At 45.5% G+C, this 57,671-nt stretch carries 45 protein-coding genes and 2 pseudogenes (1 of these 47 running past the window's edge); 27 read left to right on the plus strand and 20 right to left on the minus strand.

Annotation, left to right across the window (positions count from 1 at the left end; translation table 11 throughout):
* Nucleotides 1–592: DDE-type integrase/transposase/recombinase (locus HLG76_RS12520; protein ID WP_175993768.1), on the plus strand; the 592-nt coding region annotated here is incomplete at its 5' end.
* Between the two features lie 130 nt (nucleotides 593–722).
* Here the strand turns inward: HLG76_RS12520 and HLG76_RS12525 are convergent.
* Nucleotides 723–947 (minus strand): annotated as a pseudogene (locus HLG76_RS12525) (transposase family protein); the annotation flags it as partial.
* Between the two features lie 35 nt (nucleotides 948–982).
* Between HLG76_RS12525 and HLG76_RS12530 the strand changes: the two are divergent.
* On the plus strand, nucleotides 983–1,315 hold the full coding sequence (locus tag HLG76_RS12530; RefSeq protein ID WP_175993769.1) for a hypothetical protein: 333 nt from the start codon (nucleotides 983–985) through the stop codon (nucleotides 1,313–1,315).
* 548 nt (nucleotides 1,316–1,863) lie between these two features.
* The gene (locus HLG76_RS12535) at nucleotides 1,864–2,874 is read left to right on the plus strand and encodes a LacI family DNA-binding transcriptional regulator (RefSeq protein WP_175993770.1); all 1,011 of its coding nucleotides are present in this window, start codon (nucleotides 1,864–1,866) and stop codon (nucleotides 2,872–2,874) included.
* Here HLG76_RS12535 and HLG76_RS12540 read toward each other — a convergent pair whose 3' ends face one another.
* On the minus strand, nucleotides 2,875–3,627 hold the full coding sequence (locus HLG76_RS12540; RefSeq protein ID WP_175993771.1) for an ABC transporter substrate-binding protein: 753 nt from the start codon (nucleotides 3,625–3,627) through the stop codon (nucleotides 2,875–2,877).
* A gap of 395 nt (nucleotides 3,628–4,022) precedes the next feature.
* On the opposite strand from HLG76_RS12540, the gene HLG76_RS12545 reads away from it, so the two are divergent.
* The 6 genes and pseudogenes from HLG76_RS12545 to HLG76_RS12570 all read left to right on the plus strand — a co-directional run bounded on the left by HLG76_RS12545 (nucleotide 4,023) and on the right by HLG76_RS12570 (nucleotide 13,173).
* A complete protein-coding gene (locus HLG76_RS12545) occupies nucleotides 4,023–5,657 on the plus strand; it encodes an ABC transporter substrate-binding protein (RefSeq protein WP_175993788.1) in 1,635 nt (544 codons plus the stop codon).
* A gap of 57 nt (nucleotides 5,658–5,714) precedes the next feature.
* Nucleotides 5,715–6,689, plus strand: coding sequence for an ABC transporter permease (locus HLG76_RS12550; protein WP_152835519.1), 975 nt, complete (start codon nucleotides 5,715–5,717; stop codon nucleotides 6,687–6,689).
* A gap of 8 nt (nucleotides 6,690–6,697) precedes the next feature.
* The gene (locus HLG76_RS12555) at nucleotides 6,698–7,687 is read left to right on the plus strand and encodes an ABC transporter permease (RefSeq protein ID WP_175993772.1); all 990 of its coding nucleotides are present in this window, start codon (nucleotides 6,698–6,700) and stop codon (nucleotides 7,685–7,687) included.
* Entirely contained in the window at nucleotides 7,684–8,637 is a 954-nt protein-coding gene (locus HLG76_RS12560) for an ABC transporter ATP-binding protein (RefSeq protein ID WP_175993773.1), read from the plus strand. Before HLG76_RS12555 ends, HLG76_RS12560 begins: the two co-directional genes overlap by 4 nt.
* A 12-nt stretch (nucleotides 8,638–8,649) precedes the next feature.
* Nucleotides 8,650–9,636 carry an ABC transporter ATP-binding protein gene (locus HLG76_RS12565; RefSeq protein ID WP_175993774.1) on the plus strand — a complete coding sequence of 329 codons (987 nt, stop codon included), beginning with the start codon at nucleotides 8,650–8,652 and terminating at the stop codon, nucleotides 9,634–9,636.
* A gap of 85 nt (nucleotides 9,637–9,721) precedes the next feature.
* Nucleotides 9,722–13,173: pseudogene (locus HLG76_RS12570) on the plus strand (hypothetical protein).
* A gap of 179 nt (nucleotides 13,174–13,352) precedes the next feature.
* On the opposite strand, the gene HLG76_RS12575 reads toward HLG76_RS12570, so the two are convergent.
* On the minus strand, nucleotides 13,353–16,133 hold the full coding sequence (locus HLG76_RS12575; RefSeq protein WP_175993775.1) for a glycoside hydrolase family 3 C-terminal domain-containing protein: 2,781 nt from the start codon (nucleotides 16,131–16,133) through the stop codon (nucleotides 13,353–13,355).
* Nucleotides 16,134–16,371: 238 nt separating this feature from the next.
* Here HLG76_RS12575 and HLG76_RS12580 point away from each other — a divergent pair, with 238 nt between their 5' ends.
* On the plus strand, nucleotides 16,372–17,262 hold the full coding sequence (locus tag HLG76_RS12580) for an AraC family transcriptional regulator (protein ID WP_175993776.1): 891 nt from the start codon (nucleotides 16,372–16,374) through the stop codon (nucleotides 17,260–17,262).
* A 155-nt stretch (nucleotides 17,263–17,417) separates the two neighbouring features.
* On the opposite strand, the gene HLG76_RS12585 is transcribed toward HLG76_RS12580, so the two are convergent.
* From HLG76_RS12585 to HLG76_RS12600, 4 genes are all read right to left on the minus strand, one after another.
* A complete protein-coding gene (locus HLG76_RS12585) occupies nucleotides 17,418–18,227 on the minus strand; it encodes a Wadjet anti-phage system protein JetD domain-containing protein (RefSeq protein ID WP_254877689.1) in 810 nt (269 codons plus the stop codon).
* 68 nt (nucleotides 18,228–18,295) lie between these two features.
* Nucleotides 18,296–21,088: a hypothetical protein gene (locus tag HLG76_RS12590; protein WP_175993778.1), complete on the minus strand. Its 2,793-nt coding sequence runs from the start codon at nucleotides 21,086–21,088 to the stop codon at nucleotides 18,296–18,298.
* The gene (locus tag HLG76_RS12595) at nucleotides 21,082–21,657 is read right to left on the minus strand and encodes a hypothetical protein (protein ID WP_175993779.1); all 576 of its coding nucleotides are present in this window, start codon (nucleotides 21,655–21,657) and stop codon (nucleotides 21,082–21,084) included. The genes HLG76_RS12590 and HLG76_RS12595 overlap by 7 nt, the downstream gene beginning before the upstream one ends.
* Nucleotides 21,647–22,924 carry a hypothetical protein gene (locus HLG76_RS12600; RefSeq protein ID WP_077670189.1) on the minus strand — a complete coding sequence of 426 codons (1,278 nt, stop codon included), beginning with the start codon at nucleotides 22,922–22,924 and terminating at the stop codon, nucleotides 21,647–21,649. Before HLG76_RS12600 ends, HLG76_RS12595 begins: the two co-directional genes overlap by 11 nt.
* Before the next feature lie 317 nt (nucleotides 22,925–23,241).
* Between HLG76_RS12600 and ylqF the strand changes: the two genes are divergently transcribed.
* Nucleotides 23,242–24,186, plus strand: a complete 945-nt coding sequence (gene ylqF, locus HLG76_RS12605) for a ribosome biogenesis GTPase YlqF (RefSeq protein ID WP_025744796.1) — start codon at nucleotides 23,242–23,244, stop codon at nucleotides 24,184–24,186.
* Between the two features lie 67 nt (nucleotides 24,187–24,253).
* On the opposite strand, the gene HLG76_RS12610 is transcribed toward ylqF, so the two are convergent.
* The 4 genes from HLG76_RS12610 to nrdD form a co-directional block, all read right to left on the minus strand.
* Nucleotides 24,254–26,137, minus strand: a complete 1,884-nt coding sequence (locus tag HLG76_RS12610; RefSeq protein ID WP_217706580.1) for a methyl-accepting chemotaxis protein — start codon at nucleotides 26,135–26,137, stop codon at nucleotides 24,254–24,256.
* A 277-nt stretch (nucleotides 26,138–26,414) separates the two neighbouring features.
* Nucleotides 26,415–27,599 (minus strand): amino acid aminotransferase, encoded by a 1,185-nt coding sequence (locus HLG76_RS12615; protein WP_077460774.1) that lies wholly within the window; start codon nucleotides 27,597–27,599, stop codon nucleotides 26,415–26,417.
* 74 nt (nucleotides 27,600–27,673) lie between these two features.
* Nucleotides 27,674–28,171 (minus strand): anaerobic ribonucleoside-triphosphate reductase-activating protein, encoded by a 498-nt coding sequence (gene nrdG, locus HLG76_RS12620; protein ID WP_175993780.1) that lies wholly within the window; start codon nucleotides 28,169–28,171, stop codon nucleotides 27,674–27,676.
* Nucleotides 28,172–28,181: 10 nt separating this feature from the next.
* Entirely contained in the window at nucleotides 28,182–30,323 is a 2,142-nt protein-coding gene (gene nrdD / locus HLG76_RS12625) for an anaerobic ribonucleoside-triphosphate reductase (protein WP_077661308.1), read from the minus strand.
* A gap of 284 nt (nucleotides 30,324–30,607) precedes the next feature.
* On the opposite strand from nrdD, the gene HLG76_RS12630 reads away from it, so the two are divergent.
* From HLG76_RS12630 to HLG76_RS12645, 4 genes are all read left to right on the plus strand, one after another.
* A complete protein-coding gene (locus HLG76_RS12630; RefSeq protein WP_175993781.1) occupies nucleotides 30,608–31,531 on the plus strand; it encodes an endonuclease/exonuclease/phosphatase family protein in 924 nt (307 codons plus the stop codon).
* 120 nt (nucleotides 31,532–31,651) lie between these two features.
* Nucleotides 31,652–31,795 (plus strand): hypothetical protein, encoded by a 144-nt coding sequence (locus tag HLG76_RS12635; RefSeq protein ID WP_158009982.1) that lies wholly within the window; start codon nucleotides 31,652–31,654, stop codon nucleotides 31,793–31,795.
* A gap of 95 nt (nucleotides 31,796–31,890) precedes the next feature.
* Entirely contained in the window at nucleotides 31,891–32,208 is a 318-nt protein-coding gene (locus HLG76_RS12640) for a hypothetical protein (protein WP_077460778.1), read from the plus strand.
* A gap of 132 nt (nucleotides 32,209–32,340) precedes the next feature.
* Nucleotides 32,341–33,135 (plus strand): DUF2797 domain-containing protein, encoded by a 795-nt coding sequence (locus tag HLG76_RS12645; RefSeq protein ID WP_175993789.1) that lies wholly within the window; start codon nucleotides 32,341–32,343, stop codon nucleotides 33,133–33,135.
* 63 nt (nucleotides 33,136–33,198) lie between these two features.
* On the opposite strand, the gene HLG76_RS12650 is transcribed toward HLG76_RS12645, so the two are convergent.
* A complete protein-coding gene (locus HLG76_RS12650; RefSeq protein ID WP_025744795.1) occupies nucleotides 33,199–33,630 on the minus strand; it encodes a hotdog fold thioesterase in 432 nt (143 codons plus the stop codon).
* Nucleotides 33,631–33,823: 193 nt separating this feature from the next.
* Between HLG76_RS12650 and HLG76_RS12655 the strand changes: the two genes are divergently transcribed.
* Entirely contained in the window at nucleotides 33,824–34,624 is an 801-nt protein-coding gene (locus HLG76_RS12655; RefSeq protein WP_077460779.1) for a M48 family metallopeptidase, read from the plus strand.
* 158 nt (nucleotides 34,625–34,782) lie between these two features.
* Nucleotides 34,783–36,306 carry a sensor domain-containing diguanylate cyclase gene (locus HLG76_RS12660; protein ID WP_175993782.1) on the plus strand — a complete coding sequence of 508 codons (1,524 nt, stop codon included), beginning with the start codon at nucleotides 34,783–34,785 and terminating at the stop codon, nucleotides 36,304–36,306.
* A gap of 98 nt (nucleotides 36,307–36,404) precedes the next feature.
* Here the strand turns inward: HLG76_RS12660 and HLG76_RS12665 are convergent, their stop codons facing one another.
* From HLG76_RS12665 to HLG76_RS15045, 4 genes are all read right to left on the minus strand, one after another.
* Nucleotides 36,405–36,854 carry a PAS domain-containing protein gene (locus HLG76_RS12665; protein WP_021023812.1) on the minus strand — a complete coding sequence of 150 codons (450 nt, stop codon included), beginning with the start codon at nucleotides 36,852–36,854 and terminating at the stop codon, nucleotides 36,405–36,407.
* 4 nt (nucleotides 36,855–36,858) lie between these two features.
* Entirely contained in the window at nucleotides 36,859–37,860 is a 1,002-nt protein-coding gene (locus HLG76_RS12670; RefSeq protein ID WP_077576957.1) for a response regulator, read from the minus strand.
* Nucleotides 37,861–37,979: 119 nt separating this feature from the next.
* Complete coding sequence (locus HLG76_RS12675) at nucleotides 37,980–39,329, minus strand: hypothetical protein (protein WP_254877690.1); 1,350 nt, start codon at nucleotides 39,327–39,329, stop codon at nucleotides 37,980–37,982.
* Nucleotides 39,329–39,565, minus strand: a complete 237-nt coding sequence (locus HLG76_RS15045) for a hypothetical protein (RefSeq protein ID WP_254877691.1) — start codon at nucleotides 39,563–39,565, stop codon at nucleotides 39,329–39,331. Before HLG76_RS15045 ends, HLG76_RS12675 begins: the two co-directional genes overlap by 1 nt.
* Nucleotides 39,566–39,853: 288 nt before the next feature.
* On the opposite strand from HLG76_RS15045, the gene HLG76_RS12680 reads away from it, so the two are divergent.
* On the plus strand, nucleotides 39,854–41,002 hold the full coding sequence (locus tag HLG76_RS12680; protein ID WP_077460782.1) for a fatty acid desaturase: 1,149 nt from the start codon (nucleotides 39,854–39,856) through the stop codon (nucleotides 41,000–41,002).
* Nucleotides 41,003–41,082: 80 nt separating this feature from the next.
* Here the strand turns inward: HLG76_RS12680 and HLG76_RS12685 are convergent, their stop codons facing one another.
* Both HLG76_RS12685 and HLG76_RS12690 read right to left on the minus strand, forming a co-directional pair.
* A complete protein-coding gene (locus HLG76_RS12685) occupies nucleotides 41,083–42,060 on the minus strand; it encodes a GTP-binding protein (RefSeq protein WP_077670023.1) in 978 nt (325 codons plus the stop codon).
* Between the two features lie 227 nt (nucleotides 42,061–42,287).
* A complete protein-coding gene (locus HLG76_RS12690) occupies nucleotides 42,288–43,502 on the minus strand; it encodes an RNA-guided endonuclease TnpB family protein (RefSeq protein WP_175993783.1) in 1,215 nt (404 codons plus the stop codon).
* Here HLG76_RS12690 and tnpA point away from each other — a divergent pair.
* The 3 genes from tnpA (at nucleotide 43,477) to HLG76_RS12705 (ending at nucleotide 46,810) form a co-directional block, all read left to right on the plus strand.
* A complete protein-coding gene (gene tnpA / locus HLG76_RS15215) occupies nucleotides 43,477–43,938 on the plus strand; it encodes an IS200/IS605 family transposase (protein WP_217706581.1) in 462 nt (153 codons plus the stop codon). The two genes, HLG76_RS12690 and tnpA, sit on opposite strands and share 26 nt — an antisense overlap.
* A gap of 134 nt (nucleotides 43,939–44,072) precedes the next feature.
* Complete coding sequence (locus HLG76_RS12700) at nucleotides 44,073–45,461, plus strand: TldD/PmbA family protein (protein ID WP_077460784.1); 1,389 nt, start codon at nucleotides 44,073–44,075, stop codon at nucleotides 45,459–45,461.
* On the plus strand, nucleotides 45,458–46,810 hold the full coding sequence (locus HLG76_RS12705; RefSeq protein ID WP_077460785.1) for a TldD/PmbA family protein: 1,353 nt from the start codon (nucleotides 45,458–45,460) through the stop codon (nucleotides 46,808–46,810). Before HLG76_RS12700 ends, HLG76_RS12705 begins: the two co-directional genes overlap by 4 nt.
* Before the next feature lie 97 nt (nucleotides 46,811–46,907).
* Here HLG76_RS12705 and HLG76_RS12710 read toward each other — a convergent pair whose 3' ends face one another.
* Nucleotides 46,908–47,864: an alpha/beta hydrolase gene (locus HLG76_RS12710; protein ID WP_175993784.1), complete on the minus strand. Its 957-nt coding sequence runs from the start codon at nucleotides 47,862–47,864 to the stop codon at nucleotides 46,908–46,910.
* Between the two features lie 370 nt (nucleotides 47,865–48,234).
* Here HLG76_RS12710 and HLG76_RS12715 point away from each other — a divergent pair, with 370 nt between their 5' ends.
* The 6 genes from HLG76_RS12715 (at nucleotide 48,235) to HLG76_RS12740 (ending at nucleotide 57,086) form a co-directional block, all read left to right on the plus strand.
* Nucleotides 48,235–49,626: an L-cystine transporter gene (locus tag HLG76_RS12715; RefSeq protein WP_021023917.1), complete on the plus strand. Its 1,392-nt coding sequence runs from the start codon at nucleotides 48,235–48,237 to the stop codon at nucleotides 49,624–49,626.
* A gap of 174 nt (nucleotides 49,627–49,800) precedes the next feature.
* Complete coding sequence (locus tag HLG76_RS12720) at nucleotides 49,801–50,364, plus strand: PhnA domain-containing protein (RefSeq protein WP_077460788.1); 564 nt, start codon at nucleotides 49,801–49,803, stop codon at nucleotides 50,362–50,364.
* A gap of 71 nt (nucleotides 50,365–50,435) precedes the next feature.
* Nucleotides 50,436–52,106, plus strand: coding sequence for a LytS/YhcK type 5TM receptor domain-containing protein (locus tag HLG76_RS12725; protein WP_077661319.1), 1,671 nt, complete (start codon nucleotides 50,436–50,438; stop codon nucleotides 52,104–52,106).
* Nucleotides 52,070–52,783 (plus strand): LytTR family DNA-binding domain-containing protein, encoded by a 714-nt coding sequence (locus HLG76_RS12730; RefSeq protein ID WP_175993785.1) that lies wholly within the window; start codon nucleotides 52,070–52,072, stop codon nucleotides 52,781–52,783. Before HLG76_RS12725 ends, HLG76_RS12730 begins: the two co-directional genes overlap by 37 nt.
* A 131-nt stretch (nucleotides 52,784–52,914) precedes the next feature.
* Nucleotides 52,915–54,141 carry an OFA family MFS transporter gene (locus HLG76_RS12735; protein ID WP_077576949.1) on the plus strand — a complete coding sequence of 409 codons (1,227 nt, stop codon included), beginning with the start codon at nucleotides 52,915–52,917 and terminating at the stop codon, nucleotides 54,139–54,141.
* Between the two features lie 266 nt (nucleotides 54,142–54,407).
* Entirely contained in the window at nucleotides 54,408–57,086 is a 2,679-nt protein-coding gene (locus HLG76_RS12740) for an EAL domain-containing protein (protein WP_175993786.1), read from the plus strand.
* A gap of 157 nt (nucleotides 57,087–57,243) precedes the next feature.
* Here the strand turns inward: HLG76_RS12740 and HLG76_RS12745 are convergent, their stop codons facing one another.
* Nucleotides 57,244–57,671: the 3' portion of a hypothetical protein gene (locus HLG76_RS12745; protein ID WP_175993787.1), read on the minus strand. It continues 61 nt past the right edge of the window; the window shows 428 of its 489 coding nt (coding positions 62–489); its start codon lies off the right edge, out of view — the gene reads right to left on this strand; its stop codon occupies nucleotides 57,244–57,246.

Here is a 57,671-nt window from a genome sequence, read left to right on the forward strand (position 1 = left end):
GTATCTGTATATGATCATCGATATTTACAGTCGGAAAATCGTCGGTTGGGAGGTTCATGACCGTGAATGCGGTACGCTTGCGTCTCAACTCATTGAACGCGCGACACTCAGTGAAGGTTGCTTGGTAAAACCGCGTTATCTACACGCTGACAATGGCGCGCCGATGAAGTCACTGACCTTACGCGCAAAGCTGGATGAAATGGATATCCGTACCTCCTTCAACCGCCCTGGTGTCAGTAACGATAATGCCTACTCAGAATCATTGTTCCGCACAGCCAAATATCGCCCTAACTACCCGGCACATGGCTTTGAAGGACTGGGTGCTGCGCGTGAATGGATGTTGAACTTCGTCAACTGGTACAACAATGAACATCGTCAAAGCGCAATCAAGTTCGTCACGCCAGCGCAAAGGCACCGCAACCAAGATACTCAGGTGTTAGCAAAACGGCATGCCATTTATCAGCAGGCAAAAGCCAAGCATCCTGAGCGTTGGGTTAAAGAAACGCGTGACTGGACGCCTGTTAGTGCTGTCACGCTAAATCCAGGAAAACCAGAAGACAATCAACAAGGCGGTCAAAAAAGAGCCGCTTAATTAGGAAACCTAGTCAACTACCTTGAAATCTACCGGTGTCGCAAGCACTGTATTGAGCAATAATTACGGGTGGCCAGTTGCACGCCGTTAACATTGAATCGTCCGAGTAGCTTGGCATCACCCCGGGGTGAGCGATGGTATCGTCGGTAGGAATACCGTCTTTAAACATACAGTTACGCTTAAACCACTCATGGTGTCCTAGGATGTATTCTCGAATCTCGTACCATCCCTTCGACCCCGCAATCACCGCGTACAATGAAGCAAAAAGCAGGTCGAATAGCGGGTAGGTTATCTTGGCACTCTGGGGGTTATCATCAACGGCGCTGAAGTCGTCTTTAAATGTATCGATATCCACGGTATCTATCCCGAACTATTTTAGAATCGGCCTATATGATCACAGCCAGAGGCGATCGTCAAACTGATCCTTTTTTGGTTAAAAAACGTTCGCGCTCTCGCCCTGGGCATCACCCCAAGCAAGTTAAAGTGCTGCGCCACGAGTGCAAAAAACGCTGCCGCCACTGTGAAAACCACAGCGAAAGCAGCAAAGTTATCATCACAGCCATGTACCACAAGCCGCTGCCCAGCAGCGTCGTCACCGCAGAGACTCTGGCCACCGTTGTGGTGAGCAAGTATGCCTGCGGCCTGCCGTTATACCGCGTCGAAAAAAGCTGGCCGGTTCGGCTTCGAGCTCAAGCGCATCACCCTCGCAAGCTGAATAATTAAAACGATCGAGCTGCTGTCGCCGTTGTACCTAGCCATAAAGAGAAACTTCCTCGGGAAGCCGGTTGCCCACGATGAAGAGACAAAGATTCATGCGCTGAAAGAGCCAGCCAAGACAGCCCGGAGCAAAGCACTGGTGGTGCTGAACGACTAACCGTGCCGGGGCACGCCCATGGCCGACGGCTAGTCAGTTTGGCGGGTACGAAATAACATGACCCACCTCGGATGTTGGGCGCATGCCCGGTGCATGTTCAAAGATGCCCCCGGTCTGAGTCCGATATAGGAAGGACAGGCCCTGAGTTATATTCAGACGTTGTATGCCGCGGAGAAAAAGCAAAATCCTTGTCGTCACCAGAAAGGCATGCAATGAGACAGAAAGAAAGTATCCTGACACCGGGGACCCTGCCCGACCCTGAATTAGGCTAAGATAATTGTCGCTGGACCGGACACAAGAATTTTCGCTCTATAGATAGCGCTTTCTTTCATTTCTGATTACAATGTTGCATTATATCTACCAATTGAAATCAGGCCCTAAACATAAGGGAGTAACGTTGATCACTATCAAAGAAGTTGCGGAATTAGCTAATGTTTCTCAATCGACAGTCTCAAGATCTATCAATGGTCACAGTTCAGTTAAAGAGTCTAACCGTCAGAAAGTATTCGATGCTATTGAAAAACTTGGCTACCGACCAAATTCATTCGCACAGGCTCTTGCATCAAGCCGTTCTAACAGTATTGGCATGTTAGTCGGTTCACTTGACAGCCCTTTCTACGGCCCACTCATGCATCACACTGAACGTGTTATCCGTAATCATAACAATCATTTGATTGTCACTAGTGGACAAGAATCATACGACAAAGAAAAAGACTCAGTAGAGTTTCTAATGAACAAAGGCGTCGACGGGCTAATTCTCCACTCGGATATACTTTCGGATGATGAGCTAATAAGTGTCGTTGACCGTAAACCCGCGACGATAATATTGAATCGCCATATACCTGACATAGAAGAAAATTGTATTTACTTAGATAATGAGTATGGGGGTTACTTGGCAACCCACTACATTCTTAGTCAAGGACATCAGCATGTTGGCTGCATTACTGGACAGCTCAGTAAAGGAGACAGCAGGGACAGGCTCCAAGGGTACAGAGCCGCACTCAACAAATTTCACATTCCTTATAACCCTCATTACGTCATAGAAGGAAGGTTTGACTATCAAAGCAAGGATATGCACATTCAACGCCTATTAGATAGAGCTCCTGAAATTACGGCCATTTTCTGTCAAAACGATAATATTGCTCTATCCGTATATGATGTAGCTACAGAACGCGGTTTAGCTATTGGCAAAGATCTCTCTGTTGTTGGCTTTGATAATGATTATAGAAGTACGCATGTTAGACCTCGATTAACGAGTGTGAATTTCCCGGTAGCAGAAATGGGAGAACAAGCGGCTAACTGCGTTCTAGCAATGGTTCAAGATATACCTATGCACAAGCAACGACCCTTACTTCCAACTTTGATCGAACGCGATTCAGTTGCACTTCGAACTGAAACTCCTATTTAATTAATTAATGTAGTATGAGGATAAAAATGGATTGTCCAAATATATCACCTTTCTATCAGTTATTTTAGCGCTGTCCAAGATGTTTTTGTAATACTGGTCAAATAATGACTGCAGTTCGCCAGATTCTTCTGTTCTCATAAGCGCTTTTTCCAACATTGTTGCTAGATCGGGTCGCTTTAAATTCACATAAAAAACAATAGGAAGTGGATAATAAATAGCCCAAGACATCTCAATCTTTAGTTCACTTGACAAAGAGGAGTTTTCGATAACCTTTTCAGCTTCAATAGCACCCAGTGGAACATAATCTACTTTAGCATCACGTAACATCTTGAGCATCTGGTCTAGCGTTCCCTTTTCAACCACCTCATGTCCATTTTTACGGAATAGCTCAGCATCAGCCCAATGAGCTGGTATTCCCGCGATCTTTTGTCTTAGATCATTAACTGTAGTCACATCAAATTTAGATTTTCTATCGTTGTTTATCACTAATAACCGCCAACCCATGACTCCTCTTGCAAGTGGAAGCGGAACTTCAATAAAATCTCGACCTACAAATTTCTGATTACCGGCTACAGTAGCAAGCAGGCTTGCACCATTATCCAGCACCTCACCTTCTTGAACAGGATCACTATAGCTCGTCGTATTGTTCACTAGAGTTTCGGTGATGCGCATTTTCTCTAACAATAACTTAAGAACCTCTAATTCATAATGTTGCCGCACTAAGGACTTGTTACCATTCCAAAACTCTATCATTGACTAATCTCACACCTCTAAATGTCGCTACCTTACCTACCCAAACCTGAAAAGAAAGCGATTTCTTAAAGATGAACGCGAATAATGTGATCGACCCCAAAATCACAGAAAAAACCCATTGATACAGATCAACAAACTAAGAATATTTCTCTTTTTTAACAACCTCATCGTCACTAATTGATAATTTTTCGCACTTGGTTATCAATCTCATCAGAAAAAAAAGTCTACTAAACAACATTTTATGATTTTCCTCCCAAAACTTTTAATCGCCGTTAGATTGTGATCTGTTAGAGATTTTCAATATTGATTTTTGAACATAGGTTTTAGATGGGATACAAAGAAAGCGCTTTCTTACGTGGTTTAGATCAGACGTTGAACAACTAACCGAGGAAAAAATAATGAGAATGACCTTACTTGCTACACTCGCTTTCAGTCTCGCTATAACACCGGCAACACACGCTAGTGACATCGAGCATGGAGGTACATTGACAGTTCCGATTATCAACACAGGCTTTGTCGATAACTATAACCCCTATACAACTAAAGACTTGCTACACGGTGTCATGTTCGAACCATTGATGGTTTTCAACAATATGACAGGCGAAACCAACTTTCGACTCGCTAAGTCTTATTCCTACTCCGATGATCTTAAAACCATTACGTTACAGCTTCGTGACGATCTGAAATGGTCTGATGGAACCGATTTGACGGCCGAGGATGTTGTGTTTAGCTTCATGCTCACTAAAGAAGCTCCCGCATTTGATCAAAAAGGTATTTGGTCTGGCGGTAACCTGCAAAGTATCGTCGCAATAGATTCGACCACAGTAAGCTTTGAGTTAAAAGAACCCGATTCAACCTTCGTATGGAACCTCGAGCGCTATCATATTGTTCCAAAGCATATTTGGGGCGAAGTCGAAGATTTTACTACTTTCACCAATCCTGATCCGGTCGGTAGCGGTCCAATGACAGAGGTCAGCTATTTAAAATCTCAACAAATGGAATTATGCCGTAATCCACACTACTATATTGAGAATAAGCCTTACTTAGATTGTATCAACTTCCGCTCATACAATGATAACTCGCAGATACAGCCTGCACTTATTAAGGGAGAAATTGACTGGGGTTCAAACTTTATCGCAAGTGTTGAATCGACCTTTGTTAAAGCAAATGAAGAGAATCATCATTACTGGTATCCAGCTAACGATGCTATCCACTTGTATGTAAACACTAAAAAGCCACCGTTCGATGACGTAAAAGTACGTCAAGCTCTCTCAATGGCGCTAGACCGAGAAGCCATTGTCGATATAGCTGCATATGGATATCCAACAGCAAACTATAATACCGGAGGCATTGCTGAACTATACAAGAATCATATCGACAAAGATGTTAATAAAGATTATGGGTTTTTAACCGAGTATAATCCAGATAAAGCTAAGAGCCTCCTGGATAAGTCAGGTATTATTGATCGCGATGGTGACGGTTACCGTGATAATAAAGATGGTTCGGAAATCAGTTTTGATATAGAAGTTGTCAATGGATGGACGGATTGGATTCAAGTAGTCCAAATGGTAACAGAATATTATGACGAAATTGGTATACAGGCAAATATAAAGACTGTTGACTGGGCTGTATATGATAAAAACCTAAAAGACGGAAATTATAGTATGGCAATTAATTGGTCAATGGTCGCTGCTAATCCGATCATGGCCTTTCAAGAATATTACGCAACGTCTAGAATTGGAAAAACATGGCATGCTGGCCACGGTGTTCACTCTAAAAAAATTGACAAACTGATAGAAAGTTTTGGTCAAACTGGCGATAAAAAAGAGCAAAAGGAAATCATTTCCAAGCTTCAGGAGTTCACGGCTAAAAAACTCCCTTTCATCCCTCTCTTTTCCAATCCAACATGGTTCCAGTATAGCACTGAACGTATTGTTGGTTGGCCAAATGAGGAAAATCCGTACGTTCAACCTGTATGGTATGATGGAGGGAAACGAGTAATCATTATTAACAATTTACATTTGAAATAATTGTTTATTTAAAAAGGGAGATGCAAGCTTGCTTGCGTCTCTATTTAAGGATTAGTTATGTGGTTTTTAGTTCGCAGATTCAGCTTTTATTTTACTGCTTTTATCATAGCGATATCATTCAATTTCATGTTGCCGAGATTAATGCCAGGTGACCCAGTAGATGCACTTTTTGCCGCAGCCCAGGGGCAAATGGATCCGTCACAAATGGACGCGGTTAGAGAAATGTATGGATTCGTAGATGGCAATATATTTATTCAATATCTTTCATATATGAAGAGCATTTTCACTCTTGATTTAGGTCCATCTATACTTATGTTTCCTGTCAGTGTTTCAGAAGTTATAGCAATGGCGTTACCATGGACAATATTTCTTGCAGTCGGCTCTTTGATCGTGTCACTTATCATTGGAGTAAGTATTGGGACATACGCTTCTTATCGAAGAGAAGGTATTTTTGGTCAATTTATTCCACCCATTTTAGCTTTCATTAGCAGCTTCCCTTATGTTGTTACAGCTCTATTACTTTTCTACATTTTCGGTCTCAAACTAGAGGTTCTTCCACTTGCTTATACTCATGATCCAGCAATCGATGTTGGATTTACCTGGGAATTCGTGAAAAGTGTGGCAAAGCATGCAGTATTACCAGTTGGTTCGATGGTCATTGTCGGGATTTCTCCATGGGTATTTAACATGAGAAATGCAATGATAAATGTACTGGGTGAAGATTATATAACGATGTCTGAGGCAAAGGGACTAAGTACCTATCGCATTATGTATCGGTATGCAGGTAGAAACGCTATTTTGCCAGTAGCTACTGCTATTGCCATGGCAATAGGCTTCTCATTTGCCGGCTCGATACTGACTGAAGTTATTTTTAACTATCAGGGTCTAGGAAATATTTTGCTAAAGAGCATTGTCGCAAGGGACTATCCACTAATTCAAGCGATTTTACTTATATTAGTCACAGCTGTTTTAACTGCAAATTTTATAGCTGACCTTCTATATGTTTGGCTTGACCCTCGAATCTCCAATTAAGGTATATTATGGACAAGTATATTTACAATGAACATTCAGACGGCTCAAGTGGCAATTTGTATACTCCTAGCTCTTTACGGAAGAGAGTCAAAGATACTCTGAATAAAACATACTCATTCTTTTTTGGTAATCCCCCAGCAATTATTGGTGGGTTCCTCATTGTCGTCATGTTGGTTGCAGCGTTATTCGCTCCTATTCTTGCGACTCATGACCCGGATCGTCGGGTTGCAAGACCTCACGTGGCTCCAAATGCAGAGCACATTTTAGGAACGACCCGAAGTGGTCGAGATGTTTACAGCCAAGTTCTTTTCGGTGCACGAAAATCGTTGACAGTTGCAATCACAGCAGGTGGTATTGCAATGACGATTGCTGTCATTATCGGTATATCTGCTGGATACTTTGGTGGGAAAATTGACGAGAGACTAAACTTTCTAACAAATGTTTTCCTGGTATTTCCGCAGTTACCATTACTAATTGTCTTAGCCGCGTTCTTAGGGCAAGTAGGCTCATTAGTGATCACATTGCTACTAGGAATTACATCCTGGCCCTGGGGAGCTAGAGTGATTCGTTCACAAACTCTAGCAATAAGAAATAAGGAGTTTATCACTTCTGCTGAAGTCATGGGCGAATCCAAGCTGCGCATCTTGCTCGTAGAAATACTGCCTAACTTGGTATCTATTGTATTCGGTGGATTTTTAGGAGCGGTCATCTATGCCATGGGCGCAGAAGCTGGATTAGGGATACTAGGTTTAGGAGATGCGACTGAAGTTAGTTGGGGGTCAATGCTTTATTGGGCGCAAACGTCTTCTTCTTTATATACAGGTGCATGGTGGGAAATGTTAGTTCCTGCAATTGCTCTAGCTATAACAGGTGGTGCTCTCTCATTGATAAATATGTCCATTGATCAAGTCAGTAACCCTAAACTCAAAACAGGTCGTCACATAAAAGTATGGCATCGACTAAAAAGAGAAGCAGATATTAAGAGGGGGATAAAATGAGCAACTTGTTAGAGATTAATAATTTATGTGTAGACTACGTTTCGCCTAACGGTCTCGCTCGAGCTGTAAATTGTGCGAACCTTTCTATCTCTAAAGGTGAAACAATTGGCCTAGCTGGAGAATCAGGATGTGGTAAAAGTACACTTGCATTCGCTATTTCACGTTTACACAAGGCCCCTGCTCTAATCTCAGAAGGTGAGATCATTTACAACAAAAAAGACGTTTTGAAAATGAACGATAAAGAGTTGAGAAAGTTCAGATGGAATGATGTCTCTATCGTTTTCCAAAGCGCAATGAACTCACTTAATCCAGTCATCACCATTGGTGAACAACTAACTGATGTTCTTCAAGCTCATAAAGACATTCCATACAAACTAGCCTATGAGAAGGGTATCGAGCTGTTAAACACAGTTGGTATGCACGGAGATAGAATGGAAAGCTATCCCCATCAACTTAGTGGTGGAATGAGACAACGCGTAGTTATAGCAATAGCGCTAGCACTTGAACCCAAACTTATTATTATGGACGAGCCAACTACAGCTCTTGATGTCGTTGTTGAGAGAGAAATTCTTAATGAGCTTTATGAATTGAAAGAAAAATTCGGATTCTCAATACTTTTCATCAGTCATGATCTTAGTCTAATGGGAGAAATTGCTGATAGAATTGCTGTTATGTATGCGGGAAATATCGTAGAGATTGGTACTGCGGAAAAGGTATTTTCTGAGCCACAACATCCATACACGAAAGGGCTCATTTCATCATTTCCTACAATTCATGGCCCTAAAGAAAGACTCTACGGCATTCCTGGCAACCCCGTTAATCTCTTAGATTTGCCTAAAGGGTGCAATTTTCAAGCTCGTTGTAATGAGTGCTTTTCGCGATGTAAAGAAAGTGAGCCTGAATTAGTTAGTGCCAGTAATGGCAGTTATGTGTCATGCCATCTTATATAATAGGTAAATGAAATGAAAAAAGATAATCTTCCTGAGATAATTCTTTCAATTCAAGGACTGACCAAAGACTTTCCGGTTGGCCAGTCACTGAAAAGTAACCTTATGCGAGCTGTAAACGATGTTTCCTTTGAACTGCGAAAAGGAGAAGCATTAGCGATTGTCGGTGAATCTGGTTCGGGTAAAAGTACCGGAGCTAGAATATTGACACGTATTTTCGATAAAACAGCTGGAAATATACTGTTTAAAGGCCAAGAGTTAGACCAATATATTAAAGAGAACGGGGAGCTTGAATATGCTCGACAAGTTCAAATGATTTTTCAAGATCCATTCGGATCATTGAACCCTGTACACTCTATCTATCACCATATATCAAGACCCCTCATTATTCACAATCGGGCGGAAAAGAGATTTATTCCTAAACTCGTATACGAGCTACTAGATTTGGTTGGTCTCTCACCTGCCATAGAAACCGCTGAAAAGTATCCCCATGAATTGAGCGGAGGTCAAAGACAACGAGTAGCGATAGCACGTGCTCTAGCCGTAGACCCGGAGATTATTCTAGCAGATGAGCCAATATCAATGTTAGATGTATCCGTTAGGTTAGGTATTCTAAACCTTATGTCAGATCTTAAAGATAAACATGACATCTCATTTATGTATATAACACACGATATAGCCACAGCACGTTATTTCGCAGAAAAAACCGCGGTTATGTACGTTGGACATCTTGTTGAATGGGGTGACAGTGATAAAGTAACTCAAAACCCTCATCACCCTTATTCTCAACTGTTGCTTTCTGCAGTTCCTGAGGTAGGAAAGGCAGGAAAACGCGAACTTTCGGCAAAAAAAGCGGAAATACCTTTTTGGAAGCCTACCAGTATTGGTTGTCCATTTGTAGGTAGATGTTTAAAAGCCTCGGAGAAATGTAAGAGTACTCTTCCTGCGCCTACTCTAGTCGCAGAGGATCATTATGTACGCTGTCATCATATTTACTCTTAGGTCAATTTTTTACCGTATAAATATCTGTGCGTTCCCTCTAGGAAAAACAGTAAAAAACTTAATATTAATGCAGTAAGGATCTAATATGAATTTCAATTTCATTACAAATAGACAGGTCTCGGGTGAAATTTTAGATTTCGAAGGAGAAAAATTTTACAAAATATCGAACGTCGATGAAATGTCACCTTTTTTCATAAGTGTAGTTTCATCAGGCGATCATTATATTTTTATTTCCTCAACAGGTTCTCTGGCAGCAGGGAGAGTTAGACCAGAGAACGCACTCTTCCCATACCGCTCTGTAGATCATATCCATGAAAACGCCGAAAACACTGGTTCAAAAACAATAGTAAGAGTCAAAAATGATGATTATATTAAATTATGGGAACCGTTTAATAAGCATCATGAAGGCCTATATAAAATACAAAGAAACATTTATAAAAATACCATTGGCGATAAAATAGTTTTTGAAGAAGAAAATCACACATTAGGTCTAGTCTTTAAATATTCTTGGACCTCATCAGAACACTATGGTTTCATTAGAGAGTCGGAAATTTCCAATATTTCTGATATAAACGTATCGTTAGACATACTTGATGGAATACAGAATATACTTCCACCGGGAGCTCCTCTTTCGGCTCTTCAAACACGTAGTGCGCTAGTTGATGCATACAAAGTAAATGAACGTGTAGAAAAATCTTCACTGGCACTTTACACCATGTATGCAAAGTTAAGCGATAAAGCCGAACCAGCTGAGTCGTTACTCGCAACATCAGTGTTTTCGATTGATCTTAACCGTAAAGATAATAATATACTTATTAGTAGTGGACAGTTAGATGAATTTCGGCGAAATAAAAGTGTAAAAGAAGAAACTCTTACAAAAGGAGTTAGAGGGAGTTATTTTGTTGAAAAAAGTCTGGATTTGTTAAAAAATCAATCGAAAGGTTGGATGATAGTTGCTGACATCGATAAAGATCACCGATCGGTGCAGAGCTTGAAAAATGATATAGAAAACAAAAGTCAACTATTCACTAAAATAAAAGATAGCATTAAGAGCAATCAATATGATTTGATTAAGTTAATGTCTGGAGCTGATGCATGGCAAGTTAGCGATAATGAAGTATCGTGCATACATCATTATAAAAATGTACTATTCAACTCTATGCGCGGTGGTATCTTCGAAAATAGCTATAAATCGATAAGGCTGATTTTATTTCTACTGTAAGAAATTCAAACATTTCAGCCTTTAGTAAAAATGAGTCGTTCTTTAACGGTCTTCCAAATGAATTTTCTGTCGATGAAATTATTCGCTGGTCAAGAGATCTAGAAGATAGTGATATTGAGAGATTATCTTATGAATATTTGCCTCTAACTTTTGGAAGACGTCATGGTGATCCTAGCAGACCTTGGAATCACTTCGAAATAAAACTTAAAGATCGTGAGGGAGAACGTCTTCTTTCTTATCAAGGTAATTGGAGAGATATATTCCAGAACTGGGAGGCACTTTCTCTTAGCTATCCAAAATTTTTACCTTCATTTATAGCAAAGTTTGTCAATGCATCAACCATTGACGGCTATAATCCCTATCGCATAACAAAAGATGGTATTGATTGGGAATTTTTAGACCCACAAGATCCTTGGAGCAACATAGGCTATTGGGGTGACCACCAAATTATATACTTATCTAAATTTATTGAGCTATTCAAAACCTACGACAAAAAAGATTTTAAAGATCTATTGAATAGAGAGATATATTCTTACTCTAATATTCCATATCGTCTTTGTGACACAGAGAATCTTTTTATTGATCCCAAGAACACGATTACTTTCGACAATGAGCGACAAAATATTATTGACGATCGCTGCAACGAAATAGGAAGTGATGGACGTTTATTAATGAGTAGCAATAACCAAGTTTACTACGTAAGCCTGTTCGAAAAGCTAATAGTTCCTCTACTATCTAAACTTAGTAATTTAGTTATAGATGGTGGGATTTGGTTAAATACTCAAAGACCGGAATGGAACGATGCAAATAATGCAATCGTCGGTAACGGTTTATCTATGGTTACGGTCTATTATATTCGCCGCTACATAAACTTAATGCAAGAGGTAGTTGGTTTGGTGCCTAACCTAATAAGCATTTCTAAAGAAGTATTTGACTGGTCAGTATCTATTCAAAAGATTCTTGCTGACGCTAGCAAAGAAATTCGTCAAAAAACAGTTACACGCCAGACTCGAAAAGCTATATTAACACGTCTTGAGCGATCAGCAGAAAGCTACCGTAACAAAGTCTATTTTCAAGGTTTCTCGCATAAAGTTCAGGTAGAGAGACTGTCTATTGAACAACTACTAGATGTTTCTTTGTTTGTTATTGATTCTACGATTAAAAACAACCGTAGAGATGACGGTCTATATCATTCTTACAATGTGATGTCCTACACTGAAGATGCAATAAATATAGATCCACTTTATCCAATGTTAGAAGGACAAGTCGCAGTTTTGAGCGCAGGAATGTTAAGTCAGAATGAAGTAATAAATGTTATAGAAAGTTTATTTAAAAGCGAAATCTACAGGGAAGATCAAAATAGTTTTATGCTATATCCTGACAGAGAAATCACTAGATTTTTAGAAAAAAATAGCATTTCTGAAGAATATATAAAAGGAAACACTGTCCTTGAAAAAATGCTTGATCTTGGAGATAAAAGGATTATTAATAAGGATTGTTTTGGCTATATTCATTTCAATTCCGACTTTGAAAATTCTTCATATCTTAAAGACGAAATAGAAAAACTAAAAAGTGATTACTTAGGTTATGATGATTCCCAATTTGAGGATATCGAAGATATCTACGAAAGAATATTTAACCATAGGTATTTTACCGGCCGGTCTGGTACCATGTTTGGCTATGAAGGGCTAGGATGTATATACTGGCATATGGTATCTAAGCTTTTGCTCGCAGTCCAAGAAAACTATCTTGTCGCCCGCGATAAAGATATGGATTCAAATATCGTTAATAAGCTTTCCTATTATTATTACAGAGTACGCCAAGGAATAGGGTTTAATAAATCACCACTCGAATATGGTGCTTTCCCAGCCGATCCGTATTCGCATACACCAAAGCAGGCTGGTGCGCAACAACCTGGAATGACAGGACAAGTAAAAGAAGAGATAATCACTCGATTTTCCGAGCTAGGAATTAGTGTTAATAATGGGGAAATAGTTATAAGACCTACTTTACTTGACATTAGCGAATTTTTAAGTGTTAGTACTCAATTTAGCTTTATTGATTTAGAAAAAAATCCTAGAAGCTTTCTGCTTAACAAAGGTCAGTTAGCATTTACATATTGCCAAGTACCTTTTATTTATGAATTAGCGGAAAAGGAGAGCTTAACATGCTTCTTAAAAGACGGTTCTAAGATAGAAAGTGAACAGCTTTATATACCAAAGGATATTTCTGAGAAAATATTTTCCAGAGATGGTTCAATAGAAAAGATCGTATTTCGTATACCAAAACCTAACCTTTATAAAAAAATGAATTAGATATTCAGTATATCGAAAATGCCACCCTCTATGTTATAGAGAGGTGGCATTAACACTTAATACTTTGAGATTAAATAACTCTAAAATTTTTATTAAAAATCGTTAAAATACTCCACTTTATTGATATAAGCGCCTGATAAGAAACGAAGTTTTCATAAAAATATATACTTACCGCCCTTTCAATTATAACATTTTTGTACAGACACCTTTTCTAGCGCAAGGCCAGGTTTAACAAAACTTATACCTAACATGTAATAACCTCGGTCTAACTTTATTTTGCTCCCTTCAACTTCAACTAAATTACCATTGGTTCCATTCAGAGATAGCGTCATACAGAATTGATCATTAATAAATAAACTACATGATGATTGAGCTAAAGCACCTCTCTGATAGCTCATTAAGCTATTAAACTGATAGGTGCTGGGTTCTGTCACCTCAACTGCTATTAAGATATCTTTTTTTGTATTGAGGACGATATCATTTTCAATGGAGTAAATAGGTTCAGTTGGTGGCTTTGTTAAAGCGGGAATTGATTTGATTGGGTCATAAGCTTGCAAAGGGCGATCCATAACAGGTGAACCTATGATAAAACGACAAATATTTATTGCACTTCGCTGTAACTCACCTATTGTAAGCGTACCTTTTTCCAGCGCAATAAGTGTATCATCTCCCATAACGTTACGCTCCGCGCCATCATTACTCACCACCATGTACAGGTCGTTTTGTGCGCGAATCATAAATGAGGTATTAGTTTTTTCTGCTTTTCCTGCGTAGATCGGATGGTTCATTTTCGCCCACCAATCAGTCATCACTATACCTGTATAGCCCCACTCATTTCGTAGAATGGTTGTGTTCAGGTCATAGTTTGATGCTGCCCAATAGCTATTAATCGGGTTATAAGAAGTCATAATACTTGATACTTCACCAAACTTTACCGTTATTTCAAAAGGTTTTATGTGAATGTCTCTTAATGCTCGTTCAGAGACAATGCTATCAACATCTGTGCGTGCAGTTTCCTGATCATTTGCTGCGTAATGTTTTATAGTACCTGTAACTCCAGCCTTTTTAAGACCTCGAGTTTGAGCTGCTGCTAATAAGCCAGTTATTAAAGGATCTTCAGAGAAGTATTCAAAGTTTCGTCCATTCAACGGATTACGGTGGATATTAATGCCGGGGCCGAGAAGAGTATCAATTTGGTTTGCACGGAGCTCTTGACCTACCAAATACAATAGTACCTCATTAAGTGCGGTGTTCCATGTACATCCGAGTAGGGTCCCAATTGGTATTTGAGTTGCTTTATGACCGCTATCCATACGAATTCCAGAAGGTCCATCGGCCGCTGCAGCTACTGGAATACCCATTTTAAATAGACTATCACATACACCACCAAAAGCAGCTGCAGTTCCTGGCGTCACCTTTGGACTACACATTCCCTCACCACGAACAATAGTCGCAAGCTGACTTAGAGTCATTTGGGCCACAAAACTCTCTAAACTTGCCTTATTTTGCTTAACATCATTAAGCTTGATACCACGATCACCTGTAATTTCATAACTTTTTGGTGTATTAAGCTGTATTCGCTTATCCAAAGCAACTGTACGTTGAGGTACAGCTTCATAACTAACTTGAAAGTTACATTTACCGTTTACTTTCCTCGGTTTTAGACGCTCGAAGGATCGAACTGGAGCACAGGCCTCATTTAATCTATTAATCACAAGTAACGCATTTAAATTAAATTTGGCTTCGATTAGTTTGGCTTCACGAACGCTACCCCCTAACATAAACTGGTATGTACCCGCTTCCAAGACATTACAATTACGGTGTCCCGTCACACCAGTATCATCGTAAGATGCCAGTGTGCTAATTGGAATACTGATCTGGACTTCTTCGCTTTCTCCTGGTTGGATCAGTGGAGTTTTACAAAATCCGGCAAGTATTCTAGATGGCTGACCAAGACTACCTTGAGGCATCTCTACATATAACTGAACTACCTCCTTACTCGGATGTATGTGACCACTGTTTGTTATTTTTATATCAAAATAAAGTTGAATATCTGTATCTTTCCCACAGCTTTCAAAAGCGACTAGTTCACGGTGGAAGTTTGTGTATGATAGACCAGCACCAAATTCAAACTGCACTGATTCGGGACTAAAAGTTTCAAAATAACGGTAGCCAACATAAATATCTTCAGCATAGATATTATAATCTTTCCGACCAAAGTTAGAAGAGGAAGGATAATCCCAGATGCTATATGCAATAGTGTCTGTTAATCGCCCGCTTGGTGACTGTAATCCTGAAACAATATCAGCAAGTCCATGACCACTTTCCATGCCAGCAGCCCAACTATAGATTACGGATTTAATAGACTTAGCATTTTCAATAGTATTTAACCAAGCCATATCCATTATATTAGTTACATTCATAACCACGATCACATTGTTAAAATGACAATTAACTTTAGTAATCATATCGATCTCATCTGTAGTAAGGTAATAACTACCCTTTTCCAATGAGTTATCTTTATCTTCTCCCGCCGTGCGCCCTATAAAAATCATGGCTTTGTTAGATTTCGCGGCCGCATCTTTAACTAATTCATCTTGCAGTGGCATCTCTTTTTGAAACCACGGCTCCGCGGCCCAGCCACCACCACCATCATCAAATGGATGATTAGAGATCCATTCCTGGTAAATCGAAATTAGTTCTTCATTTAAGTGGATTCTATCATTGGCCCTCAGCCCCTCTAGTACATTAACCGCGTACGGAACATTTACTGCTCCGCCTGATCCTGTTCCGCTACGATAAGTATCAATTTGGCAACGGCCAAAGAGAGAGACGGTATCTTGTGTATTTATAGGTAATACATTATCGTCATTTTTCAATAGGACTATCCCTTCAGCCGCTGCCTGGCGACTAACAGATACTAGGTCTTTTTGCGCCTGGATGATTTTTTCGCTCACCATATAGGACTCCAATAGTCAATTTCTTAATTTGTCATAATATTCATGATGTTAGGCCACATGATCGTGTAGAGTTTGGTACCAGATACATCATGTTCATCACCTCAATTGGGATACGAGACATACAGGTATTCCCCATTGAGTAAAGTTGAATAGTGTTCGTTTTTTTCTTCAGAAATAGTATGATTAAAAGTATCCTTGTTCTACCAAAATCACGCCATAAAAAGGGATTATTACGACAATGAGCATAACCTACAATCTACACTTACATCAGAAGCACGATCATGTTAAATTTGCTTACGTTGACGGACACCATCTACATGATTTTGCAGAGCATAAACACGATTTCTCCGAACTTTTTCTAGTTATCAGTGGTAGCGGTAAACATTCTGTCGCTGGATATGAGTACTCTCTTAATAAGGGAGACGTATTTGTGATTAATGGCGACGTAGAGCATGGCTTTCGAGATGTCAATCAACTAAAAGTAATTAACTTGATGTTTGACCAAAAGATTCCTTTTTTTGAGACTCCATCCATTAGACAACTGTCCGGATATCAAGCTATGTTCAAAATCGAACCACTAGCGCGTCAAACAACAGATTATCAAGCCAAACTTACGCTCGAAAGCAGTCAGTTATCTTTTGTAAAGAAGATACTTAGAGAGGTAAAGATAGAATATTATGAGTCAAAATCTGGATTCGAGGTTATGCTCACTAGTTTAATGCAACAATTAGTAGTTACTCTAGCTCGTCAGTACCAAAGACAAAGCAATGAGCTTCCACAAACAACATTAGCTCTTAGTCGTGCGCTCATTTTTATTGAGCAAAACTTCAATAAGGTAAGTATAAGTAGTACTGAAATAGCTAAAGCAGCATTTATCAGCCGAAGGCAATTAGAGAGACTATTTCGTGATTTTTTGGGAAAGTCGCCTAATAATTATCTACGTGAGTTACAGTTGAACTTCGCAGCAAAACTTCTATGTGAAGAAAGCCAACAATCCATACAGTACATATCAGAACAATGTGGATTTAGAGACAGTAACTATTTTTCAAAATGTTTCAAGAGCAAGTTTAACTATAGCCCTAGAGTTTATCGAAACCAATTATTAAATGTATCCGTCAAAGTATATTGATTATAAGAAAGATCTGCATTTGACATCTTAAATCTAGGTTATAATGAAAATAGACAATTAAAAGCTGCCGGCTGTTACATCACGCTATAGTATATGAGTGATAAGTATATATAATTTACCGGGCTGTAGCAGTTGGTAAGCTTGTTATAGCGCTGCTACCTTTCATTCAACCAAATCACCTCTTGCTCCAAAGCTAAGCCATGCTTCTTCATTTCCGTCACCAACTCTCGTAACTCTGATGACTGAGCTAAAAGCTTTTGGCTGTTGCGCTCGAACGAGAAAAAGTCCCGGGCGGTGTCAACCCAAAGCTGGTTTTGTCCATAACGCAACAAAAACGCCTTCCAATTCGGCATCATCCAAAACTCTGCTCTTTCTGTAAGCTTCTCTTTGAGGCGGCGGTAGTTATTCAGCCCTACTCCATCATAGTCAGCAAAAAAGTAGACTATCGGTGCCCTTTCAGGCACCGATAACCAATCAATTAGTTTGTTGTGTAGCTGCCCGCGGTACCAAATAACGGTAGTAGGTTCGTTATTAGGCAACCAATCTAGTCTGTCAAATAGCGCTTGATTCTCCACCAGCCAAATGGAATGTTCTGTGTGAAGATGTCTATTTCGCTCTCCGCCCACCTCAAGCGACAAGACACCAAACGCTTCTGTGGCTGCATTTAAGTGCTCGGTTGGCACGCCGGAAACCTCCCACAAAGGGTTCGCAACCGTTTTAGCCAGAGCGTACGTGACATCGTGACCTGCGTATCCTTGTTTGCTGCTGCGTGTCGAGGCTATGTTTGCCGATCGTTGCGGTACACTGGAAGATACACGTTGGTCGGGGGCTAATCGTTCAAGTTCAACGGCGGCTACATCTATATCTTGAATTCGATAAACAACACCACGGCCTTTAGGCGTAATTTGCACACACCGCGTTTTGTGATTGAACGCTTCAAGCTGCTTCTTTTGAGACGGTGTCATTGTACTCCCGGCAACGGAATCGGGGTAAACCTCAACGAGTCGCGAGAGTGCTTTCACCAACGCCTGGCTCATAGCGATGACTCTGCATATGATTGGGGCAGCTCTTGACTCTCTAGTGGTTCGAAAATCTGCCAGCTATTGCGACTAATATGATTTTTGCCATTGGCTTGGTGAATTGGCACACAATAACGCGCGGTGGTTAAGGGGGCTGGTGAGGCAAATATCAAGGCAAAACCGAATTGATCCGCAATCTCTATCAAACTCGTTTGGTTCTTAGTATCCAAAGCTGACGCTTCATCCAAATAACAGACTGCTTTCATTTGGTGGCGTTTATCTTGCATGAGGTACAACATCGCCAGGCCCGTCACAAGCTTCGCCATCAATACGGTTCCGTTAGAGGCGGCACTATCAATTTCTTCAAATGACTCTTGCGGCTGGCCGTGCTTGGCAACGACAAATTCAAGCCGGAATAAGTCTGCTACTCTTAAACCTTGGCGAGCATTGCCCTCATCAATCAGCAGGCTCTTCGCGCGCTCTAAATCAGCATCATCGAGGATACTGCCCTGATCAAATAGCTCAAAACTTTGACCACTTTCAGTTTGCTCTGCTTGTTGGATCAGCACATTCATCGCATCAACAAGCAGACTTTGTTCGACTGGCTCAATTTTGAAAATTTTAAGATCTGACAGCTGCCTTTGGCTGATCAGGCGGTTGAATTCCTTCATCTTACTTTGCAATGCATATAAACCACTGCGCAGCTCTCTTAAACTGGCAGTGACGTTGACGACGGCCGATCGGGCCCGCCTTTCCAGTGCTTTTTTCTCATCGTCCAAACAATGATTGAATTGAATAATACCCTCTAATTCTTCATCTTGTGTTTGCGTCATCTGAAACTTCGTCAGCCCTTTTTGACCCAATTCATTTTTCATTTGGCGCAATTCTTTTGATAGCTGATCAAGGGCTTTGCAATCTTCAATGTAGTCCTGAAGACGATCCGGAAGTGACGCCAAAGACCAATCATCCCCCGCTATCCAGGGCGAATGTGGCTGGTCAGAAAGTCCGCTAAATAGCGCTTGGTCATCTATTCTTTGTTTTTTTAGTTTTTCAACACTGCTCTCGTCTGAAGCCAGCTTATTAAGCTTATCCGCTACCTCACTTAATTGCCTTGAAAGATCGGCTTGCTTTTCTCCTGAGTTGTTAAGCGCATCGTTAATCGCTACTCGCTGTTTCTCAACAGCCTGTCTTTGCTCGATTCGCTGTGCTTGATTGTGTGTTAACTCTTGTAACTGTTGGAATTCTTTTAGCTCTTGTTCACACTGCCTAACAGCACTATTTAATTCGGCCTTTTTCCTCTCAGCCGCCTCTTGCTCTCTACTTGCTTGTAGTAATTCTTTGAGCTCGTTTATTTGCTCATTAACGCTACCAATTTCCTCCAAAACCTCTGACTCTGTTTTCTGCACATGCTGAGGCAATAGCTCATGAAGCGACAATGTTAAGCCGGGGAGCAAGCATTGCTGTGAGGACTCGCGATTAAAAACGCTTCGCAACTGCTCAGCATTAAGCGAGTACTGTGAGGGTGGCAGTTGCAGAACTTGTTGGCTGAGCACTTTGTTTAGATTATCTAACTCGTGTGTATTGAGCGTCTTAGAAAGGTGAAGGTATAAATTGTCATTTAGGGTTCGCTGTTGATACTGCAGCCGCTGGCGCTGCTGTTCTTTTTCTTGCAATTGTTTTCGAAGCATCTCGGAAGAGGAGCGCTGGGACTGAACACATAATGTGGCCTGCGCTTCATACTCTTTCTCGGCGGATCGTAACTGGCTCTCTAGGAATCCTTGATCCGGAATCAGGGCAAAACGCGCTTCCAGCTCTTGATGTTGCTTCTCCGTACGATCTAGCTTTGCCAGCTCATTGACTAAGTCTTGGCGTTTCCCTGCTTGAGCGATATCTTGCTCTCGAAGTTCACGTGAGGTTTGTTCAAGCTTAGCCTTTTGCTTAACTAGCTGTTCCCGCGTCGTTTGAACGTGACCATGCCAGTCTTTTAGCAACGCATCCACTTTCGGTTGGCATACGGCAATCTTTCCTCGTAAAGATAAGGTACGCTCAAACTTTTGCTCGAGTTGGTAAATCATCTTTTGATTATTGAAAGCGGCTAGGTACTGCTCGTGCTCTAAGTTAATGTCTTGAAACGCTTTTTCCCATTCCTGCTTAAAATCAATACTGGCGTTGGGTAGCTCTCGACTAAATATCGTTAACAAATATTCTTTCACATCACTAGAATTTAGTTTGTCGAGTCGCAGCGTCTTGGTGAGTACCTGCTGGAAGGAACGGGCATCGCTAATATGCTCAAGCTTAAATACGGTAAAGTCAATATCGCTCGTCTTCTTGCTTTTTGCACCGCCATAAATCAAGTGACGGAAGTCCCTCTCGTTATATCGATGGACGCTATATTTCTTTTTTGCTAAGTGACTGACAAGCTTTGGTTGGCTGACGATATTACCATCATCTAAACGATAATCGTCTAAATTCAACTCTCCCTTGTAGGCAAAGTACTCATAGTCATGGCCCACCCCTTTACCGACACACCCAAACACTACTGTGCCCGTTTGCGGTAGAATTACTTCTAGTAAGATATAGGCGCTGTTATTTGGGAAGTAAAAGCGACGCGTTTGATCTCGCGTGTGCGAGCCAAAATCCATTTTTCTCTGATCGATGATAAGTAGAAATTGAAGCGCATTGATAAGGCTTGTTTTGCCATGGTTATTGGGTGCGATTAATGATACAGAATCATCGAGAGGAAGTTCAGCGCGCTGGTATCCCGCACTGCCGATTAACGCTACACGTTGAAAGCCATAACTTAACATGATTCATCTTCCTCATAAGCCGTAGCCGCTATATCACTCTCAGATGCGTGCTCTGTAATTGCTTGGAAGTGATCAAGGTAGCGATATACCGACGGCAACAAACGCCAGTGATTGTTCTCTTGAACGGCAAAACCTTTTCGCACAGCGTTGTCGAGTATCTTTGCGAGTGCATCTCGGTTTAGCTCTTCTGCATCCAAAAGTCCTTGATGCTTTCCGTAAATGTCATCGAGTAAGGTGTTATCAATTGTCCATTGGTAAAACTGGCCAAGGGAGCGACCGCTATCCGCTTGATGATCAAATAGCACCATTAGCAATAACGCTAAATGACGCGATTGTTTATTGATGTTCTGATTACCTTCTTCATCATGAAACCAAGCAAAGCCGCGTCCATCAATCCGCAAATCAAAACCTAGGTTTGCAAATAGATACTGATACTGTTCTGCTTGCAGCTCAAGCTCATGCCATAGCGCGGCATCCGCCGAGCGGTTAAGGTGTCGTCCAGAGCTAAAAAGGTGAAATAACTCGGTCAAATGTGCCAGTTCATTTAAATCGATTTTTCTATTTTGCATGATCTATACCCTTTGCAGGAGTTGGATCAGTTAATGCCCTGATTTTATGGGGGTAATAAGTAACGGCGACGGTGTTTAACGCTGTAGTATTCGAGTGTGGCCCTAACGTGCTTTCCCATTGAGGCTCTTGCACAAGTTCATGGTAAAGTCTTAATAACGCTGCGTCCGGTAAATGCGGATAGTGTTCCCTCAGCCATATCATAAGATTGTCAACCGGCAACGAATCGCTCAGCTTTTCTCTCAACCGCGCTTCATCCACCCAGCTGACCGTTGAACTCGTCGGTCCATCTCCTTCATCAGGGAAAACAACAGCAATAGGCTCAAAATTCATGAATTCAGCCATTAATTCGCGCACCTCATTGCCCAATTGAATTTTGGTGACACGGCTACTTGTCCACAAAGGTAGCCCCTTGGCGTTGAGCCCTCGCGCTAATCCCTTTTTACGAACTTGACTGAGCTGCTTACTAATCACCGCTGAAAGCTGGTTATGCTGTCTTGCTTCCTCACGTAATGGCAGCAAAGTATCAGCACATTGTTGAGCAATGACGCGTCCTTGATAACGAAGCTCTTTCACTTGATAAGCTATCTGGCGCATCGCCAGCCTTTGTTGATACAAAGCGCCACGTATCGAGAGTCGATCGACCGCATCATCCAGTGCTTCTTCTGCTTTTTCTAATAACGGGTAGAAGCTACCACCAAGGCCGCTGTCCATCATTTCGTTCATCGGCTCAACGTATTGATCGTACACTTCTAGGACTTCACGGTAACGACGTTCTATTGGCATACTGGTATCCGCCGATTTCGCTAATTCTGCTATTTCAAAAATTGCTTGTTTGTCTTGAATTAGCTGTTGGGTGATCTTTCTGACAAGCTCTGAGAGTCTGTTCGCGCCGGTACGCAGCAAATCATTGTCCGACCCATCTAGCCCTGCTAACACCTGACTGGTGGCGTCTTTAATCGCGTCGACTCGTGCTCTAAGTACTGCTGATAGGCCAAGCTCATGCTCTTGCGTCAAGCCTCTCACAAAATCCACGACTAATGTATTTAGCTGATAGTCACTACTTCGGTTGATAAGTTGCAATATATCTGCATTAACAAGGCTTGTGAGCACAGTATTACTGTCTGTTTGCTTATTTTTGAATTGATTGATCACCTGCTCAAGTACTCTCAGCTCAAACGCTGGAAACTCTCGCGAAAGCCGCGTTAGCTGCTCAACAACCTCCCAATGTTGATGTAACTGAAAAATGAGACTTTTAGGTGCGACCATTTCACTCCCTTATTCAACGACTTGCCGGCTTTCATTCCGCCGAGACTATCTGCAGGTTTAACTATTTTTATGATGTCTCCTTAATAGCAGTAGGTAAACACTAAACGCATAAACATGTCGAATAACCAGACTAGGATCTAAATTGCGCACGTAGTCTATTAGGTGAGAGTAGCTATTTCGATACCGCGCGTTGTCATCGATAATCCAGAACACCTCAGCTTTTCTCATCGATACCGTTAAGTGGTATGATGCGCGCCATTGTCGCGCCACTGACTTGTATGACGTTGGCGCATTCGCATCAGCAAGGTTGTACAAACATGGTTAACAACAAGATCCAGTGGTTTCCGGGCCATATGCACAAGGCACGCAAGGAAATCGAAGAAGTCGTCCCTAAGATCGATGTGATCATCGAAGTGCTAGACGCACGCATCCCCTTTAGTAGCGAAAACCCTCTGATCCGCACACTGCGTGGCGACAAGCCAGTGATCAAAGTACTGAACAAACGCGATCTTGCCGATCCGGCCATGACAGATATTTGGATGGCCCACTTGGAGCAAGAGCAAGGCGTTTCAGCAATGGCAATCACCACGCAGCAGCAAAGTGAAGTCAATCGAATCATGGAGCGGTGCCGCGCACTGGCCCCTCATCGCGAAGCCATGGGTAAAAATATTCGCTCGATGATCATGGGGATCCCTAACGTAGGCAAGTCCACCATCATTAACAGCCTTGCTGGTCGAGTGATTGCAAAAACAGGTAACCAGCCCGCCGTGACGCGCCAGCAGCAACGGATTAACTTGCAAAACGGCGTGGTGCTCTCTGATACACCGGGAATTTTATGGCCAAAGGTTGAGAATCCACATAGCGGTTTTCGTCTCGCAGCAACCGGCGCTGTGAAAGATACAGCAATGGACTACGACGAAGTGGCTTTTTATACCGTGGAGTACTTGGCGAGTGCCTACCCCGAGCGGCTACAAGAACGCTATCAGCTTGATGTATTACCCGACACAGACATTGAGTTGATGGAAGCGATTGGTGCCAAGCGCGGTTGTCTGCGCGCGGGAGGGCGGGTTGACTTGCACAAAGCCTCGGAAGTGCTGTTGCATGATTTACGCGCCGGTGCGCTAGGTGGCCTCACGTTAGAGAAACCGGACATGATTGAAACCGAGCTGGTGCAGGTTGAAGAAGACAACGCCCGCCGAGAGGAAGAAAAAGCCGCTAAAAAAGAGGCCCGCCGTAAGCGTTACCTCAAAAACAAACGTTAATACAATTCGTGACATAACAACAAGTCACATGCCAAAGGGGCATTCGGCCCCTTTGGCAAGGATGCAGCTAGACTTTAAATTGCCCCACTAATTGTTGCAACGCCGTATTTGCCGCTTGTAAATCATGTGCGCGCTGCTCGGTAGTTTGCCCATGTTGATGCAGCTTGGCGACGATATCACGGATAGACGTCATGGTTTGACTAATATCTTCAGTGACTTGGCTTTGCTCGGTGGCGGCCGTGGCGATTTGCGTGCTTAGCTCGTCAACCTGCGTCACTGATTGGGTCATGGTTTCAATCCGCTGCTCAACCTGTTGGCTACTCTCTGAAGATGAGACACACTGCTCTCTCGTCTCCTGCATGGATTGACTAGCCTGTGTCACAGCGTCACTGACCTGTGCCAACATCTTATCGACTTCACCGGTGCTCTGTTGCGTCCGCGAGGCGAGGTTTCTCACTTCATCCGCGACAACCGCAAAACCGCGTCCTTGGTCGCCCGCCCGAGCCGCTTCAATCGCCGCATTCAAGGCAAGTAAGTTAGTCTGTTCTGCAATATCACCAATCACGCCGAGAATCGATTCAATTGCTTTAGTATGCTCTCGCATTTGCGCGACTTTTTGCTCACTGGTTTCCACGTTATCGACGAGGGCTAAGACACTGCGTGTCGATGCCTGCGTCTCTTCACGCGCTTGCTGGGCTTCTGATTGCATCTGACGCGTGACATCATGGCTTTGATTAACGTTTTCCGCGACATCAGAAGCAGAGGCACTTAGCTGATTAATCGCGGTAGCAACGCCTTCTGTTTCTCTTACATGGGCATCTAATGTCGATAAGGTTTGGCTAGCATCATGACTGATTTGCTCAACATAGTTCGAACAGGTTTGATTTGCGCTCATCACTTTCTGTACTAAGTCTTGCAAGTACGCGATGAAGTCATTCACTGAATGAGAGATGCTATCCAGCTCATCATTACCTTTTGTCGGCAATCGTAGTGTGAGATCCGCATCGCCTGAAGATAAGCTATCCACATTTTGCTTAAATGTCGCAAATCGGCCATGAAGTCGCTTAAAGGCAATGAGCATGACCACGAGCAATAAGCCGATAAGAGGTAACTGGATCCAAGCAAGGGTGGTGAGAATTTTATCGCTCAGCGCCGTGAGTGCCGAGGTTGGCTTGGCAACGACCAGCGTCCATGGCGTACCAGAGACTGGCGACAGCAATAAAGTTTGCTCCTGGTCTTTACCTTCAAAGATCAAACGCTGCGTCTGTTGATTTAGAGCCGTATCAATAGCCTTGGCAAAAGGCGTGTTGAAACGTGAGACCGATTTAAGTACATCGTCACGCGTGAAACCACCACGGCTTTGGCTAAGGATCTTGCCATCGGATTCCACAATGGCAATGTTGGCATCTAAGGCTTTTTGCTTTTCCGCGACCAGTTGGTTAAAAAAGCCAAGGGTGACATCAATGGTTGCTACACCATATAAGCTGCCTTGCTGATAAATCCCCATGGCACAATTGGTACGAGGCTGAGCGCTGGCACCATCTTTATAAGCATTGGCCCAAACGCATGCTCCCCGAGGCGCATTTTGACCCGCACGGTGCCAAGGTTGGGTGTAATAATTTGGGGCCTCGTCGCTATTCCAGTAAGTATTGTCGACCAATTGTCCGCTATCATCACGGTGATAAAAGGTGGAGGCGCGATCAACGCCCGCGAGGCGTTTATTAGGTAGTGGCCATATACCGCCTCCAAATACCAGAGGGTTGCCGTACTGATCAATAAGGTGCGGTAGTTGGGTATCGATTTGGGCGCTGGTTAAGGTTGGGATAAGTTGCGTAATGGCGCGCTGCTGCGCTTTTACCTCACGAAGGGCGAAGGTAATATCGCGGCCCACTTCATTCAGGTTAAGCTTAAGTCTTTCTTCTCCCTCTTTTTTAGCGTCGGTGCAATCCATGTCTGTATGCTAAAAACAGTTAGGATCGTCGCGATCAGTAAAAAGACGATCAATCCGATACTGTATCGACCTTGTATGGTGGCAAAAGGTGATCGAGTCGGTTGCATGAACATTCCCTATTTTATTTACAACTTAGAGATATGAGTATAAGACACCGAAATCTTGTGTTGTAAAAAAAGCGTGGGGGGACATCACATTATGTGTACGCAGTTATAAAAAACCCGTCGTACCGAAGTACGACGGGCGTATGCTAATGCCTTTATGTGATTATCATTGTTTATGACGTCACATCCACCAGCGCATCGGCCAACCTATCGATGTGTCGCTCTGCCAGACCAGCAATGTTGATCCGGCTATCTCCTACCGCATAGACGCCGTGTTTGTCTCGCAACTGATGGATCTGCTCACCAGTCAAACCAAGTACGGAAAACATACCACGATGGTGTTGGATAAAATCAAAATAACCGTCACCTGTGCGATCGCGAAGGGCTGACGTCAGGCCTTCTCGTAAGGCATTAATGCGGGTGTTCATGGCTTTAATTTCATTGCGCCATTGCTGCGTAAGCGCATCATCCGTCAAAATGGTTTCGACAATTGCGGCACCGTGATCCGGTGGCATGGTATAGGTGCTGCGCGCCAGTTGCATGATGCGCCCTTTCGCATTCTGCGCTTCTTGGGCAGATTTACCCACCACAATCGCCGCGCCTGTACGTTCTCGATACAAGCCAAAACTCTTAGAGCAAGATGTCGCAATTAATAGCTCTTCAACATTATCGGCTAAAAGACGCAAACCCCGAGCATCTTCTTCTACCCCATCACCAAAGCCTTGATAGGCAATATCAACAAAGGGGGTAAATCCGTTGCGATTTGCAAGCTCTGTGATCGCTTCCCATTCCTTCAGGCTTATATCAGCACCCGTGGGGTTATGACAACAACCGTGTAACAATACCACATCGTCGGCGCCCGCCTGTGATAAGGCATTCAGCATGGCATCGGCATCCACCATTTTGGTCTCACGATTAAAATACGGATAGAATTTCACCGTCAGGCCTGCCGCTTCCATCACCGGCTTGTGATTCACATAGCTGGGGTCTGTCAACCATACGGTGGTCACCGGCTTCGCGAGATTCATCAGATCGGCCAGCATACGCAGCGCCCCACTTGCGCCTGGTGTTTGCACGGCGGCACAACGGTCATATGCGTCCGTCCCTTTGAGTAAGAGATCGACCATAGCTTGGTTGAAGTTTTCATTGCCGGCCAGGCCAACATAGGCTTTCGTTTGCTGAGTTTGCGCTAGGGATTGTTGTGCCGCTTTAACGGCTTGCATAATTGGCGTTTGACCATGACTATCACGGTAAACGCCAATGCCTAAGTCCATTTTATGCTCACGCGGATCGTCACGATAAGCCAGTGACAAAGAGAGAATGGGATCCTGCTGGGCAGGCGAGAGCAGATCTAACATAGTAATACGTCCTTTTAAGCCTGGATGCTCAAGATACGCTATACCCTACCCCATGCGGGAAAATTGGCAACCTCTTACCCGCGATTCTCTTGTCGATGTTGCGCACGCTCGGACAGAAAGTGTACGCATTGGTTGGCACTCCCCCGCCATACGAGGTTTGGATCGGCCTCTGCTTGGATAAATTTGCCGTCGATCAACACATCAATCAACGCCACCACCTCTTGCTGCTCAGAGGATAATTGTTCCAGCGTGTAGCCTGTCCACAACCAAATGTCTTTATCCGGGGCACTTAACACCACTTCTTGTAACATTTTTTTTACACTGTCGAGGTTAGCAGGATGCAAAGGATCGCCACCACTTAACGATAAACCGCGCCGCGGGATCCGTGTATCGAGAAGATCACGAATGATCTGATCTTTAATCACATCAGTGAAAAGGTGGCCACTTTTCAGCGGCCATGTGGCTTTGTTATAACAGCCCCGACATTGATGCTCACAACCTGAGACAAACAAAGTGCAGCGCGTGCCAGGCCCATTGACAATATCGACCGGGATATACTGGTGATAATGCACGATATACTCCCTACATATGTTTAACGCGGCGGATCACTTCTTGCTGCTTACCTGGGTTAAATGGACGTGTATCCGGGCTACCCAAATAGCCACAGACGCGACGAGTCACCGACACGCGCGCTGGGTCGTGATTACCACATGCCGGACAGGTAAAGCCTTTGCTGGTGCAGTCAAATTCGCCGGTAAACCCACATTCATAGCATTCATCGATCGGCGTATTGGTGCCATAGTACGGCACGCGATCGTAGCTATAATCCCAGACGTTCTCCAACGCTTCTAAATTATGCTGGATGTTGGGATACTCGCCATAGCAAATAAAGCCACCATTGGCTAAGCGTGGATAGTCCATTTCGAAATCGATTTTATCGTAAGGTGTGACTTGTTTTTCCACGTCGAGGTGGAAGCTGTTGGTGTAATAGCCCTTATCCGTCACCCCTTCAAGCACACCAAAGGCTTGCGTATCAAGCTGGCAAAAACGACTACAGAGGTTCTCACTCGGGGTGCTATACAAACTAAAGCCATAGCCTGTTTCTTCTTTCCAGCGCTCGGTCGCATCATGCAAGTAGGCGACAATCGCTTTCGCTTTCTTTTGCTTGACCACGCTGTCGTAAAGATGCGGCGTGCTGCCATAAAGGGCATTAATCGTTTCGTGTAGGCCAATATACCCTAGCGAAATCGATGCTCGGCCATGTTTGAAAATCTCACTGACTTCATCATCTGGGTTAAGGCGGATCCCACATGCACCTTCCATGTATAAAATGGGCGCCACGCGGGCTTTTACCCCTTTAAAACGCGCAATTCGAGTATCGAGTGCCTGACGAGCAATATTTAACGTTGCATCGAGGCGCGCATAAAAGGCGTCTTCATCCCCTTCTGCTTCAATCGCCAATCTGGGTAAATTGACACTGACCACGCCTAAGTTATTCCGCCCTTCATGGATCAATTCGCCGTTTTCTTCATAGTCACTTAAGAAGCTTCGGCAGCCCATCGGGGTTTTAAACGAACCGGTGACCGATACAACTTGGTCATAATTGAGAATATCGGGATACATTCGTTTTGAGGCGCATTCAAGCGCAAGTTGCTTGATGTCATAGTTCGGATCGTCAGGCTGTCGGTTTAAGCCCTCGCGAATGCAAAAGACCAATTTAGGGAACACAGCGGTTTTGCGATTTTCGCCCAAACCGGCAATACGGTTGGCTAAAATAGCACGTTGTACCGCACGTGCAGACCATGATTCACCGAGCCCTAAACCAAACGTAACAAACGGGGTTTGCCCATTGGCCGTATGTAAGGTGTTTACCTCATACTCCAACGATTGAAACGCATCAAAGCACTCTTTATCGGTTCTTGCTCGCGCATATGCCTCGGGCTCAGCAATGGCCCACTCTCGCGCCACAAGTAAATGTTTTTGGTAGCTTGCTTCAACGTAAGGCGCTAACACCTCATCAATACGATTGATGGTGGTGCCACCGTATATATGACTCGCCACTTGCGCGATAATTTGTGCCGTCACCGCTGTGGCGGTCGAAATCGACTTAGGCGGGGCAATTTCTGCGTTCCCCATTTTAAAGCCTTTTTGCAACATGCCGGCTAAGTCAATCAACATGCAATTAAACATGGGGAAGAAAGGCGCATAGTCTAAATCGTGGTAATGAATTTCGCCTGATTCATGGGCGCGGACAACGGCGCTCGGTAGCATGTGCTGTTTGGCGTAATGCTTCGCCACGATGCCCGCGAGTAGATCGCGTTGCGTCGGAATAACTTTGCTGTCTTTGTTGGCGTTTTCATGCAGCAACTCGGTGTTCGTTTGACCGACCAACCCTTGTACCTCATGATTCAATCGCCCTCGGCGCTCTCGTGCAATGTCTCTATCGTGGCGGTATTCAATGTACGCGCGCGCGACCGCTTTATGCGGGCCAGCCATAAGCACATCCTCTACCGCATATTGGATGTGATCGATATCTACTTCGGCATCGCCAGCAAATTGCGTCGCAATGGTATCCGCTAAACGACGAATCGCCTCATCAGTCAATGGGCATGATTCAACGTCACGCAGCGACTGCGCTGATTCTCGCGCACACGTCACCGCCTGAACGATACGATCTGCATCAAATGGGACGCGTGTTCCGTCGCGCTTAATTACCGCTGGCATATGCCCTCCACACCATATATAGGATTATAAAAACATCATAAACACAAGATGTGGCATTAGATAGCAAATGCGGGATCGATTGTGTTGACTCAGATCATCGAACTTTCGAATAACCAAAGTCGACCGTTCAAACGCCTATCTGTTCTCCAATTTGCTGGTCTGTATTGTTGCAATTATTAGCGAAAATCAAACCTTGTCCGCAATTTGATCGCGAACTCACCTAGACGTTGAATATTTGCAGTAGGATCACGGTGAAAAGCAAATGATTAAGGTAAGGGGCAATCGTGCTTCGACGCGTCGGACTGTTGGTGCTGCTAGGGCTATATGTTGCCCCAAGCTATGCACTCACGGTAGCAACATGGAATTTTGAATGGCTAACCTTAAAGACCGATCAACGGGCTGGTATTCGCCATGAAGAGGATTACCTACAACTCGCGGCCATATTGGCGCAGATCTCTCCAGACGTGTTGGCATTTCAGGAGGTCGATAGCCCTGAGGCGTTAGCCCGTGTGATACCAAAAGAAAAATATAACTATTACTTTTCCGACCGTTACGCAGCACTCAAATCCTCTTCTCACAGTCAGCAGCTGACTGGCATCGCCGTGCGCAAAGGTTGGCAGGTGGACGATCGGAAGGATTTTCGTGAGATTGCCTTACCCGGACTGTTTGGCCTCCCTTCTTTGCGTTATGGCGCCTATGTGGTGATCACGCCTCCTGGCCATGCACCTATTCACTTGTTATCCGTTCATCTCAAGTCGGGATGTTTTCACCAACACCAAGGCACAAGCAGCTGTAAAAAACTGAGTCAACAATTCAGAGCGCTCGCGGAATGGCTCGCGGTTCGTGATGATAAAAACGTTATCATTGCCGGCGACTTTAATCGCTATATCGGAGAAAATAATGATCCATTTTGGCATACATTTAACGCTCATCGCCTTGAAATCGATGCCAATCCCCCCAACATCGTCAACGTCACCAAAAACGTGCGAGCACGCTGTAAAGCACGGCGTTACAATTGGCGCACTCAAACTTGGAACCAGGTGATGTACAGCCGCTTAGTGGATCATGTTTTGGTCTCTGAGCCTCTTGCCAATCAATGGCAGTACAGTTTTCAGTATCAGTTTGACTACCACAAGGTAATGACACATCGGCTCAGCGACCACTGCCCGATTGTTGCGCGCTTCGACATTGAGTCGGCGTCGAAATAGATTGACCCAATCGCAAAAGGTTGAGAAGGTCTTAATGCCGCTAGGAATGTCATGGTATTGACACAGTGAGCCGTTAGCCTTGCTATATGTGATGGGTTAACGATCACTCAAGGAGAAAAAATGAACAGTTTACAGCATCAGGTTATCCCAACAGATGATGACCTGCTAGCCGATTATCTTGATGATACATCGGCGCATCATCGCCCCAACATAGCGGGCCACAATGATGTCTTTAGTGATGATATTGAAGACGCCACACGCTAATCTGATTGCCTCAGCGTTAATTTAACTTCACGCTGACAACGCGTCATCCTACCCTTGTTACGTTGTCAGCAAATCCACCGACGTGTCGATATATTATGAAAAAAGCTCTCTCTGCGGTGCTGTTATGCGCCTCTTTTCTGTCTTTTCAAGCCCTTGCGGCCCCCGAACTGATAGCCAAATCAACCCTTGATTTTGGTGACTTCGAAAAAACAGCGAATGTCGAGATCGAGGGCAATATTCAAGACGATGTACTTCGTCTTGTTGAGCGTGGAGTCAAAGAAGAAGAAGCTGACTACTTTGTGATTAACCAAGTCAGTGAAGATACCCACAAAGAGGTATTGATCGTGTCGGTGACCCTCTACCGTGAGTTCACTACTGACAATCAAAAACGCTTTGAGAATCGGCTCGGATAAGCATGGAATGATAAGAGAGGTAGGTACGAGTGCGTCCCAGCGTCGACCTACCTAACGCTTTAGGCTTTCCTTTGTTACACTTCTGCACTTTATAACGATAAGAGCAATGTTGTGATTGGAACCTTAAATAAAATGCGCACCGAAGCAGGCGCATCCGTGCAGTATTTTCTCCGTGTCGGTGAGCAAGAACTACACCTTAACCCGCTACTGGGCCACACGCTCACCCTGACACACACTGGCAATATCTTTTGTGATGCGTGCGGTCGAAAAACCAAAAAAAGCTATTCACAAGGTCACTGTTATCCCTGCATGAAGAAGCTAGCGCGCTGTGACATGTGTATTATGAAGCCTGAAACCTGTCATTATGCACAAGGGACATGCCGGGAGCCTGAATGGGGCGAGCAGTTTTGCATGACCGACCACATCGTGTATCTCGCCAACACGTCTGGGCTAAAAGTCGGGATCACACGCGCGAACCAAATGCCAACCCGCTGGCATGATCAAGGCGCAACGCAGGCCCTGCCAATCTTCCGTGTGAAAACCCGCCATGTATCTGGCCTGGTTGAGGTGGCAATCGCTAAACACGTTGCCGACAAGACTAACTGGCGTGCGATTCTCAAGGGGGACAACGACGTACTTGATTTACCAACAGAAGCGGAACGCCTCACCCAGGCCATTGCATCCGAGCTTGCTGATATCCGTTTACAATTTGGTCAAGATGCCATTGTGCCGGCTGAGCAAGGCGCTCTGACATTTAGTTACCCTGTCACTGAGCATCCAACCAAGATAAGCTCCCACAACTTTGATAAAAATCCGCACGTAAGCGGTATATTGAAAGGAATAAAGGGCCAATATTTGATTTTCGATACTGGCGTGATCAATGTGCGTAAATTTACCAGCTATGAAGTCACGGCTTCGCACGAGTAACTGACACTTGGGGTTCCCCTATAACCGTGCAAGGCTACCCACAGACTTGCACGGTGTCTGCTTTTATCGGTGTGCTTTATCAGTCAGCACCGCCATCGTAAGACGGCTCACGCATATATCACGGCCGCGTTCATCTTGGAGGGTAATACTCCAAACTTGCGTGGTTGCCCCAAGATGAATCGGGCGTGCGACCCCGGTCACTGTGCCTTGTCGCATCGCGCGTAAATGATTGGCGTTAATATCGAGGCCGACGCAGTATTTCCCTTCAGGCACACACATATTAGCGGCGAGTGATCCCAAAGTTTCAGCCAACACCACCGACGCACCGCCGTGCAACATGCCCAGCGGTTGATGCGTATGCGCGGCAACCGGCATGGTGCCTGTTAAGCTGTTGTCATCAAACGCCGTATAAATAATCCCTAAATGCTCAACCAAGGTATTCGCCGATGAGGCATTTAGCCCCGCGAGCGACATGTCTTTTTTCCAAATGCTCACCATGTCTCACCTATTATTCATTCAATAACCGCTAACGGTTGCCCTGATGATCAACGTCGACTAGCGCAACACGAAGAAAGCAGCACCGTAGACGCCGGGGCGATAAGACAGTACATTACCTGTACTAACTGAGCGCCGTTCACGGCATGCTTCGGTCACGCCCATGTTAGGTAAAACGATACAGGAAACAATCATGCGACGCACGGCCCACACAGTCATTCTGTCTATCTGCTTCATTCTCACACTTACAGCCTGCTCAAATTCACCCACAGGCCGGAATCAGCTTTTGCTCTTTTCTGGCAATCAAATGGCTGACCTAGGCCAGCGTTCATTTGAGGAAATGAAGCAATCCCAGCCAATCAGTCAGGACAAAGCCGTGAATACGTACGTACAGTGCGTGGCTCAAGCGATTTTAAAAGTGGTTCCGCCTCAATCAAATTTTTCCGAATGGGAAGTGGTGGTGTTCGACAGTGAGCAAGTGAATGCGTTTGCTTTACCAGGCGGAAAAGTAGGCGTCTATACCGGCCTACTCAATGTCGCAGAGACGCCCGATCAATTAGCAGCGGTTATTGGTCATGAAATTGGTCATGTGTTAGCCGATCATAGTAATGAACGTCTTTCTCGCTCTCAACTTGCCGCACTGGGCCTAACAGTTACCGGTATGTCTCTATCAGATAGCCCTCATGCCGCCATGGCAATGGCCGGTTTAGGACTTGGCGTGCAAGTCGGTATTTTGCTGCCCTATAACCGCGCGCAAGAATCAGAATCGGATAAAATTGGCCTACAGCTGATGCATCAAGCCGGTTTCAATCCGAGTGCCAGTGTCGACCTATGGCGCAATATGGCCAAAGCGTCTGATGGCGCGCCACCCGAACTGCTCTCGACGCATCCGTCTCCCAACACTCGCATAAAAGCACTCGAGTCAGGTGTGTCTCGCTTGCCTAACGTCCCTCACCGTATGACAGCCCAGTGCCAACGCCCGCGTACAAACTAATCATATGCAAACATTGTATTAACAAAGTGAATTCACTCACAAAGGCACTATCTATCGTGACTGATAATCGATGAAGCACAGTAACCCCTACCCTTGTCACACAAATCATTAACCTTTGTGTTACGCTTAGCCTAGGTTTTAGTGGGTAGTGATTCTGTGTGATTAAGCAGTCTTTCATCTTTTTGATTTGCATGCTATGGGCGCCGTTTACGTTAGCAACGTCACAACCCCATGCAGATTTATTTGATCAGATGTTTGAAAAACATGCACTGGTCATGATGCTAATCGATCCTGATAAAGGCGATATTCTTGCTGCTAACACAGCTGCCAGCGAATTTTATGGGTATTCGCGTGATACGCTGGCGCAAATGAACATCAAAGAGATTAACGATTTATCCCCTCAATCGGTTGCAGAAGAACGAAAGCTGGCAGCATTAGAAAAACGTCGTTATTTTGTGTTCCGTCACCAGTTAGCCGATGGCTCAACCCGTACCGTTAAAGTCTCATCGGTTCCGGTTTCTTATCGCGGCAGTCCAGTGCTTTTTTCTATCGTCACCGACATCAGTGAATTTCGCGCCACACAAGAATCCTTGTGGCATTACCAAAATCGTCTAGAGCACATGGTTGATGAACAAACTCAACAGCTTGAAAAACGCACAGACCACCAACTGATTGCGACTTCACTGGTTATTATCTTTCTCGGTGTGATGTTGACCACGATGTGGCTGGTGTTACGCAAAAAACGCCGCACCGAATATGAGTTACAACTTGAACGTGGTCGTCTCGATGAAATTATCCGTGGTACACATGTAGGCACGTGGGAGTGGCACGTCCCGAGTGGTCAGCTGGTAGTGAATGATCGCTGGGCCGAAATCATCGGATACAGCCAAAAAGCGCTTTCTCCGATCACGATAGAAACATGGAAGTCACTCTGTCACAGCGAAGACTATGTCTATGCTCAAGAGAAAATACATTCAGCCTTTGGTGACTTAACGCCAAACTATGAATGTGAGTTCAGAATGCTGCATAAAGAGGGTTTCTGGGTCTGGATATTATCGAAAGGCAAGGTGATGGAGTGGGATCGGAGCCATAATCCAGTCCGGATGGTTGGTACACACCAAGATATTAACGAAACCAAGCGTTTGTACCTGCAGTTTGAACACATGGCCCATACAGATACCTTAACAGGTGCCCTCAATCGAATGGCATTCAAACAACGCGCCGACCAAGCACTGGTCCAAGCTCGGCAGCAAGGTGCGCACTTTTCTTTACTTTTTATTGATTTAGACGGCTTTAAAGCAATTAACGATACCTACGGCCATGACGCAGGTGACAGCGTACTCGTGGAAACCACAAAACGCATGAGTAGTAGTATTCGCAATTCTGATACGCTTGCTCGCCTTGGTGGCGATGAATTTGCCGTATTGCTCGAATACACCAGCCATCCAGATGACGCGGGGCGCGTGGCTGAAAAAATAATTGCCGGTTTAAGCCAGCCCTTTCATGTCAATAACAATCAAGAAGTCACACTCTCAGCGAGCATAGGTATTGCCTGTTACCCTGAACATGGTGAATCGTTTGAGTCGTTATTAAGTTGCTCGGACGCCGCCATGTATTATGCAAAAAGGACATTAAACGGCGGCATTTTTGCGTACTGTGATCCCAAACGAGACACGATTTGACCTTAAAAGCTCGCTCCACCTCAAAAACAAAAATAAGCCTTATCTAAAAAATCGAGTCGCAACCAGTAATTTCGCTATGATGACGCGCAGTACTTACTCTATGATGACGCTATAGCTTTAGGGCTTTGACTCGCTAATGCCTCATTGGTCACATCTTGAATCGAAATAAACATATGATTCACTTCACCACGCGTATTGGCCATCGGATGCATGGTGATATTTTGGTACATAAACGGTAACTGTCCGGTAATCGGGCGCACATGACGGCAGCGAAACAAATAAGGTCGCTGTTGCCAAACAATGAAACTGCGACACCGTAATTCGAAAACCGGCTGAGACTTGGCGCGAAACCAGGACGCATTGATCTCGGGAAACACGTCGAACAGCGAACGACCTTGTACATCTTTCGCATGTTTGCCGCTATGGTGGATCATAAATCCGTTCCACATTTGGATGTGAAAATCGCGATCGAGTACGATTAATCCCATATCGATATGCTGCACCATATCTAGCATCCAATGGAATTGATCAAAATCTTGTGTGCTCATTCCATTACTCCTCATCCATCAGGTACGCTAACTTGGCATCCAGTAGCGGTAGTGATTCATCCAACAGCAGCAATAGAAGATCGCATTTTATCTCGGTACCATCAATCTGATAACTGACCTCAATGGTCACTGTTCGCTTCCATGAACCCTTCATCGCCGAGATCAATTGGTCAACGTCAGCATGTTGTCCAAGTAAGGCCGGATAGCTTTGCGAAAACTCTAACGCCGCCTGATCGCCCAGTCCGCGGAGAAAAGCGCTGATTAAAATGTTGCTCACATCCACAAGGAGCTCTAATTCATTATCCACCGATCCGTCGTCTGGGTAGTCGAGCAGTTGGATCATTTCAGTAATACTCGAGTCACTGATCAACATCAGCGCTTCACCAGCGATCCCTTCACCACTAAAGCCTTGGCACACTCCATTCATGGTGTTGGACTGGGCCAGATGGCGAATCGTCATGGTTAATTCAGTCACCTCAAACACATTTACTTGCGGCAAAGGCATATGGACAAACACACCGCAGTGCCGGGCGAGTTTATCCGCCGCCTGGCCCATGGCAATGTTCACGACTTCCATATAAATATCACGACGGCTCAGTTTTTCGTGCGACGTTTGCGCACGCTGGGTATCTAAAGTGGATGTATTAGGCAAATAGGCTTTGATTAACGCATCGACCCGCTCGCGACTAATCGGCTTTTTAACAAAGTCTTTCGCGCCTCGCTCCAACACTTGCTGCTGTGCTAATGGCTGGATATCACCCGACACCACCACAACCGGAGTGGTCATGCCCGCTTTTTGCATAGCCTCTAACGTTTGATAACCGTCTAATTCTGGCATGGTCAAGTCTAGAAACATGATGTCAATCGGCTGACTGTTGAGCACGTCGAGTGCCACTTTACCGTTTTCAGCAAAGTGCACGTCAGCATCGAGGTCTTGAGGCAAGGTTCGAGATAGCTGTTTGCGCGCTAGGGCAGAATCATCGGTGATCAATATTTGTTTGGTCAAAAGCCTCTCCTTTTCGACTTCTTAGCTGAGACTATGGCAGCGTGATCACTGTAAGCATAAACCAAGTTCGCCAGGTATGAGGTCGAACCCGTAAAAATCACTGAGATTATTTGAGATCGCTAAGGATTCACGTTTGATTGCGTGACATCGTGTTCGCACAGATAGCTCAGCCGGTCGGGGCGAGTCATCAGCATCGGGGCATGCACGTAGAAATGACGTAAACAGGTTAAACACAGCTGGACGCATTGATAGACTTTTTCACGGATGGTCTCAGGATCGTCATCAAACTCCCCAGTTAACAAGGCACGCCAATCCTCGGCAAGCTGATCAATCATAGCAAGGTCCGTCTCTTGCTCGATAATATGCGTCAGCGCCGCTTTTATCGGGACAATGTCTTCACTGGCAGCAAATATATTGCGTAACGCAATAATCACATCCATCAAGGCATCTTGTGTAACCGGTTTTTTTGCTGCCGCATAGAGGCGAGACATGGCCAATCGAATCCCGCTGGAATCGGTATCATCCACCAGCATGCTCCAACGCTCAATATCCACTAAGTCTTCATCACCAATTGCCACAGGATCGCTGGTTTCCGCTACGGTGCTAAAATCTTGTCGTCGGTTGTCCAATGAAAAGGGATCAATACGCCACACCCACTCTGGCGCGACAAATGCCTTATGTTGGCCAAGATAACAAAGCGCCATGCATAAAATGATATTCAGCTCGGTAATTTGCTGCTCGCCCTCAGCATCCAGAACCTCCTCGGGCCAATCATCGTCTTCAAGAAAGTCGCCAAAGTTGATCGCAAATGCGTAGCCAGACTCTAACATAAAGCCATTATTCCGGCGCTTCGCCATTAGCCCCGCTGCTTGTAAGACATATTCAGCAATACCCGGGGTGTAGCGCCGTACACTGCCCCATTTGGTATCGAGTTCGGCCAAATTCGTGAGCGCCGCATTACGAAATCCTACAAACATGGGAATATGCACGACCTCACCATCGGCAAGGCTGCGTGCCATGTCTAACATCTCTTGGACGGTAGTCACGAAACGGTCAGCACTGACCACGCCACGTATCCGCATTAAGTCATAACTATTGACCAAAATGGAGACAGGGAGACTGGCTAAACTCACCATGCCGCGATGCCCGGTGGCATCTTTATAGTCACCACACGTTTGTTGTGGCTCTTTGCCAGTGGTGGTGAATAATCTTGATAAGGCAGGATCGGCCGCCATCCGCTTTTGCACCAACTTACTGATAGGGAATTGCTCAATAGCTGCGGTCAGGTAACCTGCTCCCCGATAAAAAAGGTGCGGGCGTTGTCCCGCCTTAATCAGAAACAAGGGATACAACTCACCGGCCAGTTGGCAAAATGCACTGGTCAAGGGGTCGGCGGTGGTGATCCGCGTGGCGAGCTCTCCCCCTTGTTGTGCCCGCCACACATTAAAGACATGACGACCATTTTGCATCACATGGGGGAGGCGATAAAAAAAGATTGTTCACTTTCTCCCTGGTCAACCGCGGATACCCGTAGCTGACGGCACAGCTCAATATACTGGTTCAGCGTGTCTCGCTGGATCCGGCTTAGTCCGAGTTTCTGCATTAAAATTAAGCGGCCTTCGGCCTCTGTGACATTCAAGATGTAACTCACCACACGGTGGCCCATCGCCTTCACAAAGTGCGGTATGGCCGGATAGGACATCATACTTCCTAACCTTTCGTGAATAAGGAACACGTATACATATCGGCACACATCCTAAAAACTATAAAAATCAAAAAAAGCGTCAAACCAACAACGCCAACGAGCGAATAGGCTATGGCATCCTCCCAACGCTTTCCCATGTTTACCTAAGTATAGCCATTTCAATCATTAATCTTTCGATGACAAACCCAGAAACAATTTTGCGCACAAAGGGGATGACGAGGCCTTGACCAATTGATGACCCCCATCTATTCTAGCGTACAAGTGTACGCTTAAATAAAGATAAGAGTTATGGAAACCAAAACGACAACCTCACCGCCGCAAAAACCACGTTTGATTTGGCTAAATATCAGCGTATTTACGCTCACGTTTTTCATCGCGGTCATTGGCACCCCGCTTTGGGCTTGGCACCATGGTTTCGATTGGATGCAGATCACCGCACTGATTGTCGCCTTTAGTTTTTGTGGGCTGTCGATAACGGCAGGCTATCACCGCTTATGGGCCCACAAAACTTATCAAGCCCATCCGGTCCTGCGGTTTATTTTTGCCATTGGGGGCGCGTTTGCACTCCAAAACAGTGCCCTTCATTGGTCATCCGATCACCGTATTCACCATCGTCACGTAGATGACAACGATGTCGACCCTTACTCGGCGAAACGCGGCTTTTGGTTCTCGCACCTAGGCTGGATGTTACGTGAATATCATCCCGACCGTTATGGTGATTACAGCAATTGTCGTGACTTGCAAAAAGACAAGATCGTGATGTGGCAGCACAAGCACTACTTGGCCCTGACACTGGCAACCAACTTTGGTTTTCCTATCGCGTTTGGCGTGATTCACGGCGATGTGTGGGGGGCCATTTTACTGGTCGGCTTCACACGATTAGTGCTCAGCCACCATACAACGTTTTTCATTAACTCCTTGGCCCACGTATGGGGAAGTCAACCGTACACCGAGAAGAATACAGCCCGCGATAATGGTGTTTTAGCCTTTATGACCTTTGGTGAGGGGTACCATAATTTCCATCACATCTTTGAGAATGATTACCGCAACGGCATTCGCTGGTGGCAATTTGATCCAACGAAGTGGTTAATTAAAACGGCCTCTTGGCTTGGGTTGGCTGAAAAGCTGCGTGTTACGCCGGAAGAAAAGATAGAAAAAGCACGGGCGACAATGCAGCTTCAGCGTGCAACGCAAAAGCTAAGCAATAAGCCCAATGCCGCGCATCGCTTGCAAATTCTACAACAAGAATACGATACCTTGGTGGCGAAGATGGCTGATTACTACACGCTCAAAAAACAATTACTGGCATTTGAACGCGATAAATTCCGCGAAAAAGTAGAAAAGGCCGAGTTAAGTCAGCAATATCAAGATTTGAAACTGCGTTTTCATCAACAAAAACGCAGCTGGCAAGTACTCACAGCGAAATACGCCAGCTAACCCAACGCCATCGTCAACGTCGATAAAAACCGGTCAGTGATACTGACCGGTTTTATTGTCATTTTCTATAACGGCGTGATTTATTCGGCCGGCGGCTCGAGAAACGAAAGCAAGATGGTTTCTAACTCATCCCACGGTAAGGGTTGGATATCAATCACCTCAATCCGTGACTCTGCCGTTTCAATCGACATGGGTGTGACGGTGACAACCTGATTGGCAACGTTAAACGCAAAAAATCCCTCTTCGGTGTTTACCACCGCCTTGATTCGCTGAGCATTGAGATTGCTAAATAACCCATACAAGGCATCAAAGGGAAAACAACAGTGCGCGGCAAATAACCAACCACAACTGACATAGCCCTGCCCCTGATTTTCTTTGCGGGTAAAAATGTCATCTGGACCCAACGCAAGCGTGGTCATCGGCTCAGCATTGCTGTGATGATGGTGATAATGCGCTTTGCGATCTTGCCGAGGTAGCGAAAGCCATGCCGTCTCGAGCGCGCCGTGTTCAACGCCAGTCACCAAGCTTTTCTTGCCATCAAACGCCGCGACATAATCATAAAACGTTGCGATTTGCCCTTCAGTACACTGATCGAGCTTGTTGGCGACCACCACATCCGCTAACGCGATTTGATCGTGAAAATTCTGATTTTCACGATAACGCACATCGTCAATGCAACGCGGGTCCACCAAGGTCATCGTCGCGCGTAGCGACAAATGGGTATCGAAAGGCGGCTGGGTAAGCTTACCGATAATATCCTTAGGATGACCCAGCCCTGTCGGCTCAATTAAAATTCGATCCGGCTTTTGCGCTAATAGCGTATTCAAGCCTACCGTCATAGGCAACCCAGCGACACAGCACATGCATCCCCCCGGCACTTCCTTCACCAGCGCACCTTGCTCAGAGAGGATCGCACCATCGACACCCACTTCACCAAACTCATTGACCAATACCGCCCAGCGCTCTTGCTCAGGTTTATTCGCCAGCAAATGACGAATGGCAGTCGTTTTGCCCACTCCAAGAAAGCCAGTGATGATGTTGGCTGCTACGTGACTCATTGCTTTATCCTGCTCGTTATCTGCATTGACGTAGTGTAACGGATCGCGAAAAAGTCGTCGCCTATTGGTAATCATGCACTGAAAAGCCCCATTTCCCATCCAATCAATTACACAGAAAGTGATGAAATATCATACACTCACTGAACGTGGTGATCATTGCTGATAAAAGCTTGATGAACAACTCCCACTAAACGCTGCGCGTTTTGAAGGAGTTTCAAAAAGAAAGCCTAAGCTGCCTCTTTAGGCTGGTTCCCAGCCTGAATACCTAACGCCCAGTTTAAATTAACTTGCGCACTGGCTACATCTCGGGGCTTCTCACAGCCACAATCGCATGAGTGCCAGCGATCAGCTAAGGTTTTTTTCTTCTTAGCTCCGCAGTCTGGGCAGGTTTGACTTGGCTTAACTTGCTTTGTTGGTACTTCAACGTATTCGCTACCAGCTTCTTCCGCTTTATAGGACAGCAAATTAAGAGTCATGGCTGGCGCGGTATTCAGGATTTCCCGATTCAAGCCAGCCTTTTGTTTTACGTTCTTCCCATGCTTCTCAGCAGCCCCTTTGGCGGTGCTGGTCATGTTCTTAACGGTTAGTTTTTCAGTGGCAATTAATGCCGCCACTTTCACTAATTTTGCAGTTTCTTTATGAGTAAAATCGAGTCGTTGACGGGCGATTTTTTGGTGCAATTTAGCAATTCTGTGCTTCAGTTTGCGATGGGCGCGAGTCCCCCCTTTTGCTAACGCAAGGTCGCGTTGCACAGACGCTAGTTGATCTTTGCTGTTTCTCAGGTAGCGAGGGTTTTCGACTTGCTCAAAATGGCCATCTTGATCGATGGTCGAAAAATAATGAGAAACACCCCAATCAAGACCAATGGCTTTAGTGCCACACTGTCTTTCAATGGAATCGTATTCCATTGAAACCGAGATAAACCACTCACCATTCTTGCGAATGATCTCGGCAGTTTTTGGCTTACCGCCAGCGTTTCTGGCTTTGCCTCGGATCTTAACGATGCCGACATTAGCCAGATAAACTGCGCCATGTTTTTTCTCTTTTAGGTGAAGTTTCCATCCATCACCATGCGCTTTGTAACCCCAGCCTTTAAATCGTTGAAATGGCTTAAATCGTGGAAAGCCAGCTTTCTTATCACCTTTCTTTAAACGGCGAAAAAACCCGTCAAATGCCAGTGCAACCCGCTTTAATGTGACTTGTTCACTCTGAGCATTGGCATTGAAAATGCCATGCGCTTTGCGAGTGTTGCGCCAGAGAGTATTAATTTTGCACTGCTCTGAAAAGCTAAGGCCATAATCAGAATTGCGGTAAGTTTCGATGCGATCACGTAAAGCCCAGTTGTACAACTGGTGATGATGCACAAACAAATCCATCAGCGATTCTTCTTGAGAAGCCGATGGTTTCAGTTTGTATGTGACTTTACGGATTGCTTTTTTCATACAACTGATTATATTTAGTTATTATGAAAAAAAAGCTATAAACACGCTTTATCACAGCGTTTATAACATTCACTACCATTTAGTTCTTGTGACTAAATATCGCCGTCATTGTATCACGCCAGAGGTTGCTGCGTACTTAGAGTCTCAGTATAAAAGATTACTGGAAACTTGGGGTTGTGAACTCTTGGAGTGCAACGGTGAACCAGATCATCTTCACCTTTTGATTTCTGCGAACCCCAAAATACAACCAAGCAAAATGGTGAACAGCTTAAAAACTTCCACATCAAGACTTGTTAGAAAGGAGTTTTCTGAGTACTTGGGTAAGTTTTACTGGAAGCCAGTTTTTTACAGCAGAAGTTATTGTCTGGTTAGTTGCGGAGGTGCGCCACTTGAGATCGTGAAGCAATACCTAGATCAGCAAGAAGGGTTTGATTAAAACCACCACTTCGTGGTGGTGAGCCTTTCACCACCACCTAAATTAATTTCGCTTAGGCTCATTAGATTTAGATGGAGCACTTGGCGCTATTGGGTAGAATAAAAGATTCGCTAACACACTTCTTAGGAGGAAGTATGCTGAATCCATCAACGGCAAAATCGGTGATTGATCACGCCATGTTTATGGGCGCAGATTTCGCCGAGCTCTTTGTCGAGCACCACCACTCGGGCAACGTCGAGTTATTGTCTGGTGAGGTGGATAAAGTCAGTTCAGGGATTGATTTTGGAATTGGTATCCGTTTGTTTTTCGGTCATAAGGTCCTTTATGGCTATACCAATAGTCGCGATGAAGAACAGCTTAAAAAAGTGACCAGTTTACTTTGCGCGCGTGATAAGCGTGACCAAATTGCCGCTGCTGGCCCCCTTAATTTGTCGCATTTAAATGACAAACATCCTGTGTCTGAACCTCTATCTCGTGACCAGCATGTGGCAGATAAAGTCGATTTTTTACGCCACGTAGACCAACGTATACGCGCCGAAAGTGAAAAAATCACACAAATTATTGGTCGCGTCGGCCAACGTGAACAACAGATTGAGATCTTTAACTCTCGCGGGTTGCACGTTAGCGATACACGTCATTACACTCGGATTGCTGCAACCGCGGTTGCCACCGATGGAAAAGAGCAATCGACCGGCTTTGATGCCCCTGGCGCACTCACTGGCTGGGAATTTCATCACGATATTGATCCCGTGGCGATGGGCGAACGCGTTGCACGTCAAGCATTAACCAAACTCGGCGCCCAAACCTGTCCTTCTGGTGAAATGCCCGTGGTCATTGGAAATGGATTCGGTGGGGTCATTTTCCACGAAGCCTGTGGCCATTTACTAGAAACCACCTCGGTAGCCAAACAAGCCTCGGTGTTTCATGATCAAATGGGTGAGATGATTGCTAGCCCAGTGGTTAGCGCCGTCGATGATGGCACCTTAGCCAACGCATGGGGCTCAATTAACATCGATGATGAAGGTATGGAGACTCAGCATACCCAGCTTATCAAAGACGGTAAGCTCACCTCGTTTATGGTCGATCATATGGGCAGCCTGAAAACCGGTTATGCACGCACCGGCTCAGGCCGTCGTGAGTCTTACAAGTTCGCGCCGACCTCGCGGATGCGGAACACCTTTATCGAGCCGGGTAATGATGATCTTGATAAGATGATTGGCTCCATGGAGCGCGGCATTTATGCTAAAAAAATGGGTGGTGGTTCAGTACAGCCCGGCACCGGCGAGTTTAACTTCGCGGTGCAAGAAGCCTATTTGGTAGAAGATGGCCAAATCACCGCACCACTCAAGTCCGCAACGTTAATCAGCACCGGTCCGAAAGTACTTAAAGAAATTAGCATGGTTGGTAAGGATCTCGCCCTCGCCGCGGGTATGTGTGGCTCTGTGAGTGGTGCCGTACCGACGACTGTGGGTCAGCCCGCACTTAAAGTCGACAACATCCTAGTAGGAGGCGGTAACGCATGAGTGAGCAAAACGTGAAAGCAACCCTAAGCGATGCCGTCGATCAGGTATTAACACTCGTTCAGGCAAAAGGGGCCCACGCAGACGTCATTGCCAACGCCAGTGAAAGTTTGTCATTGAAGGCGGATCAAGGCGATCTGTCCGAGCACAAAGTCACCGCGGGCCAAGTGATCGGCGTACGTGTGATCAAAGGTGACCAAGTTGCCACCAGTTATTCCGAATCGCTAGATAGCGACAGCCTTGCCAGCATGGTCAACGCCGCGCTAACGAATGCGAGCTTTACCAAAGCCGACCCTGACCAGAAAATTCGCGCCGAAGGGCAGCAGATCGATAGCCAAGATCCCACTTTGTTTCAAGCGGATAATACGCCGATTGAAGATAAGATTGCATTGGCACTCGCGATGGAGCAAGACGTGGTCAATCAACCACGGGCAACGGGGGCGCCCTACAATGGCTACGGTGAGCAAACCCAGTATCAGCTGCTGGCTAATACCCTGGGCACACGCTGCTATCATCGCGAACGGAGTTTTAGCTGCTACACGGCAGCACTGCTCAATCACGACGGCAAGCAATCGATGCATTTGGGGGCGTCAGTGTCACGCCGCTTTGCCGATCTCGACCAAGCATTTGCAACCCGCTTGGCCTATGACACGGCTGATGCATTGTTAGAGGGTGGGCCAGTCAAAACCGGTCAATATGCGGTAGTGTTTGAACATAATTGTTTAAGCGAATTGCTGGGCGCATTTGGCAGTTGTTTTTCCGGGGATGCGGCCAAACGGGGTACCAATCCATGGCGCGAAAAAATCGGAAAACCGATTGCCGATCCAGCCCTGACCATTACCGATATCGCACGTATCGATGGCGGGATGCGCAGCAAAGCCTTTGACAGCGAGGGCTTTGCTACAACCGACACGCCGCTAATTGAAAATGGCATATTGGTTGGGTTGTTACATAATAGCGCTACGGCCCATCATTTTGGCGTCCGTCACACTGCCAACGCCGGCCGCAGCCCGAAAGGCGGCTTAGATGTCACTTCACGTCACGACCTCATTGGCGCCGGCAAACAAAGTGGTGCCGAAGTGCATGGAGGCGAGTATCTCGAACTGGTTTCGCTGCAAGGGGTGCATTCTGGCGCGAATGCTATCAGTGGTGACTTCTCGTTTGGAGCCAGTGGCTTCTTGTGCCGTGACGGTAAGCGTGTTCGCCCCGTGCGTGGCATCACAGTGGCAGGTAATTTCTATACCATGCTCAATGAGATTGATGCGATTGGCAACACAGTCACGCCTAATTACGATGGCGCCTTCTTCGCCCCTCGGATACGGTTTGCCCGTTTGTCGATAGCTGGCGAGTAGATAGATGGCGAGTAATACGTTTTTTTATAAGCCACATATTATAGGCCCATATGGCACCGCAGACGTCGGTGCCTTTTTTAGATTACTTGCCGGAGGCTTACACATCCATGGCTGACGCGCTGGTTTCAGTTGTCTGCCGGTTTTTTTTCCGCGCTGCGATATCGCTACTTGACGTTGCGCTGTCAACACTGTGTACCGCTGGATCCGTCTTAGCCGCAAGATCAGTAAACGCTTGTAAAGTCACGTCGCTTTTTAAAATCCGCCCATGCCCTAGCCCATCAGTAGGCAGCAAGCAGACATGTTGATAGTCGTTTGCTTTTTTAGTCACGCTGAACGAGGCAAAACGATCGTTTCTGTCATGCGCAATGACCACCTGATGACGACGCGCGCCGAGTTTAGTCAAGGGTTCGATGGTTTCGATCGGATAACCATGCTGCTCACCCACTTCTTGTACAATTTCATCAAACAGCTTGAGTGAGTAGCCGGACTGGCGCACCGTTGCATACAGATTCTCACGATAATTCAACACAGGCGCGACCAAGAGTAATGGTAAGTCATCTAATTGCGGATGTTGGCTCTCGAGGACGGCCGCCGCACCCATACTGTGGGCGACGACACCAGAAACGTTGTCTACTTGATCCAAAACATCGTTGATTGCCTGCACAAACCCTGGAATATGGCTTTCGTGCCCCCCACTTTCACCATGGGCCGGATGATCAAACGCCACAGCGCGAAAACCCAACGAGGCAATATGCGCCATTAAAGGAAAAAATTGGCTCGCCGAGCCGGACCACCCATGTGTCAGTAACCAGGTCGGGCCCGCGCCAACGCTGTACATCTGTAGCTCGCCTTGTTGACTCTGCGCAGTAAACCGCTCTAAGCCATTCGGGGCCGCGTTCACCGCTGGACTGCGCGTGGGGGTAAGAAAGAGCTTGCGGGCAATCTTCCTTGCATGACTGGGGGCAAGTCGATGATGACAACGGCTAACCGCGCCTATCAACGTACGTTTTGCACTAAACCGGCCTGGGGTCGAGAAGTAGATTTTTCTGCTCATTGTGAATCCTTCAAATCAATAACACATCACTCCTGGTATGCGTCCAAAAATAAACACGGTGAGGGTGAGTCAACACGCGCGGCCTTACCTTACCGGAACCTTAGGTGTATTCCTAGAACGAACGCTTGTTTTAAAACAGCCGGAATAACTTGTCGTCGCCATTGCGCGATATACCACCGCAAATTGTGCAATAACTGTTCCATATTCTTTTTAGTTTTAATAAGTGCTTTTTTTATCTAGCCGTAATGTGACATATGTCTTCATTATGTGCACCCGTCGGCATAAGATGCGAACCAATATCGATCCCTTAACGACATCCACGGGATCTAACGCTGAAATTATTATAATTCTCTAGGTGGGAACGCCAACTATGACAGTTATCCTTTTAAATCTGATCGCTTTTGCGCTGTTACTGGCAGTGCTTGTGAAGTTGCACAAGCAACAAAAATCCCTATCAACGCGAGTCTTTACTGGCTTAGGCTTAGGGGTGGCATTCGGTGCTGCGCTGCAAGCGTTATATGGTGCTGACGGCACGGTTACACGCGAAACCATTGACTATATCAATATCGTCGGCTCAGGCTACGTGAGCTTGTTAAAAATGATCATCATGCCGTTGATTACCGTGTCAATTATTGGTGCCATCTTAAAGGTGAAAGACTCGGGTTCACTGGGTAAAGTCTCTAGCTTAAATATTGGGATTTTGCTGGCAACGACCGCAGCATCTGCACTCATTGGCGTGTTCGTCAGCAGTCTATTTGGATTGTCTGCGCAAGATATCGTGCAAGGTGCGCAAGAAATGGCTCGCGGGGCTGCACTTGAAGAACGCCTAGGTACCGTTGAAAACCTGTCACTGGCTGATATGGTGATCTCTTTCTTCCCACAAAATCCGTTCGCAGATTTAGCAGGAAGCCGTCCAACGTCTACGATTGCTGTGGTGATTTTCTCTGCGCTTGTGGGAATTGCCGGGGTAACGCTTTCACGCACACAGCCTGAACTGGGTGAGCGCTTTGAACGCTTTATGGATGTTGCTCAGGCGCTTGTACGTACGCTGGTGCGCATGATTATCGGTTTAACGCCATACGGTGTCTTGGCATTGATGACGAAAGTCATTGCCGGATCAAATGTCAGTGAAATCCTGCAACTGGCAAACTTCGTTGTCGCTTCATACGTTGGCCTAGGCGCGATTTTGGTGATGCATTTGATCTTAATCGGCCTAGTAGGAATGAGCCCAGCTCAATACTTGAAAAAGATACTCCCGGTACTAACGTTTGCCTTCACATCGCGCTCTAGTGCCGCGACTATTCCGCTAAACATTGATTCTCAAATGAAGAACTTGGGGAACGATCCGGCCAGTGCCAATTTCTCAGCCTCTTTCGGTGCGACCATGGGGCAAAACGGCTGTGCAGGGCTATACCCTGCCATGTTGGCGGTGATGATTGCACCAACCATTGGTATTAATCCGCTCGATCCTGGCTTTATCGCGACCTTGGTTGCCATCGTAACGGTGAGCTCTTTCGGTATTGCTGGCGTTGGTGGCGGGGCAACGTTTGCCGCGCTGATTGTACTCTCGGCACTGGATATGCCGGTCGCACTTGCGGGTCTGTTAATCTCAATTGAACCGTTAATCGATATGGGCCGCACCGCGATTAACGTTAGCGGCTCAATGACTGCTGGCACGCTCACCTCACGCTTAACCGGTGGCCAAGATAAGACTATCTTCGAGCACCACGAAGTGGTGAAACAAGACACTGCAAACGCTTAATGGCGCGGTGCCATCGTTTATAAAATGCCACGCCGCATTGGCGTGGCATTTTTGTGTCTATAATCATCCATCAATTCGCTGACTTAATCCCTTATAACTTGTAAGAATTTATGTCAGCGATTACACTCTGCCGCATTGTTAACGCAGGCTCGATCTGCCCTACACGAGACATTTATGAGTATTGAACAAACACTTCAGGCACGCAGCGGCGGCCAATGTGAACTTTGTACCCGCCAAGACAACTTATCTGTATATGACGTCCCGTACTCACCAGATACCACCGCGAACAGCTGCGTATTGGTTTGTGGCACCTGTCATGACCAGCTAAGTAATCCTGACAATATGGATGTGAACCACTGGCGTTGCCTGAGTGACAGCATGTGGAGCCAAGAGCCGGCCGTGCAAGTCGTCGCTTATCGCCAGCTTTCTCGCCTTTCGAGTGAAAGCTGGGCGCAAGATAATCTCGACATGATGTATATGGAAGATGACGTGCGTAAATGGGCGGAAACCGGTCAAGATATCGAAGAAGTTAAAGTGCTGGATGCAAATGGTGTGGCGCTGCAAAAAGGCGACGACGTGACCGTGATTAAAGATTTGCCAGTGAAAGGCTCAAGCCAGGTAATCAAACAAGGTACCGTGATCCGTGGCATTAACCTGACCGATGATCCCACCCATGTGCAGGGTAAAGTGAACGGCCAAACGTTGTTCGTGATCGCTGAGTTCTGCCGCCGCAAGTAATTGGCAGCATACCGTCGCCCTTTATTTAAACACGGTCTTTTCTTTTGTTAGCGTATAACGACCAGTTATTGATGCTGTTGGCGGTATTTGAACGTGCCGCCTTATTACTCATGGCCTTATTTTGGCTCACTCGCACCCATCTGATCCAAACCATCGTACAGAAGACCCAGCGCCATCCAATGGAAACAGCGCTCATTGCCGCTTTATTTGTATTGTTTGCCTTGTTCAGTACCTACACGGGAGTGAATGTCGATGGGTCGCTGGTAAATGTACGCATCATCGCCATTATCGCCGGCGGTATTTTGTTTGGTCCTTGGGTTGGCGTGACTGCCGGCGTCGTCTCGGGTGTTCACCGCTATCTTATCGATATTGATGGGCCAACCTCACAAGCCTGTTTGATCGCCAGTATTATTGCTGGGTGCCTGTCGGCACTGATTCATTATCGCGCAGATAAACAGCATTATGCACGCTACGGCATTTTGGCGGGTATGCTCTGCGAATCGCTGACCATGCTGCTTATCCTTTTGCTTGCCCGCGATCAAACGCTCGCCCAACACATTGTTGCCACCATTAGCTTCCCGATGATTGCAGGTACCGTCTGTATTGGCCTGATCATCCAACTGGTGCAGTACATCGATGATGAAAAAGAACATTTAGCCGCCCAGCAGGCTAAGCAAGCGTTAGATATTGCCAACCGCACTCTACCGTATTTTCGACGCGGAGAGGCGCGAGGTTTGACCAAAGCGTGCAGTATTATTCGTAAAGACACCGGTGCCGATGCCGTGGCTATTACCGATACCGCCGATGTTTTGGCGTATGTTGGCATTGGTGAGGAGCAATACATTGATGCCCATCACCAAATTAGCCGCCTTACTCAGCAAGCGGTAAGAACCGGTGAACAAATTATCAGCAATGATCTCAACGTGCATGATTTTCGCTCTTTGTTGATCATTCCGCTATGGGAAAATGGCGTGGTCACGGGAACCTTAAAGGTTTTTTATCGCCAGCCCCATCGTATTCGTCGCCCCATGCAGGAAATGGCGATTGGTTTATCACAATTGATTTCGACCCAAATGGAAGTTGCGCGGATACAAAACCTCAAAGAAATGGCGAGTAAGGCCGAATTTTCTGCGTTACAAAGTAAAATTAACCCTCATTTTTTGTTTAACGCCCTCAATGCGATCTCCAGCTTGATCCGCCTGCGTCCGGATGACGCCCGTGGCTTGATTGCCAATTTGGCCGACTTTATGCGTTACAATTTAGAGCGCACGCAGGATCTGATCCCCATTAGTGATGCCATTAAACAAGTCAAAGACTATGTCGCCATTGAGCAAGCACGTTTTGGTGACAAACTTACGATCCGCTTTGATATTGAAACGACCGACACCAATATTGCGCCCTTGCTGATACAGCCGCTGGTTGAAAATGCGATTCGCCATGGTTTTCAACCTTCTCGTCGTCCTTGTGATGTTATCATTGCGGTGCGCGAAATTGCGCAAGGAACGGAGATTAGCATCACAGATACCGGGATCGGCATCGATCCTAATATTGTCGAGCAACTTTATCATGGCACCATCGACAGTCATCATATTGGATTGATGAATGTGCATCAGCGTTTAATCATGCTCTATGGACAAGGCTTAACTGTTGAGCCACGCAATCCCGGCACACGTGTATCATTTGTGATTAACCATAAGGAGCCTTCATGCTTCGCGCTGTCATTGTCGAAGACGAATACTTAGCGCAAGAAGAGCTACGTTACTTAGTTGAAAAGCACAGTGATCTCGAGATCATCGAAAGCTTTGATGATGGGCTTGCAGCGCTAAAATACCTGCAGACCCATTCAGTGGACGTGCTGTTTTTAGATATCAATATCCCCTCGATTGATGGCATGTTACTCGCGCGGAGTTTACATGCCGATGCGCGCCCGCCCTTTGTGATTTTTACCACCGCTTACAAAGAGCATGCCGCAGATGCTTTTGAGCTTGAAGCGTTCGACTACTTGCTTAAGCCGCTTAACGAAACACGGGTGAAAGGCGTACTCAATAAGCTTGCTCTCGCGGCTGCACCTACCGATATCCTGACAGAGCAACGCCATACCTTGCATTTGATGCGTGATAATCGGATCCGCATTACCGATACCGCCGACATTCTTTATGCCGCTGCCAACGAAAAGACCACCTTGGTGTACACACCCGACGGTGAGTTCTATGTCCCTTACACTATCAGTGAATTGATGACGCAATTGCCGGCTAATTTTTTTCGTTGCCATCGCTCTTATTGCATCAACTTAGATAAAATCACCGAAATTGAACCAGGCTTAAACAGCACCTATCACGTTTTCCTCCCCGGCATTTCTGATCCTGTCTTGGTCAGTCGCGGTAATCTGAAAGCGTTTCGCGAACGGATGCAATTGTAATTCATGCCCTCTCGCTGCAGTTCATGCCCGCTAACTGCAGCTCATTTTATCTTTTTCACCTACTCTTGATGTGGGGATTCAGGGTCGTATCTTGGGGGTGTTCTCAATAGATAAAATCCTGGAGCGTTACCATGAACGCACGTTTATCCCCCGGCATCAAAACCCTTATCGGCACCGTATTGGCCCAGTTTGCACTTGGCTCTGTGTATACGTGGAGCCTGTTTAATGCTCCCCTTGCAGCCCAGCTTGACGAGCCAGTCAGCCAAGTGGCCTTCACCTTTGGCATTATGACACTGGCATTGGCCCTGGCTTCTTCCGTCTCGGGCCATCTACAAGCACGATTCGGTGTCCGCCGCGTGACCATTGGCGCTGGCATACTGCTTGGCACCAGTCTCGCGCTAACCTCGGTGGTCAGCCAACTATGGCTACTTTACCTTACCGCCGGCCTTCTGATTGGTTTAGCAGATGGTACTGGCTACCTCATGACGCTCTCCAATTGCGTACGCTTTTTTCCCAAAAACAAAGGGCTTGCCTCAGCCTGTGCTATTGGCGCTTATGGTTTAGGCAGCTTAGGTTTTAAATACATTAATCTGTACTTTTTAGCTGCAGGCGGCGCAGCACTAAGTTTTCAAATGTGGGCGGTTCTGGCCTGTGTGATGGTCGTGATTGGCGGCGCACTGATGCACGATGCACCACAGCAAAAAGCCGCCACAAACGCATCTGAGGCCGATGCGCCTGCTGATTACACCCTTTCTCAATGTTTTAAAACCCCGCAATTTTGGTTACTTGCCACGGTATTTGTCACGATTTGTATGAGTGGGCTTTATGTCATTGGCGTCGCTAAAGATGTGGGTGAACTTTATGTCCACCTTGATGCTGCCACCGCTGCGGAAGCGGTTGCCATTATCGCACTGGCAAATCTAGGCGGCCGTCTGGTACTGGGGGTGTTGTCTGATCGCATGGCGCGCAGCAAAGTGGTTGGCTTGGCACTCCTCGTCTGCGCGGCAGGCGTAGGTATGCTCCGCTTTATGCCACTGGACCAATACAGCTTCTATTTGTCGGTTGCTTGTGTCGCGTTCAGTTTTGGCGGAGCAATTACCGTATTCCCCACCTTGATGAGCGACTATTTTGGCATGAACCACCTCAGCCAAAACTATGGTTTTATGTACCTGGGCTTTGGTGTCGGTAGCTTTATGGGCTCTGTCATTGCGGCGCTATTTGGCGGTTTTGTTGCCGCGTTTAGTGTGATGCTGGTAATGATCACTATATCCTTGTGTATTGCATTCACTATTCACTCGCCCAAGCACAATCAAGAGAAGATTAAGCATCATTGGCAGTTGGAGTCATCGACCAGCTAAGCATTGTTATACACTTTCCCCTCGTCTTAGCAATAATACGAGGGGCTCTTGTTTGTAATCGACACACCAAAAATAAAATGTGACAGCGTCACATAAAGTGGTCCAGTTTACACTGTAAACCCCGTAATATCGGCGCTTGTTGATAAGTCTATCCCTAAATACTGAATAACATCTCAATACATTAACAACGTTATTGATTGTTGTGGTGTACTCGCCTAATTTAAAGCCTCGGCGTCGGGCCTTCCTCTTTTCTTGCTAGGTGTTAAATGACACGGACGCGATTTGTTACGCTTCACAGCAAAGCAGCACTTATTTTTATCCTAGGGTTACTTGCCATTATTTTCAGTAGCCTTTTATTGACTCGCTATTTTTTCCTCTTCGGTATTGACCACCTAGAAGACATAGAAATCACGCGCGCAAATCAGCAAGCCAAAGCGGTGATTCAGCGTGTCATCGATAATCAAGTTGAATATGCAATTGATTGGGCCTATTGGGATGATACTTACGCGCTACTTACAACAGGTAATAATCGCTATGCGCAGAGGAATCTAAGCGACGAGACATTACTCGCACTCAGTTTAGATATGATGGGGTTTGCCGACTTAAGTGCTGAGGTAGTCGAAGCAAAAGTACTGGAAGATGCGGGCAACAAGTCGATTATTGATGCAATATATCGCTCCCCTGCCGTCACAGCCCATATTCATCAACCCATTCCTGATAAAGAGCTGACTCCTTTCGCTGGTTTACTCCAGCTTAGAGGCCGCATATGGGTGATCAGTGTCAACCCAGTCCGAGACAGTGCGGGCACTGCACCGGTCGTCGGCTGGATGGTTTGGGGGCAAGCGCTGACGGGTCGCTTTCCCTCCGCTTACGATAACATATTAGCGGGCAACAACCGTCTCGTTAACAAGGGGGATACAACAGGAGAAGGGAGCGTTGAACGCATTGTTCGTACTGACAATAAGATAACCCGCTATACCCCCTTATATGATTTGAGCAACCGCCCCATTGCGGCCTTAGAAACCACCGAATCTCGCCATTACTATCAAAAGGGAAAGCAAGTATTTCAATATCTTATCTTAGCTTTACTGGCGATGACCTCATTTATCGCTTTCGTGGTTTATCTGCTTTATCGACACAATATTGCTAGACAATTTATCTCTTTTGAGAAAAATGTGAACGCTCTGCTCGGTAACACAGCTCCTATCACAGCGCCCAAAGATATGTTTACCCGCATTACTGAACAAATCGAGGCAATGGCGAGCACGTCCTCTTACGCCGAACAACAACTTAAAGAAACACTGTCTAAATTTGAAGCGCTGTACCATAGCCAGCATCTAGGCATGATACTTTTAGAAAATAACCAGATTGTCGACGTGAATCAGGCACTACTTAATTTGCTTGGTCATCAACGCACACAGCTTATCGATGCCCCACTCGATATCCTATTAAATAACAAAGATGGCACACTGTCTGATCTGAATGCCTTCCAACAACAAGACGAGCAGGATGTTACTCACTTTGAAACTAACCTACGCAGTGTCACTGGGCAAACTATCTCTTGCAATGTAGAAGCGATGCGGCTAGACAATCAGACGTCTCAAACTGTGATGCTGGCGGTGAAAGATATTAGCCAGCAAAAACGACAAGCCGCTTTAATAGAAACACTATCACACCATGACACCCTGTCTGGTTTACTTAATCGGCCCTCGACAACTAAAGCCTTAAATCAAGCGCTTACGAACAAAAAGGCCATTATCACCCTCTACATAATTGCCACACGTCTTCGTGAAATTTACGAGATATATGGGCATCAAGCCTATGACAATGCGGTAAAGCATATCGCTGATGCTTTGAAGCAACAGTTTCCGCAAGCGGAAATCGGTAGGCTAAGCGAAAATGAGTTTATCGTTTTCACTGATCAAATAGAGGAGGAGCAATTTATTCCTCGCGCGAATACCGTGCTAAAAGTCAGTGCAAGTCATCTAGCTGAGACGACTGCAGACTTTGATATCGGCCTTAACGCCGCAATGATAGGGCCTGAGTTCGCGTTTACCCATTTTGAACCCCTCGTCCACTGTGGTTTCTACGCGATAGAGCAACAGTTGGTACCCAAGCACAATGTGACGATTGTTGATGAAGAGATTGTGCAAGCTGCCAATGAGACATTAACAATTAATCGAAACCTGATCACTGCACTGAAAAACGAAGAGTTTACCGCTTTCTTCCAGCCCATCGTTAACGCGACATCGAATCAAGTGATCGGTTTTGAAGCATTGGCGCGTTGGCATCATCCCGATTTGGGGATGATATCGCCAGGGGTTTTTATTCCGTTGGCCGAAAAACACAAATTAATTATTGAGCTCGACGAACTGGTGTTAGAAAAAGCCTGCGCATTTTTACAAACCATGCAAAGGTATTGGAGTAAAAAATCGCAGCACCGTCTCACCATTCATGTCAACCTCTCTAGTCCTCACTTTGGCGCAAGTGCGCTGATTAATAACTTGCAGCGACTCATTAAGCAGTACCAACTTTCGCCAGGACAGCTGGTGCTGGAAGTTACCGAAAGTATTCTACTCGGTGCCGACCAGGAGACAATTGAACGGATGCATGCCCTCAAAGCGTTAGGCGTCCAGCTAGCCTTAGATGACTTCGGTACCGGCTATTCATCGTTTAGCTCGCTGTGTAATTTTCCGCTCGATATCGTCAAATTGGATAAATCGTATATGAGCGAAATTGAAACCAATGAAAAGGCCAAAACCTTAGTCCGCAGCATCATCAACATGGCTCAAGAGCTGGGAATGACCACCGTTGCCGAAGGCGTCGAAACCGCGTCTCAATTGCGCATTCTCAACGTCTGGCGTGTCGATGAAATTCAAGGGTTCTACCACTTTAAACCAATGAGTGCAGAGCAGGCATTAGACACCTTTGGTGAAAATGGTTAATTGTAAGAGCGAGCCATATTTATTATTCCTCTCGCAACGTGCTAATACAATTGCTATTTAGTATTATGAGGTTATAAATAAAGGTTATTTGGCCTGCTCTTACTTTATGATGAGCGCCTCTCGCTGTTTCAGACTGAAGAAGTCTGCTCAAGTCACTTTAATCATCCGCAAAAATGTTGATCTTTGGGCCGGTGGCGGGCGATGTTTTTTGTTGTTCGGCTATTTCCGCTAGGGTCTTCTTGTAGGTTTCATCGCTCATATCTCGCCAGTAACGCGGGTCGCGGCCAGTCTGTTGATCATGGGCAGCGGTTACAGGGTCTTTGGCTCGGGCTTCTTCTAACACCAACAGATCGGGCATCGGTTGACTCACATCCATGTAACGCTGGATCATATTCCACAAGCGCTGGTACTCCACCACACGCTCGTTGGTGCCAATTAAGTTGCTAATAGGTACACCCACAGAGTAAGGCTGATAGCGGTGAACTAACATCAAATTGTAGTTCAGGTGGCCTTGAGGGCTGGGTGCCGACATCAACACACAGTCAAATTCAATAAAAGGATGCGTAAAGCGCACTTTATTACCAC

The organism is Salinivibrio sp. EAGSL (genome assembly GCF_013366455.1).
Taxonomy (GTDB): domain Bacteria; phylum Pseudomonadota; class Gammaproteobacteria; order Enterobacterales; family Vibrionaceae; genus Salinivibrio; species Salinivibrio costicola.

Excerpts from the sequence above, each read along its gene's own strand:
- HLG76_RS12700 (WP_077460784.1), top strand. The coding sequence starts at position 44,073 with ATGCTGAATCCATCAACGGCAAAATCGGTGATTGATCACGCCATGTTT.
- HLG76_RS12640 (WP_077460778.1), top strand. The coding sequence starts at position 31,891 with ATGAAAAAAGCTCTCTCTGCGGTGCTGTTATGCGCCTCTTTTCTGTCT.
- HLG76_RS12550 (WP_152835519.1), top strand. The coding sequence starts at position 5,715 with ATGTGGTTTTTAGTTCGCAGATTCAGCTTTTATTTTACTGCTTTTATC.
- HLG76_RS12590 (WP_175993778.1), bottom strand. The coding sequence starts at position 21,088 with ATGTTAAGTTATGGCTTTCAACGTGTAGCGTTAATCGGCAGTGCGGGA.
- HLG76_RS12635 (WP_158009982.1), top strand. The coding sequence starts at position 31,652 with ATGAACAGTTTACAGCATCAGGTTATCCCAACAGATGATGACCTGCTA.
- HLG76_RS12735 (WP_077576949.1), top strand. The coding sequence starts at position 52,915 with ATGAACGCACGTTTATCCCCCGGCATCAAAACCCTTATCGGCACCGTA.
- HLG76_RS12680 (WP_077460782.1), top strand. The coding sequence starts at position 39,854 with ATGGAAACCAAAACGACAACCTCACCGCCGCAAAAACCACGTTTGATT.
- HLG76_RS12720 (WP_077460788.1), top strand. The coding sequence starts at position 49,801 with ATGAGTATTGAACAAACACTTCAGGCACGCAGCGGCGGCCAATGTGAA.
- HLG76_RS12540 (WP_175993771.1), bottom strand. The coding sequence starts at position 3,627 with ATGATAGAGTTTTGGAATGGTAACAAGTCCTTAGTGCGGCAACATTAT.
- HLG76_RS12685 (WP_077670023.1), bottom strand. The coding sequence starts at position 42,060 with ATGAGTCACGTAGCAGCCAACATCATCACTGGCTTTCTTGGAGTGGGC.
- HLG76_RS12705 (WP_077460785.1), top strand. The coding sequence starts at position 45,458 with ATGAGTGAGCAAAACGTGAAAGCAACCCTAAGCGATGCCGTCGATCAG.
- HLG76_RS12555 (WP_175993772.1), top strand. The coding sequence starts at position 6,698 with ATGGACAAGTATATTTACAATGAACATTCAGACGGCTCAAGTGGCAAT.
- HLG76_RS12655 (WP_077460779.1), top strand. The coding sequence starts at position 33,824 with ATGCGACGCACGGCCCACACAGTCATTCTGTCTATCTGCTTCATTCTC.
- HLG76_RS15045 (WP_254877691.1), bottom strand. The coding sequence starts at position 39,565 with ATGATGTCCTATCCGGCCATACCGCACTTTGTGAAGGCGATGGGCCAC.
- HLG76_RS12585 (WP_254877689.1), bottom strand. The coding sequence starts at position 18,227 with ATGACACCGTCTCAAAAGAAGCAGCTTGAAGCGTTCAATCACAAAACG.
- HLG76_RS12715 (WP_021023917.1), top strand. The coding sequence starts at position 48,235 with ATGACAGTTATCCTTTTAAATCTGATCGCTTTTGCGCTGTTACTGGCA.
- HLG76_RS12710 (WP_175993784.1), bottom strand. The coding sequence starts at position 47,864 with ATGAGCAGAAAAATCTACTTCTCGACCCCAGGCCGGTTTAGTGCAAAA.
- HLG76_RS12580 (WP_175993776.1), top strand. The coding sequence starts at position 16,372 with ATGAGCATAACCTACAATCTACACTTACATCAGAAGCACGATCATGTT.
- HLG76_RS12530 (WP_175993769.1), top strand. The coding sequence starts at position 983 with ATGATCACAGCCAGAGGCGATCGTCAAACTGATCCTTTTTTGGTTAAA.
- HLG76_RS12740 (WP_175993786.1), top strand. The coding sequence starts at position 54,408 with ATGACACGGACGCGATTTGTTACGCTTCACAGCAAAGCAGCACTTATT.
- HLG76_RS12615 (WP_077460774.1), bottom strand. The coding sequence starts at position 27,599 with ATGTTAGATCTGCTCTCGCCTGCCCAGCAGGATCCCATTCTCTCTTTG.
- HLG76_RS12725 (WP_077661319.1), top strand. The coding sequence starts at position 50,436 with ATGCTGTTGGCGGTATTTGAACGTGCCGCCTTATTACTCATGGCCTTA.
- HLG76_RS12665 (WP_021023812.1), bottom strand. The coding sequence starts at position 36,854 with ATGAGCACACAAGATTTTGATCAATTCCATTGGATGCTAGATATGGTG.
- HLG76_RS12730 (WP_175993785.1), top strand. The coding sequence starts at position 52,070 with ATGCTTCGCGCTGTCATTGTCGAAGACGAATACTTAGCGCAAGAAGAG.
- HLG76_RS12645 (WP_175993789.1), top strand. The coding sequence starts at position 32,341 with ATGCGCACCGAAGCAGGCGCATCCGTGCAGTATTTTCTCCGTGTCGGT.
- HLG76_RS12595 (WP_175993779.1), bottom strand. The coding sequence starts at position 21,657 with ATGCAAAATAGAAAAATCGATTTAAATGAACTGGCACATTTGACCGAG.
- HLG76_RS12565 (WP_175993774.1), top strand. The coding sequence starts at position 8,650 with ATGAAAAAAGATAATCTTCCTGAGATAATTCTTTCAATTCAAGGACTG.
- HLG76_RS12675 (WP_254877690.1), bottom strand. The coding sequence starts at position 39,329 with ATGCAAAATGGTCGTCATGTCTTTAATGTGTGGCGGGCACAACAAGGG.
- HLG76_RS12575 (WP_175993775.1), bottom strand. The coding sequence starts at position 16,133 with ATGGTGAGCGAAAAAATCATCCAGGCGCAAAAAGACCTAGTATCTGTT.
- HLG76_RS12560 (WP_175993773.1), top strand. The coding sequence starts at position 7,684 with ATGAGCAACTTGTTAGAGATTAATAATTTATGTGTAGACTACGTTTCG.
- nrdD (WP_077661308.1), bottom strand. The coding sequence starts at position 30,323 with ATGCCAGCGGTAATTAAGCGCGACGGAACACGCGTCCCATTTGATGCA.
- HLG76_RS12690 (WP_175993783.1), bottom strand. The coding sequence starts at position 43,502 with ATGAAAAAAGCAATCCGTAAAGTCACATACAAACTGAAACCATCGGCT.
- HLG76_RS12610 (WP_217706580.1), bottom strand. The coding sequence starts at position 26,137 with ATGGATTGCACCGACGCTAAAAAAGAGGGAGAAGAAAGACTTAAGCTT.
- HLG76_RS12600 (WP_077670189.1), bottom strand. The coding sequence starts at position 22,924 with ATGGTCGCACCTAAAAGTCTCATTTTTCAGTTACATCAACATTGGGAG.
- ylqF (WP_025744796.1), top strand. The coding sequence starts at position 23,242 with ATGGTTAACAACAAGATCCAGTGGTTTCCGGGCCATATGCACAAGGCA.